Annotated in this window: 41 protein-coding genes and 10 tRNA genes; 41 read left to right on the top strand and 10 right to left on the bottom strand. The window is 35.5% G+C overall.

Annotated elements, in window-relative coordinates; all coding sequences use genetic code 11:
- Positions 1–77 precede the first annotated feature (77 nt).
- From IV57_RS09475 to IV57_RS09430, 10 genes are all read left to right on the top strand, one after another.
- Positions 78–167 (top strand) — tRNA-Ser (locus IV57_RS09475).
- Positions 168–200: 33 nt separating this feature from the next.
- Positions 201–274, top strand: a tRNA-Met gene (locus IV57_RS09470).
- A gap of 23 nt (positions 275–297) precedes the next feature.
- Positions 298–371 (top strand) — tRNA-Asp (locus IV57_RS09465).
- Positions 372–377: 6 nt separating this feature from the next.
- Positions 378–450, top strand: a tRNA-Phe gene (locus tag IV57_RS09460).
- Positions 451–455: 5 nt separating this feature from the next.
- A tRNA-Tyr gene (locus IV57_RS09455) sits at positions 456–538 on the top strand.
- Positions 539–546: 8 nt separating this feature from the next.
- Positions 547–617, top strand: a tRNA-Trp gene (locus IV57_RS09450).
- A gap of 25 nt (positions 618–642) precedes the next feature.
- Positions 643–715 (top strand) — tRNA-His (locus tag IV57_RS09445).
- 10 nt (positions 716–725) lie between these two features.
- Positions 726–797 (top strand) — tRNA-Gln (locus IV57_RS09440).
- A 22-nt stretch (positions 798–819) separates the two neighbouring features.
- Positions 820–890 (top strand) — tRNA-Cys (locus IV57_RS09435).
- Positions 891–923: 33 nt separating this feature from the next.
- Positions 924–1,007 (top strand) — tRNA-Leu (locus IV57_RS09430).
- 78 nt (positions 1,008–1,085) lie between these two features.
- On the opposite strand, the gene IV57_RS09425 is transcribed toward IV57_RS09430, so the two are convergent.
- The gene (locus IV57_RS09425; protein WP_057881277.1) at positions 1,086–1,574 is read right to left on the bottom strand and encodes a hypothetical protein; all 489 of its coding nucleotides are present in this window, start codon (positions 1,572–1,574) and stop codon (positions 1,086–1,088) included.
- 237 nt (positions 1,575–1,811) lie between these two features.
- Here IV57_RS09425 and IV57_RS09420 point away from each other — a divergent pair, with 237 nt between their 5' ends.
- Positions 1,812–2,306, top strand: a complete 495-nt coding sequence (locus tag IV57_RS09420; protein WP_057881276.1) for a TetR/AcrR family transcriptional regulator — start codon at positions 1,812–1,814, stop codon at positions 2,304–2,306.
- 306 nt (positions 2,307–2,612) lie between these two features.
- The gene (locus IV57_RS09415) at positions 2,613–3,179 is read left to right on the top strand and encodes a GNAT family N-acetyltransferase (RefSeq protein ID WP_057881275.1); all 567 of its coding nucleotides are present in this window, start codon (positions 2,613–2,615) and stop codon (positions 3,177–3,179) included.
- A gap of 30 nt (positions 3,180–3,209) precedes the next feature.
- Here the strand turns inward: IV57_RS09415 and IV57_RS09410 are convergent, their stop codons facing one another.
- Positions 3,210–3,758 carry a hypothetical protein gene (locus IV57_RS09410; protein WP_057881274.1) on the bottom strand — a complete coding sequence of 183 codons (549 nt, stop codon included), beginning with the start codon at positions 3,756–3,758 and terminating at the stop codon, positions 3,210–3,212.
- 3 nt (positions 3,759–3,761) lie between these two features.
- Positions 3,762–4,640 (bottom strand): Cof-type HAD-IIB family hydrolase, encoded by an 879-nt coding sequence (locus IV57_RS09405; RefSeq protein ID WP_057881273.1) that lies wholly within the window; start codon positions 4,638–4,640, stop codon positions 3,762–3,764.
- A gap of 83 nt (positions 4,641–4,723) precedes the next feature.
- Between IV57_RS09405 and IV57_RS09400 the strand changes: the two genes are divergently transcribed.
- The 4 genes from IV57_RS09400 to IV57_RS09385 are packed head-to-tail and all read left to right on the top strand — an operon-like array spanning position 4,724 to position 7,325.
- Positions 4,724–5,416, top strand: a complete 693-nt coding sequence (locus IV57_RS09400; protein WP_057881272.1) for a uracil-DNA glycosylase — start codon at positions 4,724–4,726, stop codon at positions 5,414–5,416.
- 2 nt (positions 5,417–5,418) lie between these two features.
- Positions 5,419–6,387: a phosphate acetyltransferase gene (pta, locus tag IV57_RS09395; RefSeq protein WP_057881271.1), complete on the top strand. Its 969-nt coding sequence runs from the start codon at positions 5,419–5,421 to the stop codon at positions 6,385–6,387.
- 15 nt (positions 6,388–6,402) lie between these two features.
- Positions 6,403–6,864 carry a tRNA (adenosine(37)-N6)-threonylcarbamoyltransferase complex ATPase subunit type 1 TsaE gene (tsaE, locus tag IV57_RS09390; protein ID WP_057881270.1) on the top strand — a complete coding sequence of 154 codons (462 nt, stop codon included), beginning with the start codon at positions 6,403–6,405 and terminating at the stop codon, positions 6,862–6,864.
- On the top strand, positions 6,861–7,325 hold the full coding sequence (locus IV57_RS09385) for a GNAT family N-acetyltransferase (RefSeq protein ID WP_057881269.1): 465 nt from the start codon (positions 6,861–6,863) through the stop codon (positions 7,323–7,325). The genes tsaE and IV57_RS09385 overlap by 4 nt, the downstream gene beginning before the upstream one ends.
- Positions 7,326–7,409: 84 nt before the next feature.
- Here the strand turns inward: IV57_RS09385 and IV57_RS09380 are convergent, their stop codons facing one another.
- Together IV57_RS09380 and IV57_RS09375 are read right to left on the bottom strand one after the other, a co-directional pair.
- A complete protein-coding gene (locus tag IV57_RS09380) occupies positions 7,410–7,946 on the bottom strand; it encodes a 3'-5' exonuclease (RefSeq protein ID WP_057881268.1) in 537 nt (178 codons plus the stop codon).
- A 3-nt stretch (positions 7,947–7,949) separates the two neighbouring features.
- On the bottom strand, positions 7,950–8,711 hold the full coding sequence (locus IV57_RS09375) for an exodeoxyribonuclease III (RefSeq protein ID WP_057881267.1): 762 nt from the start codon (positions 8,709–8,711) through the stop codon (positions 7,950–7,952).
- A 105-nt stretch (positions 8,712–8,816) separates the two neighbouring features.
- Between IV57_RS09375 and murB the strand changes: the two genes are divergently transcribed.
- From murB to IV57_RS09265, 22 genes are all read left to right on the top strand, one after another.
- Entirely contained in the window at positions 8,817–9,725 is a 909-nt protein-coding gene (gene murB, locus IV57_RS09370) for a UDP-N-acetylmuramate dehydrogenase (protein WP_057881278.1), read from the top strand.
- Positions 9,726–9,745: 20 nt separating this feature from the next.
- Positions 9,746–11,875, top strand: a complete 2,130-nt coding sequence (locus IV57_RS09365) for a cation:proton antiporter (RefSeq protein WP_057881266.1) — start codon at positions 9,746–9,748, stop codon at positions 11,873–11,875.
- 75 nt (positions 11,876–11,950) lie between these two features.
- Positions 11,951–12,808 (top strand): diadenylate cyclase CdaA, encoded by an 858-nt coding sequence (cdaA, locus tag IV57_RS09360; protein WP_057881265.1) that lies wholly within the window; start codon positions 11,951–11,953, stop codon positions 12,806–12,808.
- Positions 12,792–13,895, top strand: coding sequence for a CdaR family protein (locus IV57_RS09355; protein WP_057881264.1), 1,104 nt, complete (start codon positions 12,792–12,794; stop codon positions 13,893–13,895). Before cdaA ends, IV57_RS09355 begins: the two co-directional genes overlap by 17 nt.
- A 21-nt stretch (positions 13,896–13,916) precedes the next feature.
- Entirely contained in the window at positions 13,917–15,269 is a 1,353-nt protein-coding gene (gene glmM, locus IV57_RS09350) for a phosphoglucosamine mutase (protein WP_057881263.1), read from the top strand.
- Positions 15,270–15,574: 305 nt separating this feature from the next.
- Positions 15,575–17,386, top strand: coding sequence for a glutamine--fructose-6-phosphate transaminase (isomerizing) (glmS, locus tag IV57_RS09345; RefSeq protein WP_057881262.1), 1,812 nt, complete (start codon positions 15,575–15,577; stop codon positions 17,384–17,386).
- Between the two features lie 83 nt (positions 17,387–17,469).
- A complete protein-coding gene (locus tag IV57_RS09340) occupies positions 17,470–19,071 on the top strand; it encodes an APC family permease (RefSeq protein WP_057881261.1) in 1,602 nt (533 codons plus the stop codon).
- A complete protein-coding gene (locus tag IV57_RS09335; protein WP_057881260.1) occupies positions 19,064–19,582 on the top strand; it encodes a VanZ family protein in 519 nt (172 codons plus the stop codon). Before IV57_RS09340 ends, IV57_RS09335 begins: the two co-directional genes overlap by 8 nt.
- A gap of 231 nt (positions 19,583–19,813) precedes the next feature.
- Positions 19,814–23,494 carry a leucine-rich repeat protein gene (locus IV57_RS09330; protein ID WP_057881259.1) on the top strand — a complete coding sequence of 1,227 codons (3,681 nt, stop codon included), beginning with the start codon at positions 19,814–19,816 and terminating at the stop codon, positions 23,492–23,494.
- Positions 23,495–23,597: 103 nt separating this feature from the next.
- A complete protein-coding gene (locus tag IV57_RS09325) occupies positions 23,598–24,332 on the top strand; it encodes a YebC/PmpR family DNA-binding transcriptional regulator (RefSeq protein WP_057881258.1) in 735 nt (244 codons plus the stop codon).
- A 73-nt stretch (positions 24,333–24,405) separates the two neighbouring features.
- The gene (gene comGA / locus IV57_RS09320; RefSeq protein WP_057881257.1) at positions 24,406–25,374 is read left to right on the top strand and encodes a competence type IV pilus ATPase ComGA; all 969 of its coding nucleotides are present in this window, start codon (positions 24,406–24,408) and stop codon (positions 25,372–25,374) included.
- Positions 25,340–26,353 (top strand): type II secretion system F family protein, encoded by a 1,014-nt coding sequence (locus IV57_RS09315; RefSeq protein WP_057881256.1) that lies wholly within the window; start codon positions 25,340–25,342, stop codon positions 26,351–26,353. The genes comGA and IV57_RS09315 overlap by 35 nt, the downstream gene beginning before the upstream one ends.
- Positions 26,353–26,652, top strand: a complete 300-nt coding sequence (comGC, locus tag IV57_RS09310; RefSeq protein WP_057881255.1) for a competence type IV pilus major pilin ComGC — start codon at positions 26,353–26,355, stop codon at positions 26,650–26,652. Before IV57_RS09315 ends, comGC begins: the two co-directional genes overlap by 1 nt.
- The gene (locus tag IV57_RS09305; RefSeq protein ID WP_083488947.1) at positions 26,636–27,085 is read left to right on the top strand and encodes a prepilin-type N-terminal cleavage/methylation domain-containing protein; all 450 of its coding nucleotides are present in this window, start codon (positions 26,636–26,638) and stop codon (positions 27,083–27,085) included. Before comGC ends, IV57_RS09305 begins: the two co-directional genes overlap by 17 nt.
- A gap of 16 nt (positions 27,086–27,101) precedes the next feature.
- Positions 27,102–27,344 carry a hypothetical protein gene (locus IV57_RS09300; protein WP_057881253.1) on the top strand — a complete coding sequence of 81 codons (243 nt, stop codon included), beginning with the start codon at positions 27,102–27,104 and terminating at the stop codon, positions 27,342–27,344.
- 28 nt (positions 27,345–27,372) lie between these two features.
- Positions 27,373–27,786: a ComGF family competence protein gene (locus IV57_RS09295; protein ID WP_162261219.1), complete on the top strand. Its 414-nt coding sequence runs from the start codon at positions 27,373–27,375 to the stop codon at positions 27,784–27,786.
- Positions 27,787–28,051: 265 nt separating this feature from the next.
- Positions 28,052–29,065 carry a class I SAM-dependent methyltransferase gene (locus IV57_RS09290; RefSeq protein WP_057881251.1) on the top strand — a complete coding sequence of 338 codons (1,014 nt, stop codon included), beginning with the start codon at positions 28,052–28,054 and terminating at the stop codon, positions 29,063–29,065.
- A gap of 10 nt (positions 29,066–29,075) precedes the next feature.
- Positions 29,076–30,272: an acetate/propionate family kinase gene (locus tag IV57_RS09285; protein ID WP_057881250.1), complete on the top strand. Its 1,197-nt coding sequence runs from the start codon at positions 29,076–29,078 to the stop codon at positions 30,270–30,272.
- 243 nt (positions 30,273–30,515) lie between these two features.
- Positions 30,516–32,249, top strand: coding sequence for an oleate hydratase (locus IV57_RS09280; RefSeq protein ID WP_420806325.1), 1,734 nt, complete (start codon positions 30,516–30,518; stop codon positions 32,247–32,249).
- A 285-nt stretch (positions 32,250–32,534) separates the two neighbouring features.
- Positions 32,535–35,141, top strand: a complete 2,607-nt coding sequence (gene adhE / locus IV57_RS09275; RefSeq protein ID WP_057881248.1) for a bifunctional acetaldehyde-CoA/alcohol dehydrogenase — start codon at positions 32,535–32,537, stop codon at positions 35,139–35,141.
- Between the two features lie 517 nt (positions 35,142–35,658).
- Complete coding sequence (locus IV57_RS09270; RefSeq protein WP_057881247.1) at positions 35,659–36,921, top strand: MFS transporter; 1,263 nt, start codon at positions 35,659–35,661, stop codon at positions 36,919–36,921.
- 66 nt (positions 36,922–36,987) lie between these two features.
- Complete coding sequence (locus tag IV57_RS09265) at positions 36,988–37,422, top strand: hypothetical protein (RefSeq protein WP_057881246.1); 435 nt, start codon at positions 36,988–36,990, stop codon at positions 37,420–37,422.
- Positions 37,423–37,481: 59 nt separating this feature from the next.
- Here IV57_RS09265 and IV57_RS09260 read toward each other — a convergent pair whose 3' ends face one another.
- The 4 genes from IV57_RS09260 to IV57_RS09245 all read right to left on the bottom strand — a co-directional run bounded on the left by IV57_RS09260 (position 37,482) and on the right by IV57_RS09245 (position 39,880).
- Positions 37,482–38,345 (bottom strand): aldo/keto reductase, encoded by an 864-nt coding sequence (locus IV57_RS09260; protein WP_057881245.1) that lies wholly within the window; start codon positions 38,343–38,345, stop codon positions 37,482–37,484.
- Positions 38,346–38,428: 83 nt separating this feature from the next.
- A complete protein-coding gene (locus tag IV57_RS09255; protein WP_057881244.1) occupies positions 38,429–38,674 on the bottom strand; it encodes a DUF3781 domain-containing protein in 246 nt (81 codons plus the stop codon).
- Position 38,675: 1 nt separating this feature from the next.
- Complete coding sequence (locus tag IV57_RS09250) at positions 38,676–39,539, bottom strand: glycerophosphodiester phosphodiesterase (RefSeq protein WP_057881243.1); 864 nt, start codon at positions 39,537–39,539, stop codon at positions 38,676–38,678.
- A 95-nt stretch (positions 39,540–39,634) separates the two neighbouring features.
- On the bottom strand, positions 39,635–39,880 hold the full coding sequence (locus IV57_RS09245; RefSeq protein WP_057881242.1) for a hypothetical protein: 246 nt from the start codon (positions 39,878–39,880) through the stop codon (positions 39,635–39,637).
- Positions 39,881–40,019: 139 nt separating this feature from the next.
- Here IV57_RS09245 and IV57_RS13185 point away from each other — a divergent pair, with 139 nt between their 5' ends.
- A complete protein-coding gene (locus IV57_RS13185) occupies positions 40,020–40,178 on the top strand; it encodes a hypothetical protein (RefSeq protein WP_157051941.1) in 159 nt (52 codons plus the stop codon).
- A 70-nt stretch (positions 40,179–40,248) separates the two neighbouring features.
- Here the strand turns inward: IV57_RS13185 and IV57_RS09240 are convergent, their stop codons facing one another.
- Positions 40,249–40,569 carry a DMT family transporter gene (locus IV57_RS09240; protein WP_057881241.1) on the bottom strand — a complete coding sequence of 107 codons (321 nt, stop codon included), beginning with the start codon at positions 40,567–40,569 and terminating at the stop codon, positions 40,249–40,251.
- A gap of 143 nt (positions 40,570–40,712) precedes the next feature.
- Between IV57_RS09240 and IV57_RS09235 the strand changes: the two genes are divergently transcribed.
- Both IV57_RS09235 and gdhA read left to right on the top strand, forming a co-directional pair.
- On the top strand, positions 40,713–41,141 hold the full coding sequence (locus tag IV57_RS09235; protein ID WP_057881240.1) for a GNAT family N-acetyltransferase: 429 nt from the start codon (positions 40,713–40,715) through the stop codon (positions 41,139–41,141).
- A gap of 123 nt (positions 41,142–41,264) precedes the next feature.
- Entirely contained in the window at positions 41,265–42,611 is a 1,347-nt protein-coding gene (gdhA, locus tag IV57_RS09230) for an NADP-specific glutamate dehydrogenase (RefSeq protein WP_057881239.1), read from the top strand.
- The last annotated feature ends 782 nt before the right edge of the window (positions 42,612–43,393 follow it).

The following is a 43,393-nucleotide window of genomic DNA, read 5'->3' as shown; positions in this document are numbered from 1 at the left end:
TAACATGAGTTCAAATCTCGTACGGGTCATTGATGTGAAAACATCAATATTTACATAAGTTTTACGTTTTAAGCCATGGAGGATTACCCAAGTCCGGCTTAAGGGAACGGTCTTGAAAACCGTCAGGTCGAGAAATCGGCGCGTGGGTTCGAATCCCACATCCTCCTTTAAACGAGAAACATCAGTAACATTTATATTATCGCGGGATGGAGCAGTCTGGTAGCTCGTCGGGCTCATAACCCGAAGGTCGTAGGTTCAAATCCTGCTCCCGCAATTTGTTTCAAAAAATATTTGTTTGGTTCGTTGGTCTAGTTGGTTAGGACGCCTGCCTGTCACGCAGGAGATCGCGAGTTCGATTCTCGCACGGACCGTTTAATGGCTCGGTAGCTCAGTTGGTAGAGCAATGCATTGAAGCTGCATGTGTCGGCGGTTCGATTCCGTCCCGCGCCATTTTTGGAAGGGTAGCGAAGTTTGGCTAAACGCGGCGGACTGTAAATCCGCTCCTTCGGGTTCGGTGGTTCGAATCCACTCCCTTCCATTTATTTTAGGGATATAGTTTAAAGGTAGAACTATGGTCTCCAAAACCATCAGTGTGGGTTCAATTCCTACTATCCCTGTTTCTACCTTTTTATTATTATTATGGCGGTATTGGTGAAGTGGTTAACACATCGGTTTGTGGTACCGACACACGTGGGTTCGATTCCCACATACCGCCCTTTTTTTATTGGGTTATAGCCAAGCGGTAAGGCAATGGACTTTGACTCCATCATGCGCTGGTTCGAATCCAGCTAACCCAATTGCTATAAAATAAATGAATATGGCGGTATAGCCAAGTGGTAAGGCAGAGGTCTGCAAAACCTTCATCACCGGTTCAAATCCGGTTACCGCCTTTGGCTAATGCCTAAATAATCATATATTAAATTGCCGGTGTGGCGGAATTGGCAGACGCGCAGGATTCAAAATCCTGTTCCCACTAGGGAGTATCGGTTCGACTCCGATCACCGGCATAAGAGAAATACTTATACCAACGCAATTTAATATTAGCTCCGAATATTGTTAAATCAATATTCGGAGTTTTTTTTGTTTTAATAAATTGCAATTTTATCGGCGGTAATTGAAACAGCGGTTTTATTTAGATATTTCTTAGATAGACCCGCCATGATCTGAGTATTATTGATCTTATTTTTACCATTCAGGAATCCTTGGACCGTTATCAAACGATTGTTTTTGAGAGTCCTATTGGATTTAGTAATTAGTAGGAAATATTGATTGCTGCTCTTAACAGGAACTAATAGTAGGTGACAATTTCCAGCTGAATCAATCGCTGAATCTTTAATATAAAATTTTTTTAGAGTTACGTTCATAAATAAATTATCACTAGTGTATTGTTCCATTGAAATCAAATCTAATTTCTTAGAAATATCGGGATATTTTTGATTTGATTTTAAATTGGTTACAGTTTGAGCAGCAGTGACGTTCTGTGTAATGCTGTTTCTGAGCCATTCAACATTATTACTCAATGAACCAGTAAGAAGTGTTAAACCAGTTAATAAGGCGATATGTTTTCTATTCATCAATGTTATCCTCTCTGAAATGCTTCATTCAAGAATTAATTATAATTCCAATAATGATTGAATAAGAAGAATAACACATAGTTAATTATTAATAACTTCTAACGGATTATTTATTGAATAGTCAAAAATTATAACAAATTAAATTGATAAATCGTTTAAATAACGTATCTATGATTGAATATATTTGTTAATATAAGCGAGCATTAAAATATAATGACAAGGCAGAGGGCCAAAATTATGAATTTGACCGTTAACCACTTAATTCAGACTGTATTTAAGGAATTTTCTAAACATCGGGTTGAGCGATTTACCATGAAAGATCTTGCTCAGATCGCGGATATTAGTAGAAGCTCCATTTATCGTTATTTTGATTGTATTGATTATGTTTATAAGGAAGTTTTTGAAAGACTTATTTTAAAAGAAATAACTCAGGATTGTCAGTCATCGGATGAACTGATTGAAAGATTTGTTAATTACGTTCATGATAATGAGACCTTTTGTTTGAATCTATACTATCGAACGGCATTAATGCTTAGAACTGAACATATAATTAAGGTGTTAAATGAATTAATATTTAAATATGACCAAAAAGATCACTCTGATAAATGGTATATGATTGGTGGATTTATCTGTACGTTGGAGGATTGGTTTAACGGCAATTTAAAGCGAGACAAGCAATTAGTTATTAATGATCTATTATCTTATAACAGCGTAATCAAATCAGTTTGCTAAAGTTGGGACAATAATGTAGAAGTGTTACGTTTTCTGACACTTTCTGCAAACTGCTTATATTCAAATGAAAATAATTTAGTTATTATATAGAAGTAGTCAGATGGATGGTCTTGAGAAGCCATTTCTAAAAAAATCAAACTACATAAATTATGAAAACCCGGAGAATACGGACAATAATTTTATGTAATTAAAAAAGCAATGATGGGCTCATTGCTTTTTGTGATGGATACCTTAAAAAATATTATGATATTAGCTAAATTTGAGATTATCTATAAATCATGTATTATATATAATTGAGGTGAAGAAATGTTTAGATATGCAAAAGAAGAGGATGCAGATCAGATATTGCCAATATTGTTCCAAATCTTCGATGAAATGGAATTAGATGTTTTTAAAGAAGTTGGCGATGAAAAGATGGGCCAGGTTATTAAGGAAGGTTTTCTTCAACCTGGTTACCGTTATGGTTTGGATAACATTCTTGTAAACGAGATCGATGGTAAAGTAGTAGCAATCATGGTTGGATATCCTGAAGCATTGGAAGATAACATTGATGCACCATTGATTAAGATTATGCACAAATATGGCATTAAAGAAAAGAACTTGTTTGGTGATAAGGAAGCTTGGCCTGGTGAATGGTACTTGGATTCATTTGCGGTTGCTCCGGCATATCAAGGCAAGGGAATTGGCACAAAAACTCTCGAACATTTCATTGGCGTAATTCGTGATCGTGGCGAAAAGATTTTGAGTCTTAACGTTGATGTAACAAATGAGCCAGCTAAACATGTTTATGACAAAGCTGGTTTTAAAAAGGTTGGTCAATTATATATTGGCAGTCACTTATATGATCATATGCAATATGATTTAACAAAATAAAAGTCTCGGAGATTATTCTCCCAGACTTTTTTAGTTACATTTATTTTTAAAATTATTCAGATAGGGCATTTTTGACTTCATTCCTAAACCGTTTAAATCAGCCTTAGGGGCTAAAGTAGGTAACTTGATATATTTGTCCAAAAAGATAGCTAGGAGCGTCCCCATGGGACCGTCGTCCAAATCCTCAAAAGACAATTCCAAACCAGGATGACCTTGAGTCATAACGGTTGGTTGAACACGTATTATTTCGTGACCACCCTGTTTAACATGATAATCTGAAGCAACAAGGTTACCAACCACATTCCAATTTGCCTTACTGAGATAAACAAATTTTAAATCAATCATTGGAAGGGCATTGATAGTGGCTTTTTCCTCACCATTGATATCAATTGAATAAATTTTTAGAAAACTGTTCTTTAATTTTATTTCACCAATTAACGTATTTAAACGATTATATAATTTGATCAGGAAAGGATTCTCTTTATCTCGAGCCGCAATAAAGATGGTTTCTTTGCTTTGATTTGCAATGACAAGAATATTTCCGATTGCTAAATCAGCTTTTCGAATATAAAGATTCATTAATTAACCTTGATTCTGATTGTCGATAATAGTTTTTTCGATGATCTGAGCAACACCATCGTTGATATTACTGTCGGTAGATACTTGGGCCAATTCCTTGATTGCAGGAATAGCATTTGCCATAGCAACTCCGATTCCTGCATCTCTGATCATTGAATAATCGTTAAGGTTGTCACCGATAGCCATAATTTCTGCGGGTAGAATATTTCTACGTTTGGCATATTGTAAGAGAGCGATTCCCTTTTGAGCATTGATACTATTAATTTCTACGTTGTTAGGTGATGATGATGTTACGATTACATCCTTGATGGTCTTAGTGATATCTTTTTTTAGTGGAGCAAGGACACGATGTTGATGTTCGTTGAAGCCAATTAATTTCATGATTTTGTATGATTTATCGTTAAAAATAGCATCATAATTGTCAACGAAGGTCATAGGCATCATTTTGATTCGTTCTTGAGTATCTCTGAATGCTTGTTTGAACGAAGTTCCAGGATTTAGTTTGACCAATAAATTGGCTAAATTGTTGACCCGAGCCTCTTTATCGTTAGAAAAAATGCCTTTGTCAGTAATAACTTCGAAGTAAACGTTATATTTATGGAAGTATTTGATGACCTCATTTTGGGCTGTTTCAGAAAGTGGGTTACTGGAAATGAGTTTTTCATTATGATCAAAAACTTCAGCCCCATTTAAAGTAATAAAACCAGGATGGATATGATTCTTCAAAAATGGTTTAGCTTCTCCCAATCCACGGCCAGTGGCAATTAGAAATTCGATTCCGGCATTTTCAGCCTGTTTGATGGCGTGAATGTTATTGTCTGAAACCTCCATCTTTTCATTTAATAAAGTACCATCCATATCGGATGCGATTAATTTAATCATAAAGTTTCCTCCGAATGCGTTATGCTATATGTGAATGTTACCATAGTTTATGTGTTTATATATCAAAACAGGTAGGTGTAAATTTGAAAACTTTAATAAATAATGATTGGCAAGAAGTTTTGAATAGTGAATTTGACAAACCGTATTATGAAGAACTGCGTGAGTTCCTTGTAAACGAATACAATACCCAAACAATTTATCCGGAAATGCATAAGATTTTTCAGGCATTTGATTGGACGTCATTTTCAGATACTAAGGTCGTAATCCTAGGCCAAGATCCGTATCATGAACCTAATCAGGCTATAGGTTGTAGTTTCGCTGTTTCTCCTGGAGTAACGATTCCACCTTCATTGCGGAATATTTATAAGGAATTACAAGATGATCTAGGATGTACGCCAGTAGGTCATGGTTATTTGAAGGCATGGGCTACTCAAGGGGTACTCTTGTTGAACTCGGTTTTGACAGTTAGAAAAGGTGAGGCCTATTCACATAAGGGTAAAGGCTGGGAACAACTAACTGATTATGCCATCAAAGCTTTATCAGATCGTGGAAAAGTAGTCTTTATTTTGTGGGGGAATGCTGCTAAGAGTAAGATTCCTTTGATTGATGAAACTAAGAATACGATTATTTCGTCAACTCATCCGAGTCCATTTGCGGCTCGTTATGGATTCTTTGGATCTAAGCCGTTTTCTAAAGCAAATCAAGCGCTTTTAAACTATAATGAAGAAGAAATTAATTGGCAATTACCTGAACATGCCGATGAGACGGAGGAATAGTAATGGATTTATTTGAAAGCCTTAAGAATAAGATTAATGGAAAAGATTTAACAATTGTTTTCCCTGAAGGTGAAGAACCTAGAATCCTAGGCGCCGCAACTCGACTAGTTAAAGAGAGTATTCTCAAACCAATTTTGATTGGTAATCAAGTAGAAATTGAGAAGATTGCTACTGAAAAGTCATTTGATATTTCTGGTATCGAAATAATTGATCCTAAGAAGTATGCTGATTTTGACGATATGGTTGCAAAGTTTGTTGAACGTCGTAAGGGTAAGAATACCAAGGAACAAGCTGAAACCATGTTGTTGGATAATAACTATTTTGGAACAATGTTGGTTTATCTTGGAAAAGCTGATGCAATGGTATCTGGTGCAGTTCATTCAACCGGTGACACAGTTCGTCCGGCTCTTCAAATTGTAAAGACAGCTCCTGGTAATTCACGAATTAGTGGTTCATTTATTATGCAAAAGGGTGAACAACGTTACATGTTCGCTGACTGTGCAATCAATATCAATCCTAATGCTCAAGAATTGGCTGAAATTGCTGTTCAAACAGCGCAGGATGCAAAATTATTTGATATTGATCCTAAGGTTGCTATGCTCAGTTTCTCAACTAAGGGTAGTGCCAAAAGTGATGAAGTAACCAAAGTGGCCGAAGCTACTAAGATTGCTCATGAATTAGCACCTGATTTAGCACTGGATGGTGAATTACAATTTGATGCAGCTATTGTACCTAGTGTTGGTTCTCAAAAGGCCCCTGATTCCAAGGTAGCTGGACATGCAAATGTTTTTGTTTTCCCAGATTTACAATCAGGTAATATTGGTTACAAGATTGCTCAAAGATTGGGTGGGTTTGAAGCTATCGGTCCAGTTCTACAAGGACTTGCTAAACCAATTTCTGATCTATCACGAGGCTGCAACGAAGAAGATGTTTATAAATCAGCCATTTTAACAGCTGCTTTAGCATTATAGAATTAAGGAGAAATTATGCTCGAATATCAATTAACAACCCACTCGTATGAAGATACTGAAAAATTGGGAGAAAAAATTTCCGATTTATTAAAAGCTGGGGATGTAGTCGTTCTTAATGGTGATCTAGGTGTTGGTAAAACCACTTTAACGCGTGGTTTAGCTCGTGGTTTAGGAATCAAACGAAATGTTAAGAGCCCCACTTTTACTTTGATCCGTGAGTATAAGGATGGTCGGGTACCGCTTTATCATATGGATGCTTATCGATTGGAAAGCAGTCCAGACGAGGACTTAGGTTTTGATGAATATTTTGAGGGCGATGGAATTACCATTGTTGAATGGCCTCAATTTATTAAAGATGAAATTCCAGCGGAACATCTTTCGATTAATATTAAACGATTATCGGATACAAAACGCCAAGTGATTTTTAAATTGCACGGTGATAGTTTTAATGATCGCGGTTTTGGTGATTTAGTATGAGTGAACAATTAAAATTACGTGAAGCCGTTCCAGACGATGCTAAGTCATTATTGAACTTCTTGACTAAGGCTAGTCAACAAACTGAATTTATTGATCATGCTGATATGCAAGATGTTACAGATGATGATGAAAAGATTGCTTTGGATGCAATATATCATTCAGAATACGACGAGTTGATTGTAGCTATCTTTGATAATGAAATAATTGGCTATGCTCGTTTGGAAAACGTTGATGAAACCAAAGGTGAGTTCGGAGTAGTCGTTGATCAAGAGTTTTGGAATAATGGTATTGCATCTTATTTAATGGAAGATATGCTTGATTGGTCCAAAAATTCACCATTGACCAAAGTGTTTTTAGAAGTGTACAAAAATAATCCAGCAGCAATTCATATTTATCAAAAATATGGTTTTACAACTGAGTCTGAAAAAGAAAAGACTTTAATTATGGAAAAATTAGTTTAATGCTGTTTTAAATAAAAATCCCTGTATTAATTGGTATAAGTGACCAATTAATACAGGGATTTTGTTATATATGAATAATAAATTTTAACTAGTAATTTTAACCATTTTTTTAATTTGTTCAGTTCCAAATTGTTGTTCAGTTCTTAAAAGGATTTCCGCACAGGCAACACTATCTGCCAGAGCATTATGGTGATTTTTCAAATCGATATTCAATTCTTCAGAAACGGTATTTAATTTATGGTCAGGAAAATCAGGATAAAATTTGCGACTGGTCCTTAAAGTATCGATTGTTAAATATTTTGGCACGATAATTCCGTAGTTAGAAAGGGTATTTTTTAAAACACTATTATCAAAACTGGCATTATGAGCCGCCACTAAATGACTGTTGTCAAAGAGTGGCTCAATGTGAGGCCAGACTTTATCGAAAGTTGGTGCATCAACCACATCTTCTGGTCGAATATGGTGAATTTGAATATTTCTAAAATTGAACTCTTCTTGAGGATTGATCAAAGTGTAAAAACTGTCGACAATTTGACTGTCTCGAACCAAAACTAAAGCTAGGGAGCAAGCACTGTTACGACGACCATTGGCAGTTTCAAAATCCATGGAAACAAAATTCATTGATTATTCTCCTTTAATATCTAAATCTAATTCAATGGGACAATGATCAGAACCAAAGACGTCATTTAAGATATCAGCATTCTGAATTAATTTTTGACCATTGTTGGAAACAACAAAATAATCAATTCTCCAACCGGCATTATTCTGACGGGCATTGAAACGATAACTCCACCATGAATATTTAATTTCCTCGGGATGAAGTGATCGGAAACTATCAATAAAGCCACTATCTAATAATTCCGTAAATTTCTCACGTTCTTGATCGGAAAAGCCAGGATTTTTATGATTATTTTTAGGATTTTTTAAATCTATTTCTTCATGAGCAACGTTGAGGTCACCACAAAGAATAACAGGTTTATCAGTCGATAATTTTAACATATATGATCTTAAAGCATCGTCATAACGCATCCGATAATCAACACGCTTCAATTTAGGTTGGGAGTTAGGAGTGTAGCTATTAATCAAATAAAAGTCGGGGAACTCTAAAGTTAAAGTCCGACCTTCATCGTCAAATTCTTCAATACCAATTCCCTGTTTAACACTGATAGGCTCTTTCTTAGTGAAAACAGCAGTTCCAGAGTAACCTTTTTTCTTTGCATAGAAGAAGTATTGATGATAACCCGCTAAATCAAGGTCGATCTGTCCTTCTTGTAATTTGGTCTCTTGAATACTGAAAATATCGGCGTCCAAATTCTGAAATGTTTCTGCAAAATCCTTTTTAACTACGGCACGTAGTCCATTGACGTTCCAAGATATAAGTTTCATAAAATCACCTCATCATAATTATAGCATTTTTGTAATGTCAGTTAGTTCGTTATGTATCTAACTATGTGATAAAATTAAGGGTAAGTCTTAGTAGCACAAAGGATGATGAATATAGTGAAGTTTCCAGTTGAAAAATTACCTAATATTGAATTTAAATTAGATGAACCGCTGAGCAAGTATACCTTTACCAAAACGGGTGGTAATGCTGATGTTTTAGCGTTCCCTAAAACTCGTGAGGAATTGGTCGAGATTGTTGATACAGCGAGAGTCAATAAAATACATATTACCATCATTGGTAATGCTAGTAATTTAATTATTAAAGATGGTGGTATCCGTGGCATCGTTATTATTTTGCCTAACTTCCACAAAATTGAAGTTTCAGAAACCAAGGTCACCGCTGAAGCCGGAGCAACAATTATCAATACGACAATTGTCGCACAAAAAGCCGGATTAACTGGGATTGAGTTTGCCGCTGGAATTCCTGGTAGCGTTGGTGGAGCAGTCTTTATGAATGCTGGTGCCTATGGTGGAGAAGTTAAGGACGTTTTTGAATCCGCTGAAGTGTTGTTGCCTGATGGCCATATAACGACTTTGAGTCATGATGATATGAAATTTAGTTATCGTCATAGTACAGTTCAAGATGATGGCGGTATCGTTATAAGCGCTACGTTTGCTTTAAATCGTGGTAAAAAAGAAGTTATTCAGGAAGAAATGGATCGTCTTAATGAATTAAGACGTTCAAAACAGCCCTTGGAATATCCTTCTTGTGGAAGTGTCTTTAAACGTCCCAAAGGTCATTTTACAGGACCTTTGATTATTAGAGCTGGTCTCCAAGGTAAGATTCTTGGCGGAGCTCAAGTATCAATGAAGCATGCTGGTTTTATCGTCAATATCAAACATGCCACGGCGACTGATTATATGAATTTGATTCATTTGATCCAAAAGACTGTTAAAGAAAAATTTGATGTCGAACTTCAAACTGAAGTCCGCATTATTGGTGAAGATAAAAAATAAAAGAATGGTAGGTGTTGTCTGTGGAAATACTTGAATCAATTATTTTGATTCTTTCACTCTTAATTATTGCCAATATTGTTAGTCACTACTTTGTATCGATACCACCAAGTTTGTTGCAGATTGCTGCAGGAATCTTGGCGGCATTGTTTATGCATGTGAAAATTTACGTTGATACAGAGTGGTTTTTGTTAGCATTTATTGCTCCAATCCTGTTTAACGATGGGAATAATTTCCCTAAACGAGAATTATGGAAATTAAAGGGACCAATTTTAGGAAATGCAATTGTTTTGGTTGTTTTATCAACGGTAGTTGGTGGGGTCTTTGTTAAATGGTTGATACCACAGTTACCTTGGGCTACAGCTTTCACATTGGTAGCTGTTCTGTCGCCAACCGATCCAATTGCGGTGCAATCGATTGCCAAAAAAGCACATATTCCTGATAAATTGATGCATTTGATCAGTGGTGAAAGTTTGATCAATGATGCGTCTGGTTTGATTTGTTTCAAATATGGTGTTGCTGCAACAGTAACAGGGATGTTTTCACTAAAGGATGCTACGATTGATTTTTTCCATATTTCAATTGTTGGTGCCTTAGTGGGAGCAGTTATGATTTGGATTTTTAATGGTATTCGATTATATCTTATGAACCAGGGTGTGGATGATTCGATCTTGCACGCTATAATCCAAATCATTATTCCTTTTATTATTTATTATGTAGCTGAAGATATCTTTGATGTATCAGGAGTTGTAGCGGTGGTTATTGCCGGTATCTTGAATATTTCAACTAATAGAAATCTCAGTAGCTTTACACCGGAAATTCGCTTAGTTACTTCGCGAACCTGGGATCTAGTTGTTTATGTTTTAAACGGAATTGTTTTTGTTTTATTGGGAATTGAAATTCCCTTTGCAATGGAAGAATTGATTCATAACGATAATATTAATACCTTTTATGCAACCTTTTTAGCATTGCTTATCTGGATTATGTTGGTCGTAATTCGTTTCTTATGGAGTTATGTTTACTCAACATTTTCTAATAATAATGGTAACAAACTAGTTCTATGGTCCCGAACCAGACTGTATGATTGCTTGATGTCTGGTATTTCCGGGGTTCGTGGTGCTGTTACCATGGTTGGTGTTTTGTCCTTACCAATGACTATTAAAGGTGGTTCACCATTTCCATCTAGAACATTATTATTATTTCTGGCTAGTGCCGTAATTGTTTTTAGTTTGTTAGGAGCGACTTTCTTAATTCCTATCCTAACTAAAAATAGTGCGCCAGTAGCTTATCGTGGTAATACTTTTAGTCCTGATGAAGATGATTTGGATGACGATGATGAGGATGAGAAACCTGCAGTGGTTCAATTGACTCAGGTCGAGGCTAATCGTTTGATTCTGGATAAAACCATCAAAAAATTACGGAATGAAATGGATGACGGTGATACGGCAGTTTATTCTTCAGTGATCGCCGAATATCTTTATGATATTCGTAATTTGAGCATTCAAAATAAGGGTCCCAAGATGGCTAGTCATCAGATCAGTAAGCGACGCGTTAAAGGCAAGAAGGATGCTGAGCTCTGGGATATTTGTTTTAACTGTGAGTTAGAAGCAATTGAAGAATTGTATACGAATCATGAAATCTCCGATGAGTCATATGATATGTCGACTAAAAAGATTGCTAAGTATAAAAAAGAAATCGTTCATCGACGTTATAATCCTTCAACAGAGTTCTTCATAAGTTATTTCAGAAGAACTTATTTGCAAATTAAACGTTGGATCTATCGTTCAGTTAAATACGATGACATTAGGCAATTAAACCAGGATTCAATTAAAATTTCAAAGGCCGGAGCTAAAAAGGCCTTAGCCAAGTTACAAGAATTAAATCAATCAGAGCACGAAGAGTTTACTGATAATTTAATTTATATTTTCCAACGTCACTATGAGGATCGACTGGAATTATTACAGGGGAAATATCGCGGACGTTCGCCTGAATTCAGTAGTAATCGAATGGCTTTGGAAGTCAAGGCACTCAGTTATCAAAGAGCCTTTGTTCAGGATATGTTGGAACAGGGGAAAATTAGTAAGTCTACGGCTAATGAATTACGTCAAAATATCAATTATAGTGAAGAAGTTATTAACATAGATGCCGAATGATACACAAAATATGATGAACTTTTATAATTTTTATTGTTTGTTATAATTAGTTCGAACTGCTAAGGAGCTAGGAAAATGAATTTTATACCAAGCAATATTTTTACGTGGCAGAATCTGGCTAACTTGTTTGATATCTTGGTAGTCTGGTATTTTCTATACAAAGTTCTGTCAATGTTACGTGGAACTAAAGCGGTACAGCTTCTAAAAGGAATCGTAATAATTTTTGGTATAAAGATTATTAGTTGGGCTTTTAATTTACATACAGTTTCTTTTTTGATGGACCAATTGATCAATTGGGGAATTATTGTTATTGTGATAATTTTTCAACCAGAAATTCGTCGAGGCCTAGAACACTTAGGGCGAATGCCGTTATTTAGTTCAACCAGTAATGAAGAAGGTAAAACTAAAAATCATTTGATTGAAAGTTTGGATCAAGCTATTCAGTACATGAGTAAGCGTCGAATCGGGGCATTGATAACCTTAGAGATGAATACTGGTTTGGAAGAGTATGTCGAGACCGGGATTGATTTGGATGCTGAAGTTACAGGTGCCTTGTTGATCAATATCTTCATTCCCAATACACCATTACATGATGGGGCAGTGATTGTGCGCAATAATCGAATTTCAGTTGCTGCGGCGTATTTACCTTTATCAGAGAGTAATACGATTCCTAAAGAATTAGGAACCCGTCACCGTGCGGCGGTTGGTATCAGTGAGGTTACTGATGCGATAACCATTGTTGTTTCTGAAGAAACCGGTGGAGTGATGATTACCAGAAATGGTCATATGATGTTGGATCTTTCACGTGAGGATTACTTGAAGTATCTTCATGCTCAATTAAAGGATCAGAATGCCAATGCTAATCATTCACTTTTGGATTTTGTCAAAATAGGTCGTCACAAGAAGGAGGACCAAGATGAAAAAAATAATTAATAGTAATTATTTTTATGCATTCATTGCCCTCTGTTGTGCCTTATGGTTGTTTTTCTTTGTAAGTACACCTGGCGTGGGATCGACTCGAGATTCAAATCAATCGAATACTTCGACTGTGACCAAAAAAACTACTTTAACAGTACCTTTACAGTTACAGGCGGATGTCGATAAATATTATATAACTGGTTATCCACAGAATGTTAAGGTGACTATAGAGGGTCCAGCTGCATTAGTTACAGCGACTAAAAATACGCAGAATTTTAATTTATATTTGAATTTGAAGGATCTATCGATTGGTCAACATCAAGTACAAATTAAAGAGTCTGGATTAAATAGTGAGTTAACTTATACAATTAAGCCCAAATATGTCACTGTAAACATTCAAAGACGAGAGACTAAGCGTTTTGCAGTCGATATAGATTACAATAAAGCGTCATTGGCAACTGGTTATGAGGCTGGTAAAACTGAGGTATCACCTGATACTGTTTCAGTTACTGGTGCTGCTTCGGAAATTGAAAAAATCAGTAAAGTTACAGTTAGACCCATTTTGCCTAAGGGGATAAAATCAACGTTTGATCAAGAAGTTTTAGTGCAAGCGCTCGATAAAAATGGTAAAACTGTAAATGTTACATTAGATCCACAAACGGTACATGTAAAAATTCCAATAACTATTCAAAGCAAACAAGTAAGTATCAACCTGAAACAAAAGGGAGATTCTAATAATACGAATTTCACATTTGAATCTGATGTGAAAAGCATCAGAATTTTTGGAACACAGGCTCAAATGGATGCAATCAACGATTCGGTTGATGTACCAGTTGACGTGACTGATGTGACTGGAAATACCAAGAAGTCAATTGATTTAGGTGCTGCTTTGGGTAGTAGAGTGGCTTTTACTGATCCGGATACCATTAATGTATCAATTAATACTGGTACTAATACTGGTGGGTCTAATACAACTAATAGTAATAGCACCAATAGTACGAACACGAACAATACTAATGATACCAATGGTAATGCTGGTGCTAATAATAATACGGGTTCATCGAATACTAATTCAACAAATGATAATAATAGCGGACAATAATACGCTGGGGGTAAGATTTTTATGACAAAATATTTTGGAACTGATGGAGTAAGAGGTATTGCGAATAAGGAATTAAGTCCAGAACTAGCATTTAAGCTAGGTCGTTTTGGTGGCTATGTTCTAACGCAACATTCAGAAAACAGTGAGAAGCGTCCTCGAGTTTTAGTTGCTAGAGATACACGTATTTCTGGACAAATGTTGCAATCAAGTTTGATTTCAGGATTACTTTCTGTAGGTATCGAGGTTTTAAATCTCGATGTAATTACTACTCCAGCCGTAGCTTACTTGATACGTGCCGTTTCAGCTGATGCTGGAATTATGATTTCTGCATCACATAATCCTGCTGAAGATAACGGGATCAAGTTCTTTGGTTCAGATGGTTACAAATTGCCAGATGATGTTGAAGAAGAAATTGAAGAATTATTAGATGCTAAGGAAGATACTTTGCCAAGACCATCAGCTGAAGGTTTAGGTAGCGTTTCTGACTATCCTGAAGGTGCTCAAAAGTATCTTCAATTCTTGAAACAAACACTTTCAGATGATTTGAGCGGGACGAAGATCGTCTTGGATACTGCTAATGGTTCAACAAGTCGTTTGGCAAGTACCTTGTTTGCTGATTTGAATGTTGACTTTGAAATCATGGCTTCTCATCCAGATGGGATTAATATCAATAAAAATGTTGGTTCAACTCACCCAGAAGAATTGGCTAAACGTGTTAAAGAATCAGATGCAGTTGCTGGATTGGCCTTTGATGGTGACGGAGATCGTTGTATTGCGGTTGATGCCGAAGGTAATATTGTTGATGGTGATAAGATCATGTTCATTCTTGGTAAATATTTACACGATGGTGGTCGTTTAAAGAAAGATACAATCGTAACTACAGTTATGAGTAATCTTGGTTTATACAAAGCTATTGAGGCTAATGGGATGAAGTCTGTTCAAACTGCTGTTGGTGATAGACACGTTGTTGAAGAAATTCGTAAGAATAACTACAACATTGGTGGCGAACAATCAGGACACGTTGTTTTGTATGAGTACATGAATACTGGTGACGGTATGCTAACAGGTATCCATTTGTTACATGTTATGAAAGAAACTGGCAAGAGTTTGGCTGAATTAGGTGCTCCTGTCAAAGTTTATCCACAAAAATTAGTTAATGTACCCGTTGCTGATAAAGAATCATGGGAACAACACCAACCAATCCTTGACGCTATTAAGGCAGTTGAAGATGAAATGGACGGCGATGGCCGTGTGTTAGTACGTCCTAGTGGTACCCAAGCTTTGTTACGTGTTATGTGTGAAGCTGCTACCGAGGAAAAAGTTAATGAATATTGTGATCAAATCGTTGACGTTGTAAAGAACGAATTAAACTAGAGAGAACGTAACAAGGGTTTCCTTGTGCAATTCGCTTAAGTGCAAAAATTGGATAAAAAAAAGAGAGATTGAGGGAATTTTAACTCAATCTCTCTTTTTTTATCAAAAATTTCTTATAACATGTATACCATATCGTTTATATCGGTACATACCACCTATACCATTTATAAAAATATTAAACATTTCTTGACAAAAAACCACTTAATTAGTATTCTAGTCATTGTCGCAAGGCGATATATTTTATTGAAATGAACTATACCATTATTAATATAAAAAATAGACCAATTTAGAAAGAGTGAATTGTTATGTGTGGAATTGTTGGAGTAATTGGAAATAATAAAACTACTGATATTTTATTGAACGGATTGGAAAAACTCGAATACCGTGGTTATGATTCAGCCGGTATTTATGTTAATAATCAAAATGGTAAGGACTTCTTGGTTAAAGAAGTTGGTAAAATTAGTAAGTTGGAAAATGCAGTGACAGATGATGTGCAAGGTGTTGTGGGAATTGGTCATACTAGATGGGCCACTCATGGTAAACCAACTATTGAAAATGCTCACCCTCATTTCTCTGAAGATAATCGTTTTTACTTGGTACACAACGGTGTTTTGACAAACTTCGAAGAATTAAAAACAAAATATCTCTCTGATGTTGATTTTAAGAGCCAAACTGATACCGAAGTTGCAGTTCAACTAGTTGATCATTTTGCAAAGGAAGGTATGGACGGTGAAACAGCCTTTAGAAAAGCTCTTAGTTTAATTCAAGGTTCATACGCTTTTGCCATGGTTGATAAAGAACAACCAGATCGTATCTTTGTGGCTAAAAATAAAAGTCCATTGTTGATTGGATTAGGTGATGATTTTAACGTTATCTGTTCTGATGCGATGGCTATGTTAGATCAAACACATGAATTTGTTGAAATTCATGATGGTGAAGTGGTAATTTTACAAAAGGGTTCAGTCAAAATTAGTAAAATTGATGGTACACCTGTTGAAAGAGATTCATACACAGTTAATCTTGATGCTAGCGATATCTCAAAGGGTACTTATGACCACTACATGTTAAAAGAAATTGATGAACAACCCAATGTTATGAGAAAGATTTCTCAAAATTATATTAAAAATGATGGTAGTTTGAATGTTGAAACAGCCCTATTAGATGAAATGAAAAAGGCGGATCGTCTATATATTGTTGCTGCCGGGACTAGTTATCATGCTGGTTTGGTTGGTAAGAATATTTTTGAAAGAATTGCTGATATTCCTGTTGATGTTGAACTTGGTAGTGAATTTGGTTATCACATGCCTAAATTATCCAAGCATCCATTCTTTATCTTCTTATCACAAAGTGGTGAAACAGCCGATAGTCGTCAAGTCTTGGTCAAGGTAAATGAAATGAATTTACCAAGTTTAACGATGACCAATGTTCCAAATTCAACTCTTTCTCGAGAAGCCACATTTACAATGGAATTGTTGGCTGGTCCAGAAATTGCTGTTGCTTCAACTAAGGCTTATACTGCTCAAATCGCAGTCGAATCTGTTTTAGCCAAAGCTTTAGGTGAGGTTAAGGATTTAAAAGTCGCTCATGAATTTAATTTGAAAGAACAATTGGCTTTAGCAGCTAATGGAATTCAAACAATCGTTGACGAAAAAGACAAGATCAAGGCTTTAACTGCTGATTATTTAACTGATCAATCGGATGCCTTCTACATTGGACGTGGAATTGATTATGCACTATCACTTGAAGCAGCCTTAAAGTTAAAGGAAATTTCTTATATTCATGCTGAAGGATTTGCTGCTGGAGAGTTGAAACATGGAACGATTGCTTTGATCGAGAAGGATACACCGGTTATTGCTTACATCAATGATGGAGCCGGAGCTAGTCATACTCGTGGAAATATTCAAGAAGTTGAAGCTCGTGGAGCTCATGTGTTAGTGATAGCTAGTCAAAAATATGCTGAACCAGGGGATCAAATTATTATTCCTGAAATCGATGAATTGATCTCACCAATCATCAGTGTGGTACCAGCACAACTCATTGCCTACTATGCAAGTTTGGCTCGTGGAAACGATGTGGACAAACCTCGTAATCTTGCCAAAAGTGTTACAGTAGAGTAACCTAAATTACAGTAATATTTAAAAAAATAGGCCGCTATTATGGGGGCTATTTTTTATTACAAAAATATTAGATTGGTGGTTTTATGAGGGATAAAAAATTAAATTTGTTCTCAACTGTTATGTTTGGACTAAGTGCTATTATTGGGTCCGGATGGATGTTTGGTTCTAGTCAAGCGGCCAAGATAGCGGGTCCGGCAGCAATTGTTGCTTGGATTCTGGGAGCAATTTTAGTAGCAATGATAGCAATGGTTTATGTTGAAATTGGAACAATGTTTCCAGAGGATGGGGCGATGAGTCGTTTTACGATGTATACACACGGATCGCTTCTGGGACATGTTTTTTCTTGGGCAAATTGGTTGTCACTATTGGCAATATTACCAATTGAAGCCGTTGCTTCAACGCAATATATGAGTACGTGGCCGTGGAAGTGGTCTCAATGGACTCATGGTTTTATGCAAAATGGTCAGTTGTCAGGGAGTGGAATTTTGATGGCAACAATCATGATATTAGTTTTTACTTTGATAAATTATTGGTCAGTTACGATCATGGCTAAATTTAATAATTTTATTTCGGTTTTTAAAATAGCTGTACCGATTATTACCATGATTATTTTAGTTACGGCTCATTTTGATTTCAATAATATGGGAACTAATGTACAACAATTCATGCCTAACGGATCTTCTTCGATCTTTGTTGCCATTGGTAGTGCCGGTATTATTTACTCTTACGTGGCCTTTCAGACGGTAATAAACTTGGGCAATGATATTGAAAAACCAGCAATAAATATTCGTCGAGGGATCATTTATTCATTGTTGATCAGTGCCTTGATTTATATTGCCTTACAAATTGTCTTTATTGGTGCTTTACCTAAGTCAATTGTTAGTGGCGGTTGGTCACAAATTAGTTTTAATTCACCATTCGCCGATTTGGCGATTTTGTTGAATATTTATTGGTTATCAACTTTGATTTATTTCACGGCATTTATTTCACCAATTGGTAGTGGAATTGCCTTTTCAGCATCAGCTAGTAAATCATTGTCGTCTATGCCTAAGAATAAGCATTTACCTAAATTCTTGAGTAATACTAATAATTCTTATAACACTCCGCGAATCGCCTTGATGGTTGATTTTGTTGTTAGTTTTATATTGATTTTAATGTTTAAAAATTGGGCTTTATTGTCACGAGTTGTGGCTGCGTCAACTTTGATTTCATTGTTATCAGGTCCAGTAGTAGCTGGGAGTTTACGAAAAATGGGTCCAAATTTTAAACGGCCTACTAAGATACGTGGAATGAAATTTTTGGCACCAGTGGTTTTTGATTTGATCAGTTTAGCGATTTATTGGTCAATGTTTCCAACCACAGTTGAAGTTATCATTATCATTATTGTTGGTTTACCAATCTATTTTGTTTATGATTATCGACGTGGTTTCAAAGAATTTAAGCAGAAGTTATATGCTAGTTTGTGGTTGATCGTGCATCTTTTTGGACTAGCGATGATTTCATGGATCGGTAGTACTGATTTTGGAGGGATGAATCTGATCAAGTATCCAATGGATTTCTTGGTTATTATTATTTTTTCAACGATGATGTATTATTGGGCTATTAACTCAGCTTATTATTCAGGATATTTTGACGATGCTAAAAAATTAAATGCGACTGTAAAAATGGATGAAGAAAATGATTAGTTTAAAGAAAAACGAAAAATGGTTTTGGAGTGGCGTAGTTTTTATTGAAATGATTTTGTTTTACAGTTCGTCTATGACATATAAACAACAAACTTCGGTGCCATTCTTAGAAAGATATTTGAGAAATAAACCATTGGCTGGCAGTTTAAAGCATTTTGGTTTTAATTATGGTGGGAAATATCAATCAATTGAAAATGATGGGTATTTCCATTTTGTCGAGTTTTTTGTACGAAAGGGAGCCCATTTTGGGACTTATTTGGCGCTAGGAGTTTTGTTATGTTTGGCCTTGTATACTTATTTTCAAAAGAATAATTTTTTGAAAATACTAGTGCCATGGCTGATGGCAACTGGATTAGCAGCTTTTGATGAGTTTCATCAGGGTTTGACTGGGGGAAGAACTCCTTCTGTCGTGGATGTGATACTTGATAGTGCGGGCGCATTTACCGGAACATTGTTAGTAGTGGTGATCGTATATTTTATTTTAAGACATAAAAATATGAAAAAAACATGAATTTTGTCTTGAAAATCAATTCAATATTTCATAATTTTCATTATAAAAGTCGACCAAAATGGTCGGCTTTTTTGCTGTATATTTACTATTATATTTTTATTTTTCTAAATCTGTTTATAAATTCATCTAAAGCAAAAATATAGAAACTTATAAGAAAAGTTGTATCATATGCATTGAGATGTTTAGACAGATTTATTACTGATTTCATCCCAGCAAGGACGGTTTATTAATATGGCAGATAAGAAAATTATGCTTAATAAAAAGGAATTATTAATTGCCGCTAGTGCGGCAATGACACTCGGTTTAGGAACTTCACTAGGCCACCAAGCCATTGTCCATGCAGATACAACTGATAATCCAAGTTCATCTGTAGCATCTTCAACCAATACGACAAATACAAATAGTACAACGAATTCAAATAATAATACTAAAACAAATAGTTCAAATGAATCAACAGATTCAACTGCAACAAGTTCAACTAAAACTGCCACAACAACAGTTTCAACTGTAGCGACAGCACCCACTGCCACAACTGATCCAATAAAAGATACATCATTAACAAGTAACCCTGTTTCTGAAAATACGACAAATGTTTCAGAGGCTCCAACTGCGTCGACAGAATCAAAAGATATTACGATTCCAAGCACTGGTGTTTCTGACGTTGCCTCTGATACCACAAGTCCTACGGTATCAGCAACACAAAGTGCTGCTACTTCAACACTAGTCCCGGCTACTAAAACAGCGACCGTGACGACACCAGATTCATCCACGACTACTGCCAATACGGCTGTAAAAGATCCAATAACGAAAACAGCAACAATGCCAGTTGCAACTCCTAAGGTTGCCGTAGTCGGAACTGATGCAACTGATGTTCCTAATGGTTTGGCAACAGCTCCTTCAAAGCTGACTTCCATTGATACGACAAACTATACAGTCAGTTCTGTTGGCAAACACACAGATGCTAATGATTTTACCTGGAGTGTTGATGACAATAATAATGTGGCTTCTTTAACAGGAACAACAAATAAGCTGGCTACTGATACTGGGGGGCTAGTTGATATTCCTTCGACCATTACGGTTACAAGTAAAGGATCGACTACAACAAGTAAAGATTATACTGTTACTAGTATTGGCAACAGTGCTTTTGTAGGTAACAAAATCATTACTAGTGTAAAAGTTAATAGTGGCGTGACTAATATTAATGATGGGGCATTTGCATATTCCAGTTTGCAAAATATTGATTTATCAAATGATAATACTTTAACAGCAATTGGTAATTTGGCTTTTGCTAGTGATCAAATCAAAACAGTTGATATTCCTGATTCAGTTACAACAATTGGCAATCAAGCTTTTATCTATAATAGTGCCTTGGAATCAGTTACATTGCCTGCTGATTTACAAAGTATTGGTAGTCAAGCTTTTGCAGCGGATGTCAATTTAACTAACGTTGATTTTTCTAAGGCTACTGGATTAAAAACAATTGACGATGATGCTTTTAGTAGTGATTCAAAGATTACAGCAATCGATTTAAGCAATAATAATCAATTGACCAGTTTGGGTAAGCAAGCTTTTATTTACAATAGTTCGGCCACGGATATTAAATTACCTGACAGTTTAACGACGATTGGCGACCAAGCCTTCCTAGCCAACACAGGTTTAAAATCCATCAACTTTGGTTCAGGTTTAACATCAATTGGCAAACAAGCCTTTACTTATGATGGTAAATTAACATCAATTGATCTTTCCAAGGCAACAAAATTAACATTAATCGACGATGGTGCTTTTGAATACACTGGATTACAAGGAGCTTTGACGATACCAAATGGTGTAACGACAATTGGTAATCAAAGTTTTGCTGGGAATTCAATCAGCAGTTTGAAATTGGATGACAATGTTCAAACAATTGGTGAATCAGCCTTTGCTTATAACAAGCTGGAGGGTACGCTAACTGTTCCAACAAGCGTGACGAATATTGGTAGTGAAGCTTTTATGGGTAATCAGTTGACTGGTATAGCAACCGAGGCATCTAATATTAGCGCCGGAAAAGATGCTTTTAGTTATAATCGGATCACTAACATCAGTGTACCGAATATCAATGTTTTGGCCGCTGTTTATAGTCCTAATATGGCAACTAATCAATTTGCCAATATTTTTACAGATACAGAGCATACCAATATCTCGGATTACTTTAATATTAATATCGGTGGAATAACTGAAAAGTCGTTATCCATCTCTAACTTGAGTAATGGAGTTACTTATAGCAATAATCAATTTAATATTCCGGCAGGAGTGACGAATTTTAATTTTAACTGGAGTCTGAATTCTGGTGCGAATGCTGATCAAGGATACAGTGGTGTTTATGATGTCATCTTAGATGATCCAGATATCAAGGTATTTAATACTAATATTCCGACTGGTAGTACTTGGAATCCAACGGATAACTTTGTGAGTGCTGTTAATTCGACTGGTACCAGTGTTCCTTTGAATAACATCGTTATCTCGATTGTTGCCCCTAATGGACAAACAACAAATAGTGTTAATACTCAAGCTGCTGGGAATTATCGGGTTACTTATAGTTATGGTAACGAAAAGAGCACTGTGACGGTTGCAGTTTATAAACGCGATGGCACAATTGATATTGCTGGTAATGAAGTCGTAAATTATACCGGTAAGGATCAGTCCATTAACAATAGTAATTACACAGTCAACTTGTCAGACGGAATTTCTTATGCTTTGCAAGCAGGTGATTTGGCTTTGGCTAAAACTGCTAATAATGCTGGAACTTATGATGTGGTTTTAACTGATCAGGGGATGAAAAATATTCTGGGTTTAAATCAGAGCAATTTGTACAGTTGGACAACCGGAAATAATACCGCTAGTTTTGTTGTTAACCAGGCCAAAGTCATTATTAAGGTTAATGATTTAACAAAAGTAGCAGGGACAAATGATCCTCAATTGACAGCAACGGTTTCAATGCCAACCGATATCGATAATGGAGCTACACCAATTTATACTTTGAGTAGAATCCCAGGTGAAACGGTTGGCAGCTATCCAATTACCGTCAAGGTGAGTGCGACTGACAATCCAAATTATAATATTCAAGTAGAAGATGGCAGTTTACAAATAACACCAAATGAGAAATCCCTTAGTGGCAGTAACTATACAATGCATATTGGTGATGTCACACCAACAGTTAATGACTTTGCGGCTAAAGCAACGGATGATAATGGTAAATCTGAAACAGTTAATGTTGATTTAGACCAAGCCAACTTGAACGTCGCTGGGACTTATGATGTTAAATTAAGTACGATGGATGGTCAGACTAAAACAGTAGATTTGACTGTTTTGAATAAAGCTACAGCAGTAGTACCAGTAGATCCTAAAGACCCAGTAGATCCTAAAGACCCAGTAGATCCTAAAGACCCAGTAGATCCTAAAGACCCAGTAGATCCTAAAGATCCAGTAGATCCTAAAGATCCAACAGACCCAACAACACCTACTGATCCAAATGGATTAACAACTATTGAAAATTCAACGGACCCAATGATAGATCCTAATATTAAAGATCCAACGGAGTCTAATATTCCAATAAAATCAGCTGATCCTAAGAGTCTTAAAGATGTAATTGCTTCAAATAGATCAACTACAGAAGATGCTAAAAATGGAGCGGTTGTTATGTCTGGGACTGTTTATTATGTACCCAATGATGACAAATCTGCAGGTGTCTTGGTTGCTCCCAAAAAGACGGCGAATATAAACGGTTATACTCCTAGTTATCAAGCATCAGGAGTTGCTATGTTCCCTCAAACTGGGAATGATAAAGGTACCTTTATGAAAGTTTTGGGTGTAATAATCGGTATTATGACGCTCGGTGTAATCGATATCAGAAAAAATCGTCATCAAAGACAATAAATAATGCCTTTCTAAGTTTATTTCCTTGTAAATATTGTAATAGCAGTCTTATTTTGATAAAATTGTAGGCGGTTTACAATATTCGTGAAAGAAGGAAACAGAAATGTCAGGACATTCAAAATGGCATAATATCCAAGGTAGAAAAGGTGCCCAAGATGCCAAGCGTGGTAAAATCTTCCAAAAGCTGTCTCGTGAGTTATTCATGGCAGCTAAATCAGGCGGCTCCGACCCTAACGATAATGCTGCCCTTCGTTTAATAGTAGATAAAGCTCGTGCAGCCAACATGCCTAAGGACAATATCAAACGTGCCCTTAAAAAGGCTGATGGTGGTAGTGAAGAACATTATGATGAAGTTACATACGAAGGTTATGCTCCAGGTGGAGTTGCCGTATTAGTTGAAACTTTAACAGATAACAAGAACAGAACTGCTTCTGCCGTACGTGTTGCATTTACTCGTAACGGAGGTAGCATGGGTTCTAGTGGTTCAGTTGCTTACATGTTTGATCGAAAAGGTTATTTAGTTCTAGACCGTACAAAGAATTCACAAGACGAAGATACTGTTTTGATGGATATTATGGATCTAGGTGCTGATGATCTACAAACATCAGATGATGCTTATGAAATTTATACAGATGTAAAAGATTTTGCAGCCGTTCGTGATGGTTTGATCGAAAAGGGTTACGAAATTGCTGATGCTGAATTAACAATGATTCCTCAAAATACAACACCAGTTCCTGAAGATAAACAAGAACAATTCGAACATATGATTGATCAACTTGAAGATGATGAAGATGTTTCAGAAGTCTTTACTGCTGCTGCAGATAATGACGAAGAATAAGTTTTAAAAAGATCGTAAACGATTAAGTTTGCGGTCTTTTTTTGCGTAATTTTTTTCGAAAGGGGGTTGTAATATGACTGCAGAAACGATGGTCAACAATCTTTTAACGGAAGCGTGTATCAATAAAATATCTGATATTTATTTTCTTCCCAGAGATAATTTTTATCATCTGGAGGCACGTAATTCATTTCAAAGTTATACTGTGGCCGATTTAACGGCTGATGAAACTTATGCGATTATGAACTATTTAAAATTTAACAGTGGTTTAGATGTTTCAGAGCGGCGTCGTTCTCAAAAAGGTGCCTTTAATTTTATTTATCAAAACCGAGATATTTTTATCAGGATATCATCTGTGGGAGATTTTAAAAATCGGGAATCGATGGTGGTACGTCTGATTTATCCGCAAGAATTTAATTCGTCTGTCAATAAAGAAATTGTTGAGCGGCTTTTACCAATTGCTCAACGCAAAGGGATGATGCTATTTTCAGGTCCGATGGGTTCAGGGAAAACCTCTTTAATGTATGCTTTAGGACGGCAATTGAGTGTGAACAAAAAAGTTATGTGTATTGAAGATCCTATTGAGATAGTGGAAGATAATTTTTTGCAATTACAAGTTAATGCCGAAGCGGGAATGACCTATGAAGAATTAATCAAAACCAGTTTAAGGCATCGCCCGGAGGTTTTGATTATTGGAGAGATTCGGGATAGTCAAACCGCTAAACAGGCGATTCAAGCGGCTATTTGTGGCTACACGGTGATGACGACGATTCATGGGAAATCCAAATATTCCGTAATTCAGAGATTAAGACAGTTTGGCATTATGGACGAAGAAATCCTCAATGCTGTCAACTTCATTTCCTATCAAAGGTTAGTTCCAACTAATCTGGAACTGGAGTTATTTATCGACACGATCGATAGTTTTGCAATCAAAGAATTCATTCAGAATAAGATAACTGATGGGAATTGGTTACAATTATTAGAAAAATCATATCGACAGGGGCAAATCAATGAAGCAGTCTATCAAGAGTTTGTTTACGGCTAAAAAGGTCAGTTCCGCACGACAATCAGAATACTTATTGATTATTAGCAAGTTATTAAAAAATGGATTTTCACTAAGTCAGTCGATAAATTGTTTGCGTTTACTGAAAGATAATGATGAATTGTTTGAAAAAATACATCGTGATCTGCAAAGCGGGAAAATGATTTCACAAGCATTGATCCATCTACAATTGCCAACAGTTGTTTTTAATCAATTAGTTATTGCCCAGAATCATGGCAAAATCGAGGTGGCTCTAGAGCAAACTGGGTTGTTATTGCAGAGTCAGGCAAAACAGAAGAATAAATTAAAAGAAATATTGATGTATCCCAGTTTTATTTTAGGATTCCTGATGACCATGTTAATAGGAATGAAAATTTATATTATTCCGCAATTAGAGGTTGCCAGTGGTGGAAATAATATTGATTTGTTGTTGAAAGCTCTTTTATTATTATTTGTAATTTCAATAACTTTATTAATGATTTTTATTTTTCGTATCCGTCAGAAATCGGAATATCAACAGGCAACAGTCCTTGTGAAATTACCGGCAATAGGAAAAATATATTTGAATTTTTATCAATTTTTGATGTTGCAAGGACTAGGGATGCAACTATCCAGTGGAATGAATTTATTTGATATTTGTGAATCCAATAAACATTTTCAAAAAGGATCGATTCAAAATTATTTAGCTAATAAATTTATCGTTGGTTTAACTAGCGGCAAAAATTTACTGACGATGATTGAAGAAGAAATATTTTTACCCAAGCAATTAAAAGTTATTTTACAGGCAGGGGAAAGTGGTTCACAGCTGGCACAGGATCTTTTATTAATGTCGGAATTGAAATTTGAAGAGACCCAACGGGAATTGAAAAAACTTTTGAATTTAGTTCAACCGATTTTATTTGGAGTTATTGCAATTGTAATTGTGGTGACTTACTTGATAGTTTTATTACCAATTTATGGAATGATGAGAGGAATGTCCTGATGAAAAAAATCCACAGAGCTTTTACTTTAATTGAAATGGTAATTGTTTTATTTATTATTTCGTTGTTGCTATTAATTATGATTCCTAATCTAGCCGCCCAAAAAGAGAAGGCTGATAAACGGTCCGATGAAGCTTTTAATATCACTATTCAAACTCAAAAAGAACTATATGCCGAAGATCATGATGGGAAGTCTCCAACATTAGCAGAATTAAAAGATGGTAGTTATATTTCAAACAAACAATTGACGAAAGCACAAAAAATTGAAGAACTAAAAAATAAAGATGATGCAAAGAAGTAGGTCTGGTTTCACGTTGTTAGAAACAGTTATTAGTTTGGCGATTTTTTGTACGTTGGCAGCCGTTTCTATATATAATCTCAAAGATTATCAGGCTAAAGTTGAAGAACGGCAGGCAATCTCATGGTTTAAGAATACTTTTACCGAAACTTTAAACTATGGTTATCTGAATAAAAGAGCAGCAAAGTTTCAGTGGTTTACAGATAGTAATACTATTAAGTTTATTTCCAATGGATCTTTGGCAGGTCAACAAAAATATTATAAAAAGAAAAAATTACCAGCAACATTGAGAATCAACAGTAATGCGGCCATAGATTATGGAATTGCCGATTCAGGTGTAGCACCACCAATGTCTATTCAATTTCATTCAACATTGACTAACAAAGACTATTCTTACAAAGTTCAGTTTGGTTGGGGTGAAATAATTGAACAGTAAACATGGAGGATTTGTTTTGATTGAATCTTTAACCGCTTTGATGATCTCGACTTTAATAATCCTTACTTTGTCAATTTGTGTGAGTGAACAATTTAAATTACTGAACGAGTGGGAACAACGAGTTAATGCTCATAAAATAATATTGTTGCATTTGAAATCTACTGAGCTACCCAATCCAATCATTGTAAAAGGGCAGAAATATTACTTTTATCAAAAAGAAAATAAATATCAAGTTAGGGTTAACCAAAATGTTTATTAGCTGGAAAAGTAAAAGAGCGGGTTTTATTTTGTATGAAGCGGTCGTGGCGTTAATAGTAACTATTATGACCTTAGGTATTTTGCAACAATCCCTACAGATACTTAAAAGAGTTCAAAATACGTCGTTTAGAGAACAGGTACGTTGGCACATCACGCAAGAAAAACTTCAGAGTTTGTTGGATGAAAATAAGGTAATTGATGTTAATGATCAACAGATACTTTATCTAAATCTTCAAACTAATAAGAAGTGGATGATAGAGAAATATGGTCCAATAGTTGGAGATAAAATGTTGCGTATCACAACCGCAGCAGATGGAGGACACGAACCGATTTTGACAAATTTACAAAAGATTAATATTGAAAAATTTCGAAACTTAGTTATCATTACAACAGTGAATAAAGCTGGTCAAAAATCAGAAATGTGTTTAACTTATGCATCCTAAATTGATAAAAAATAATTATAAACGTAGCGGGACAGTCTTGCTTAATAGTATATTATTATAAGCAGTAGCAATTATGATTATTGGATACAGTAATTCTTATATCAGCGAACAGATCAATGATTATCGGCAATTAGATAAGATATACAAGCAACAAATTAACAATTATATTAATAAAAGTAATAAAATGGAGTATTGGCAATTTAGGAATCCTTGAATAAAGTTGGTTCCCACGTTAAAATTTTACTATTAAGCAAAGAGGTTAACCATGTCAGAAAAAGATATGCAATCATATTTTGATAAATTAAACGAGGCTAATTCTTTATTGAAGAAGTCTTTGAGAGTAAGTAACATTGAGGCGCTTGCTGAAACATTGACTAATATTTCCGATGGTAAGGTTTATGTGGAGAACGATGTTCCAGATAAAGACACTGTTGCAAAGTTAGAAGTTATTTATAAAGGATTGAAAGATTTTAATTTGACTCCTTTACAATTAAAGCAGGCTATTACAGTTTCAATTATCAAGTCAGAAAAAGATGATAAGACCGAAGTTAACAAATTGATGACTCCGGATGCTATCGGTTTGATAGCAAGCTTAATTGCTTATGAGATACTAAATGTTCAAGATAAAAAGAGTGTGAACGTAGTTGATCCAACTGTTGGGTCAGGAAACTTGTTGGTCGAATTTATTGAACAATTGAATATGACTGACAAATTTAAGATTAATGCGGCAGCACTTGATAATGATGATGCGCTAGTTTCGTTGACCAAATCGTTTAGTGAAGTGATGAATCTGAATATCGATGCTTATCATCAAGACAGCGTTGCTGAGTGGGACATTACTGATATTGATATGGCCATTGCAGATTTACCGGTGGGTTATTATCCAGTTGATGAGAATGCTGCTAAGTTTAAAACTAAGGCAGACAAGGGTCACTCTTATGCACATCATTTGTTGATTGAACAAACAATGAATAATTTGAATGATGGTGGAATCGGTATATTTATTGTACCTTCACAGATTTTCCAAACAGATCAGGCAAAGAAATTATCCGAATGGATGGTTTCAAGTGTATACTTGCAAGCGGTATTGGATTTACCTACGACCTTGTTTGCATCGAAAGAAGCACAAAAAGCAATTGTCGTATTACAAAAGCACGGTGGTAAGGCTGAACAAGTTGGAAATGTTTTGATGGGCACAATACCAGATACTAATAATCCCAAAGCATTTGAAGGGTTTAAAGACCAGTTACAAGACTGGGCAAAAAATTTTAAAGGTTAGGTGAGATTAAATGTCTAAAATCATGGCCGTTAATTCTGGTAGCTCTACACTAAAGTGGAAACTCTATACAGTACCTGATGAAAAAGTTATTGCCAAGGGAATGGTAGACCGTTTAGGTTTGTCAGACTCTGTTTTTGAAGTTGAATTTGATGGTAAAAAGATTAGTGAGATGGGAGATATTCCTGATCATACGACAGCTGTTAACAAGATGCTCGATAAACTGATCGATTTAAAAATCATTGAAAGCTACGATGAAATTACTGGTGTTGGTCACCGAGTTGTTGCAGGTGGTAGTATCTTTAAGGATTCAGCTGTGGTGACACCTCGTGTCGTTCAACAGATCAGAAACCTTTCAGAATTTGCTCCGTTGCATAATCCTGGTCAGGCTGCTGGTATTGAAGCCTTTGAGAAGATACTTCCCGATGTACCTCAAGTAGCTGTTTTTGATACTTCATTCCATCAAACAATGGATCCGGTCAATTACTTGTATAGTATTCCTTATGAATATTATGAAAAATATGGTGTTCGTAAATTTGGTGCTCACGGAACTAGTCACAGATATGTTTCACAGGCGGCCGCAGATTTTCTACATAAACCATTGAATGACCTTAAAATCATTTCATGTCACTTGGGTAGTGGCGCTTCAATTGATGCAATCGAAGATGGTAAGTCTGTCGATACATCAATGGGCTTTACTCCTTTAGCCGGTATTACGATGAGTACTCGTTCTGGTGATATTGATCCTTCACTAGTGGCTTATTTAATGCAGAAGTTAAAGGTAACTGATCCAACCGAGATGGTTAAAATTTTGAATACTAAGTCAGGTTTACTAGGTATTTCTGGTGTTTCTCCAGATATGCGTGATTTACTTGCTACTAGGGATGAAAATGATCGTTCCGATTTGGCCATTAAGATTTATGAAAACCGAATCATCAAATATATTGGTTCATACATTGCTTTACTTGCTGGGGCTGACGTGTTAATTTTTACTGCTGGTACAGGAGCTAAGAATGCAGAAATTAGAGCTGATATTGCCAATAGTTTTAATTATATGGGTATAAAAATTGATAAGGACGCTAATGAACAAGGTCAGGGAACTCGCGTAATCAGTACTCAGGATTCAACCGTTCAAGTAATGGTTGTTCCAACTGATGAAGAATTAATGATTGTTCGTGATGTGATTCGTTTAACTAAATACAGTGATTAATATAAGGGAGTCAAAACAAATTATTTTGTTTTAACTCTTTTTTTGTATTCGCTCATAGTTGTTTTACGTAAAAGATTGATTAACTAAAAAATAGTGGGGAGTAATTTTGATTTAACGAAAATCATGTTGTCTTAAAGCTTGGCATTCGTTGAAGACGACGTTATATCACTAAAGCTGCTAACCAAAAATTAGATTGGATTTGTTGAGAATACTGTATTGAAAGCCTTTACTTTTCTTGCCGAACTGCTATATTTAGAGTGTATAGAAGAAATAGTAAGATTCGAATGGAGGTCAATTATTATGACAAGAAAAGCCTACATGATTGGTACCGGTATTGGGAACTTAGCTGCTGGTATCTATTTAATTCGTGATGGTGGATTCAACGGTGAGCAAATCACTATGATGGGTCTAGAAACTCACGGGGCAAATGATGGTGCTTTGACCAAAGATTATGAAAATGAATATAGTAATCAAGCACTATCAAATAATAAAGGGTATCTAGCCAAGGGTGGCCGTATGTTGAACGAAGAAACATATGAAAACCTTTGGGACTTATTGCGTTCAGTACCATCTTTGGATCACCCAGGTCAAACAGTGACTGATGATATTTTGAATTTTGATCACGCACATCCAACACACGATGTTGGTCGTTTGATTGATCAAGATGGACCACGTAACAAACCTAATAAAGATAATTACAAACACATGCAGTTTACTAATAAAGAACGTTACTTGCTAAGCAAATTAATGTTGATGCCTGAAAAGGATGAAGAAACACTCAATAACATTAGTATTGCTGAATGGTTCAGTAGTACACCTCATTTCTTTACAAGTAACTTCTGGTACATGTGGCAAACAACTTTTGCTTTCAAACGTTCAAGTTCAGTTATGGAATTACGTCGTTACATGAACCGAATGATTCTTGAATTTAGTCGTATCAATACTCTTGAAGGTGTTACAAGAACACCATATAACCAATACGAAAGTATCATATTACCAATGCGTAAGTATTTGGAAGACCGTGGCGTAACCTTTATCAATAATCGTAAAGTTACTGATTTGGAATTTAAAGACACACCACTTCAAGATGATATTATCGTGACTGGTCTCAAGTATGAAGAAGTTGATAATGACAACAAAGAGGGACATATCGATATCGAAGAAAATGATCTTGTCTTTGATACTAATGGTTCAATTACTGATAGTTCATCAATCGGTGATTACGACACTCCAGTTAAAGAAAATATGGAATATGCTCCAAGTGCTATGCTTTGGAAGAAGGCTGCTGAGAAGTTCTATTCATTAGGAAATCCTGATAAGTTCTTCAATGATCGTAACCAAAGTGAATGGATGAGTTTTACCGTTACAACTAGTGATCACTACTTAGTTAACGAAATTGCTCGTATCACTCAACAAGAACCAGGTAATGCGTTGAACACATGGATCGATAGTACTTCATTGATGTCACTTGTTGTTCACCACCAACCACATTTCAAGGAACAAAAACCTAACGAATCAGTCTTCTGGGGTTACTTCATGTATCCAAGAAGAAATGGCGATTATGTTCAAAAACCAATCATCGAAATGACTGGTAAAGAAATGTTGGAAGAATTCCTTGGTCACTTAGCTGCCGTTGATCCAAGTAAAGATGGCATTGCTAACCACAAGGAAGAAATCATGAACAGTATTGTCAATGTCATTCCTGTTCACATGCCATATGCTAGTGCTTTGTTCAATCAAAGAGCTGTTGGTGATCGTCCTGATGTTGTACCAGAACACAGTAAGAACTTGGCCTTTATCAGTCAATTTGCTGAACAACCATTTGACATGGTCTTTACGGAACAATATTCATTCCGTGCTGCACAACGTGCAGTTTACACATTCTTGAATATTCCATTGTCAGAAATGACACCAATGCACCATTATGAAAAAGATCCTAAAGTAATGGCACGTGCTACTAGAACAATGTTTAGATAAAAAAATAATTCACAAACTAGGGCTGAAATTCAATTCAGCTCTTTTTTTGTGAATTCAAAAAGTCTGTATTAGCATAGTTTGTGAAGAAAATTTCACAATTAAATTAATATATTTTTGATGTGAAATTATTTTAAGCATCATGGTGATGGTTCTACGTGTTGATATATCAACGTGAATACGTTTACATTGACTATTTAGATTAAAACTCTTGAAGATAATTTGCACAGTGATAATATAAAACGTGAATTAGTTAACAAATATAGTTTCAATCTTGGAGGTAATCAGATGGTTAAAGTTTCCAAAGATACAAAGGTTGATGAAAAAGAAGATGTAAAACCAGTTATTGATGCTATGGTCGCTAAAGCTCATAAGGCTTTAGATATCATGGATGGTTTTACTCAAGAACAAGTGGATCACATTGTTCACCAAATGGCTATTGCTGGTTTAAATGCTAGTTTTGAATTAGCAAAATTGGCTTATCAGGAAACTGGTCGTGGACTAGTTGAAGATAAAGTTATTAAGAATATGTATGCTACCGAAGAAATTTGGCACTCAATCAAACGTGATAAAACAGTCGGAATTATTGAAGATGACAAAGAACATCGTTTGATTAAAGTTGCTGAGCCACTTGGTGTTTTAGCCGGTGTTACACCTGTTACCAATCCAACTTCAACAGCAATGTTCAAGTCATTGATTGCCTTGAAGACACGTAACCCAATTATCTTTGGTTTCCATCCCCAAGCTCAAAAATGTTCAGTCGCTGCTGCAAAAGTTATGTTAAAGGCTGCGGTTGATGCTGGTGCTCCTGAAGGAGTTATCCAATGGGTCGAAAAACCAAGTATTGAAGCAACAACTTACTTGATCAACAACGAAGGCGTTGCTAGTGTCTTGGCTACTGGTGGTCCTGCCATGGTCAAAGCTGCTTATTCAACTGGCAAACCTGCTTTGGGTGTTGGTCCTGGTAATGGTCCCGCTTATATCGAAAAAACAGCTAATATCAAACGTGCTGTTAACGATATCGTTTTATCAAAGACTTTTGATAATGGTATGATCTGTGCCGCTGAAAATAGTGCCATTGTTGATGCTGATATTTATGATGATGTTAAAGCTCTATTAGAAAAGAATAAAGTTTACTTTATCAAAAAAGCTGATCACAAGAAGTTGGCCGATGCTATGTTTAGACCACAAGGTGGGGTCAAAGGTCCTATCGCTGGTCAATCAGCTCTTAATATTGCTAAACTTGCTGGTATCAAAGTTCCTGACGATACTAAGGTCCTTGGTGTTGAAATTACTGGTGTTGGTCCTGACGAACCATTGTCAGCCGAAAAACTTTCACCAGTCTTGTCAGTTTATAAAGTTGCTGGACACAAAGAAGGCTTCGAAAAAGCTGACGAATTGCTTCACTTTGGTGGCCTAGGTCACACCGTTGGTATCCACACAATGGATGAAGATTTAGCTACTGAATTTGGTATCAAGATGAAAGCTAGTCGTGTATTAGTTAATACTCCTGCTGCTATTGGTGGTATTGGTAATCTTTACAACGAAATGATTCCATCACTTACTCTTGGAACTGGTTCATGGGGGAAGAATTCTATTTCTCATAACGTATCTTCATTTGATTTGCTTAATATTAAGACAATCGCTAAACGGAGAAATAATATGCAATGGATTAAACAGCCAAGAGTTTACTATGAAAAGACTTCAGTTCGTTACCTCGAAGATCTTGAAGATATGAAACGTGCCTTGATTGTCTGTGATCCAGTTATGGTTCAATTAGGTTACGTTGATACAATTACTGATGAATTAAAACGTAGTAAGGTTCATGTTGAATATTCAATGTTCTCAGACGTTGATAATATTGTAACTACCGAAGTTGTTAAACGTGGTGTTACTCAAATGAACTTGTTCAAACCTGATACAATTATTGCTTTAGGTGGCGGTACAACCATGGATGCTGCCAAAGATATGTGGTTGTTCTACGAGCATCCAGATGTTGATTTATTTGGTGCTAAACAAGGATTTGTTGACATTAGAAAACGTGCCTACAAGTTCCCTAAGCCAGAAAAAGCTCAATTTGTTGCCATTCCAACAACCTTTGGTACCGGCGCTGAAGTTACACCATTCAGTTCAATCATCGATACCAAGACTGGTGAAAAGTACCCAATCGCTGATTATGCTTTAACACCTGATATTGCTATCATTGATTCACAATTTGTTGAAACAATGCCAAAAGACATCATGGCTGAATCAGGAATGGATGTTTTGAACAATGCGGTTGAATCATTTGTTGCCAATATGGCTTCAGATTACACCAGACCATATGCACTTCAAGCAATCAAACTAGTCTTTGACAACTTAGATAAAGCTGTCAACGGTGACAAAGATGCCCAAGCAGAAATGCACAACGCTTCAACACTTGCTGGAATGTCATTTGGTAATGCCTTTGCTGGTGTTGGCCATTCAATCACTGATGTTTTGACAAATGCTTATGGAATCAGACATGGTCTTGCATCAATCATTGCTTTACCACAAGTAATCAACTACAACTTCGAACAACCTACTAAGATCACTATGTGGCCTAAGTACGAAAGTTTCAGAGCTGATTCAGATTACGCCGCTATTGCCAGTTATGTTGGTTTAACAGGTAAGGATGAAAGAGCTTTGAAAGATGCCTTAGTTAAGAAGATTGTTGATCTTGCTCACAGCGTTGGTATCAAGTTGAGCTTGAAGGATAACTTCATTGATAAGAAAGACTTTGATGAAAGACTTGATTCATTATCAGAAGCAGCCTTTGGTGATCAATTCTCATTCACTAACCCTAAAGAACCATTAATCTCAGAATTAAAACAAGTATTGGAAAATGCTTACGTCGGAAAAGGAATCGAAAAATAAAGAGCAGGACATAACATGGTTAGCTCTCAAATTAAAACAAACAAGCCTCGGTAATCGTATTATGATTACTGAGGCTTGTTTGTTTTGAGCGGAAAGAGCCTTTATGTTCAGCGTTTACGCTGCAAATTTGAGTAAAAAAATAGTTATGTTCCAAATCTGTTTTTTTATTTCACAGAAAATTTGACTGATTTTAAAAAATGTTGTGTTAAAAATGTACTCCATAATGTATATCAGCTTAGAAGGCCGGTAGTTAAGAAAAACTCAACTATTACTTATTACACAGGATATTTAATAATTGAATTGATATTTTTTTAAATCTATACTCACAGTAATCTAAGGGAGAATAGAAATATACCTCTAACTTAGAAATTACATATGGACTGTAATGATAATAAAAAAATTATGAGATAGTCTAGATATATTTATCAATTTTTATTCAATTATTGCCATAAAAAGAAAATCATGATTACGATATACTTATTTTGTGCTCAATATATTCCAATAAGGAGTGATTATTTTGAAAATCACGAAAGAACAATGGAGTTGGATCTTTTATGATTGGGCCAATTCTGGATATGCAATCATTGTAACAACAGCTGTTCTGCCAGTTTATTTCAAATCCATCGCTCAAGGAAATGGGATTTCTAATGCTGGATCAACAGCCATTTGGGGCTATGCTAATAGTTTTGGAACACTGTTAGTTTCATTGTTAGCACCATTTTTGGGAGCGATGGCAGATTATCCACATTTTAAAAAACGCTTATTGAATCTTTTTTGTTGGTTAGCGATGATCATGACTGTTGGATTGGCGTTGGTTCCAGCCCAGCAGTGGCAGTTGTTGTTAGTGATTTATACGTTATCAAATATTGGCTTTTCAGCAAGTAATCTTTTCTATGATAGTTTTTTGATCGATGTAGCCAGTGATGAGGAAATGAATAAGATTTCTACGCATGGCTATGGTTATGGATATTTAGGCGGAGTGATCTCCTTTGCGTTATTTTTGATACTACAATTAACAGGTGGTTTCGGAATGTTGGATGGGGCTGGAATTGCTCGAAGTAGTTTTGTTCTTTCCGCTATTTGGTGGTTGATATTTTGGATACCAATCAATAAAAATGTTCATCAAAAATATTCACTTAAACCAGAGTCAACACCAATTGTGGATGGTATCAGGCGGGTATTTGCAACGATTCATCATATCAAACAATATAAAAAAGTGGCCTGGTTTTTAGTAGCATATTTTTTCTATATTGATGGAGTCGATACCATATTTACAATGGCCACTGCAATTGGAATGGATATAGGCATTAAAACGAATGAGCTGATGATTATCATGTTAGTTGTTCAATTGATTGCTTTTCCATTCTCAATTTTCTTTGGTTGGCTAGCTGATAAAACTTCAACTCGTAAAGGAATTATTTTAGGAATTATGGTTTATTTTATTATTTGTTTGTACGCGTTAAACTTAAAAACTAGTCGTGATTTTTGGATCCTAGCCATTTTAGATGGAACCAGTCAAGGTGGATTGCAAGCATTGAGCAGATCTTATTTTGGCAAAATCATTCCTAAAGATTCTGGTAGTGAATTTTATGGGTTTTATAATATACTAGGAAAATTCTCAGCTGTTATGGGACCCTTTATTGTAGCAGTTGTAACTCAAATGACTGGCAGATCAACTATTGGGGCAGCATCATTGAGCGGATTATTTTTGATTGGTCTATTGATTTTTATCTTCTTGCCTAAACTGTCTGGTCAAAATCAAGACAACTTAGCAGCGTGAAATCTATTTTTGATTTAAAATAATAATAGTAACAAAGTATAGCTTCACGAAAGCGAGGTAGTGCCGATGTTATCAACTATTGACAGAGCATCAGAGATATTGAGTGATGACACTGTAACGATATTTGAGATTCACAATGCTACTGGTATTAGCGAAAAAGCAATTAAGGAAGCTAGAGCTGCTAAGGATATTCCCAAAGTTGTTAATGATATGAAGTATTCGGAAGTATTGGCCTTAGAGGATTTATTTAATACGATTCAAATTGATTTTATTAATAGTCAAAATGATAATGATTTTTACAAATTTGTCGTTAGAATAGGTGAATGGTTTGAAGAATCAATTGATATTCAAACTGATTATTATGAATCTGATGAAGGAATGGACGATGACCTAATGGTTGCCACCGCCATCCAAACTTTAAATGATATCTCGACAAAGGATAAGTCATTAATGTTGGATCTGTATTTCAGTTATTCTAGGGATGAACAAAATATGAAATAAAGAAATAAGACTGATATTAGCGTAAAAGCTATATCAGTCTTATTTTAATTTAATGAAAGTTATTCTTGTCTAGCATGATGATACATATTAGTAGCTGAATCTGACATATCATTTAGAGTTGCCATATCTTCATCGGAAATGACGAAATCTAGTTTAGCATTGTCTAAAATGTGTTCTTTGTGAGTTGCCTTAGGAAGTGGTAAAGCACCATTTTGAACAATGAATTGGATAGCTAATTGGGCCACACTGGCTTTATATTTGTCAGCAATTCTTTGAACAGTTGGATTGCTTAACATTCTACCAGTTGCGAGTGGTGAATAAGCTTCAACTAAAATATCGTTATCTTTGGCAAAATGTGAAATTTTAGGTTCAGTATAACCAACATAGTATTGAATTTGATCAACAGCAGGTGTGACTTTAGCAGTTGACATTAAACTTGTTAGATCATGAACGTTAAAGTTTGAAACACCGATTGATTTAACTTTACCAGTTGCTAAGATTTCTTCCATAGCTTTCCAAATTTCTTGGTTAGCCTTGTCCCATTTTTCAACAGTTCCAGAAGTTGAAGACATTTCATTCCATGGGAATGGAGCGTGGATCAAGTATAAATCAAGATAGTCGATGTCTAAATTATTGAAGGTTTCTTCAAAATCATGTTTGGCACCTTCGTAAGTTTTTGTTTCACCAGGTAATTTAGAAGTTACATAAATTTGGTCACGAGCAATTCCAGAATCACGTACGGCTTGGCCGACTTCTTTTTCATTGCCATAAGCTAGGGCTGTATCGATATGACGATAACCAGCTTCCAAAGCATCAAGCACAGATTGACGAGTTTTTGAGGCAGGCATTTGCCATGTACCAAAAGCTACTTTGGGAATTTTAATACCATTGTTTAAAGTATAAGTTTCATTTAGTTTAGTCATTAAGTTACCTCTCTCATTTGATAAGCTCATTGTATAACTTAGAGTATACTGTAAGGCAAATATTTACTCCGGATATAATATGATTATTTTCGATTAGCCGTAATTAATCGGAAGTTGTAGGAATTGATGACTAATTCAATATCTTTATTTTGGAGATAATAATTTTTGCCTTCCTTAATGATCGTAGTTTCAGGATCAATAATGATTTTGTTGACCAGATTCTTGATATCAGCAATTGACATATTTACCACTAATTTTTTAGTGACGCGTCCAAAAACTAACGGTGTATAACAAACTTTTTCTAAAAATTCTTCGCGAGTTGGTATCATATTATTTCCACTTATTAATTAATTGAGAAGTCTCTTTAGTGTTATTGGTGAAGACACTATCCAGCTTCAATGTATTCAGGGCATCGTAATTATCATTATAGGTATTCAAAACCCAACCATTAGTTTTGAAACCATTTTTATGAGTTAATTTAACTAATTTTGGTGTCCATTGATCCAACTTAATAGAAATAAACTTAATATAACGGGGAGCGTTTTCGATTTGTTCACTGTATTGACGTTCGGTTACGGAATCCAGTAACCATAGAGTAGGGACGCTCTTGAGTGATTTGTGGAGAGTTTCGATACCAGGTAAACTTTCGTCTTGAAAAATAACATTGTTGGTCATTTTATGCTTTTTTAACTCTTTAACTAAAATTTTTTCAGTGTCAGTATTGTCGCCGGCATTCTTTTTTGTTTCGATAATATAGTGAACTTTTTTACCATAACGATTAAAGACATCTTTTAATTGATGAATTTTTTCACCGTTGTGTAATTTTACCTTACTGATCTTGGCAGCGGTTGAAGTAGAGATTGTTACGTTGTGACCAGTTGATTTCTTCAAGTTATCATCATGTGCGACAAATAATTTGTTATCCTTGCTGAGCCAAACGTCTTGTTCAATGTATTGACTGCCATCTTTGATAGCTTGATTGTAACCACTAAAGGAATGGTCAGGATTATTATAAGGACTGCCACGATGTGAAAAGATGATCGGTGATTCTGGTGCGGCGTGATTAACGCTTTGACTGATTGATGTTAGATTCTTAGCTTTGGGTGCGGCCGCAGCGGAAACAGTTGTCAGCGATAGTGGCAAACTAATTAAGATAGTTAATAAGAGAAATAGGACTGTTAACTTTTTTTTCATAGATAAATATCCCCTTAATTGAATAGATTCATTCATAGTTTACTCGCGAAAAAGGTGCCACCGCAAATTAATGTCGTGACACCTTAAATTAATAATTAAAATTTAAATTGATGATTCTTTGGTAACACTTGTTTCAAAGCCATTTGTTTGGTCTTTTCACGTTCTATTTTTAACTTTTTTTGTAATTGACGATTTCTCCAAAAACCATAAGCCGAAACAGCGAACGGGATTGTGGTAATAAGAAGTGAGGTAGGAATCAACCAGGGATTTTCACGTAAAAGCGCCATCTTTTCCTCATTATATTCCTTCATATCTTGATGTATATCTTCAGGTGTCAACATAATATCGCATCCTTTCAATAGTGACTAAATCATATCCTAAAATGAAACCGATGTCATTAATTGTGAGAAATAAATAAATTAACTTTCAATCGATTTGTTAAGATAGTTATATAAGTAATTTAATTGAAGAAGAATACTAATGAAAAGATATCAAACTTTTAAATTATTCCAATTGCGGGAAATTGCCCAACATAATTTGCCAGGAATCATCACTAAAGTTATGACGATGTTATTTTTCAGCTGGGGGATTGCGGCAGTGGAAATGATGAAACATAAGAATAATCGAAGTCATTATTGACGTTTGACTAGTTTAATTGCCAAAATGATCGTTTGTCTGATCGTTGGTGGATATTATATCTTCGTGATGCTTAACTGCCAGAAGTTATTTTGATACCGATAATACCGATTAAAAGTAAGGCTACAAAGACCCAAGTCAGTGGAGATAATTTATCTCCAAAGAGAATCACCCCAACGATGATCGAACCGACAGCTCCGATACCAGTCCAAACGGGGTAGGCTAAACTCATTGGCAATTTTTTGACAGCCAGAGCTAAGAAAAACATGCTCAAAAATAAACCGATAACAGTGTAAATGGCAAAGTTGATTTTGGTAAAACCGTGGCTGAGCTTCATGGTTGTAGCCCAAACCACTTCAAATAGTCCTGCAATAACTAAATAGATCCAATCCATAGAAATTTCCTCCAAAAAAATAAGTACCCTTAGCAATTCCTTCATTGGCCTAATGGAATTGGTAAGAGTACTTTTGTATTTGACACCCGGCGGTGTTTATTAATATCAGGTTATTCTAGCAAATAAAAAGGTGGTTGGCAAACATGATTCGAAAAATGAATTTAAATGAACTTGAAAAAGTCGGTCAGATTTGGCTTAATGGCAATTTGGAAGCTCATGATTTTATTGATAGAAGTTATTGGAAAAAACATCTGACTGAGGTTAAGCAACAATTTTTACAAGCTGAAATTTATGTTTACGTTGATAATCAAATCAAAGGTTTCACTGGTTTGAAAGATGATTACATTGCAGGAATATTCGTCGATAAAAATTTTCGTAATCAAGGTATTGGGAAACAATTATTAGATTATTTGAAGAAAAGTCACAATCAATTAACACTAGATGTTTATGAAAAGAACTTTCGAGCTCGAAAATTTTATGAAGACAATGGATTTAACGTCAGCTTAATGGATGTTGATTTAGAGAATAATGAGAAAGAATATCATTTACTTTGGCAAAAAAGTGATTGTTAAAATACTATTGATTTGTTTCTAATATAAAGTTGTCTTAATTTAGGATATAATAATGACAATCTAGTTATTTAATCGGTTAATTTAAATATATGGATGAATCTTTTTAAAAAGGTAGGTATTTTTATGGCAGATGTTGAAGCTTATATCAAAGATCTAAAAGAAACTATTATTAAACGAGATCCGAATCAATCAGAATTTCAAGAAGCTGTTTTTACCGTCTTAGAGAGTTTAAAACCTGTTTTAGAAAAGCATCCAGAATATATTAAAACAAATATTTTGGGTTCACTAGTTGAACCTGAACGTGTCTTTCAATTTCGAATTCCTTGGCAAGATGATGCTGGAAACTACCGAATCAACCGTGGATTCCGTGTCCAATTCAATTCTGCTATTGGACCATATAAGGGTGGCTTGAGATTACATCCCAGTGTTAACTTGAGTATTGTTAAATTCTTAGGTTTTGAACAAATCTTGAAGAATAGTTTAACTGGACTACCAATTGGCGGTGGTAAAGGTGGAGCTGATTTTGATCCTAAGGGAAAATCAGATTTAGAGATTATGCGTTTTTGCCAAAGCTTCATGACTGAACTTCAAAAATATATTGGACCAAATCTAGATGTCCCAGCTGGTGATATTGGTGTTGGTGGACGTGAAATTGGCTATTTATACGGTCAATACAAACGTTTGAACGGTTCACAAAGTGGTATTTTAACGGGTAAAGGTTTGGAATATGGTGGATCTTTAGCCAGAACTGAAGCTACTGGTTTTGGTTTGATTTATTTCTTAGATGCCTTAATTAAAGACCAAAAAGATTCCTTGAAGAGTAAAACCATTAAGATCTCCGGCGCTGGAAATGTAGCAATTTATGCTTTACAAAAAGCTCAAGAAAATGGTGCTAAAGTTGTAACCGTATCTGATTCCAATGGTTATATTTATGACCCAAATGGAATTGATTTGGCAACTGTAAAACAGATCAAAGAAGTTGAACGTGGACGTATCAAAGAATATGCTGATAAAATCAGTACTGCTAAGTATTTTGAAGGTTCGGTTTGGGACTTAGATATCGATTATGATATTGCTTTACCATGTGCCACTCAAAATGAAATCAACGAAGACCAAGCTCAATTGATGGTCAAAAATGGTGTTAAGTATATTGCTGAGGGTGCTAATATGCCAAGCAGTACCAAAGCAATTAAAGTTTATAAAGATAACCAAATTATTTATGGACCTGCCAAAGCCGCTAATGCTGGTGGAGTTGCTGTTTCGGCTCTAGAAATGAGTCAAAACAGTGAACGTCTTTCATGGAACTTTGAAGATGTTGATCACCAATTGAAGGGCATTATGGAAAATATCTACAAACAAATATCTGATGCTGATAAAGAATATGACTTAGGTAAAGATTATCAAGCCGGTGCTAATATTGCCGGATTTGAAAAAGTTGCTAAAGCAATGTTAGCTCAAGGTTTAGTTTAGATATTGGTTTATATTAACAATAAAAAAATCCGTATCAAATGATGCAGGTTCTGTTCTCTGAAGTTCGGTTAGAGCGTAAGTTAACAGAGTTATTATTATGATGCCGCTCTCCGCAAGAAAGAAAAAATTGGCTGGAACATAGCGGGCACAACTTGAAGCCTCTTGTATCAAGAGTCTTCAAGCTTGGCCTTTTACTAATCCGGCAAATACCGCCGAATAAGTAAAACTTCGCTATTGAGCCATTTTTTCTTCCTTGCTCCGAGCTAGTTGGTGTTTTCTATACTATGTATATAATTGAAGACCTTTTTTATATTACTGACTTTAACTGGATATTTAGTATTAAGATGTATCTTTCTAAGAATAAGCAAAAGCCCGTATTGACTGAAATATGGCTCTTACTCAAGTTCGGTTATTAAGTGGGCTACATCTCCAAATAAATAAATCACACTATATTATTTATGACTTCTCAATTAAGAGATTCACAATAATATGGTGTGATTTTTATCTTAAATTAATAACGATCAACCAGTTATCTAGTCTGGAACAACAAAGCCGATTGGCTCAGCAGTAAAATCATTCTTAGCAATTTATTGCTTAGAATGAGGTCGAGCTTGAAGACGATGTGAATTTCATCGGCTTCAAGTTGACCTACTGCGTTCCAGCCAAATCGGCTTTGTTGTGGAAGACGGAATTTTTAACTAAATATCAGAAAGAACTGAAATATCAGTTAATACAGGCTTTTTGAGTTTAAAATATGTTTTTTCATTGACGAAAATAAACAA

This window comes from Companilactobacillus kimchiensis, assembly GCF_001438805.1.
In the GTDB taxonomy this organism is placed as follows: domain Bacteria; phylum Bacillota; class Bacilli; order Lactobacillales; family Lactobacillaceae; genus Companilactobacillus; species Companilactobacillus kimchiensis.
This window is presented reverse-complemented; position numbering and strand designations above follow the sequence as displayed.

Excerpts from the sequence above, each read along its gene's own strand:
- IV57_RS09235 (WP_057881240.1), top strand. The coding sequence starts at position 40,713 with ATGATTCGAAAAATGAATTTAAATGAACTTGAAAAAGTCGGTCAGATT.
- IV57_RS09265 (WP_057881246.1), top strand. The coding sequence starts at position 36,988 with ATGTTATCAACTATTGACAGAGCATCAGAGATATTGAGTGATGACACT.
- IV57_RS09245 (WP_057881242.1), bottom strand. The coding sequence starts at position 39,880 with ATGTTGACACCTGAAGATATACATCAAGATATGAAGGAATATAATGAG.
- pta (WP_057881271.1), top strand. The coding sequence starts at position 5,419 with ATGGATTTATTTGAAAGCCTTAAGAATAAGATTAATGGAAAAGATTTA.
- IV57_RS09405 (WP_057881273.1), bottom strand. The coding sequence starts at position 4,640 with ATGATTAAATTAATCGCATCCGATATGGATGGTACTTTATTAAATGAA.
- IV57_RS09250 (WP_057881243.1), bottom strand. The coding sequence starts at position 39,539 with ATGAAAAAAAAGTTAACAGTCCTATTTCTCTTATTAACTATCTTAATT.
- gdhA (WP_057881239.1), top strand. The coding sequence starts at position 41,265 with ATGGCAGATGTTGAAGCTTATATCAAAGATCTAAAAGAAACTATTATT.
- IV57_RS09315 (WP_057881256.1), top strand. The coding sequence starts at position 25,340 with ATGAAGCAGTCTATCAAGAGTTTGTTTACGGCTAAAAAGGTCAGTTCC.
- cdaA (WP_057881265.1), top strand. The coding sequence starts at position 11,951 with ATGAATTTTATACCAAGCAATATTTTTACGTGGCAGAATCTGGCTAAC.
- IV57_RS13185 (WP_157051941.1), top strand. The coding sequence starts at position 40,020 with ATGAAAAGATATCAAACTTTTAAATTATTCCAATTGCGGGAAATTGCC.
- IV57_RS09325 (WP_057881258.1), top strand. The coding sequence starts at position 23,598 with ATGTCAGGACATTCAAAATGGCATAATATCCAAGGTAGAAAAGGTGCC.
- IV57_RS09355 (WP_057881264.1), top strand. The coding sequence starts at position 12,792 with ATGAAAAAAATAATTAATAGTAATTATTTTTATGCATTCATTGCCCTC.
- IV57_RS09385 (WP_057881269.1), top strand. The coding sequence starts at position 6,861 with ATGAGTGAACAATTAAAATTACGTGAAGCCGTTCCAGACGATGCTAAG.
- tsaE (WP_057881270.1), top strand. The coding sequence starts at position 6,403 with ATGCTCGAATATCAATTAACAACCCACTCGTATGAAGATACTGAAAAA.
- IV57_RS09305 (WP_083488947.1), top strand. The coding sequence starts at position 26,636 with ATGATGCAAAGAAGTAGGTCTGGTTTCACGTTGTTAGAAACAGTTATT.
- IV57_RS09380 (WP_057881268.1), bottom strand. The coding sequence starts at position 7,946 with ATGAATTTTGTTTCCATGGATTTTGAAACTGCCAATGGTCGTCGTAAC.
- IV57_RS09425 (WP_057881277.1), bottom strand. The coding sequence starts at position 1,574 with ATGAATAGAAAACATATCGCCTTATTAACTGGTTTAACACTTCTTACT.
- IV57_RS09330 (WP_057881259.1), top strand. The coding sequence starts at position 19,814 with ATGGCAGATAAGAAAATTATGCTTAATAAAAAGGAATTATTAATTGCC.
- IV57_RS09415 (WP_057881275.1), top strand. The coding sequence starts at position 2,613 with ATGTTTAGATATGCAAAAGAAGAGGATGCAGATCAGATATTGCCAATA.
- glmM (WP_057881263.1), top strand. The coding sequence starts at position 13,917 with ATGACAAAATATTTTGGAACTGATGGAGTAAGAGGTATTGCGAATAAG.
- IV57_RS09240 (WP_057881241.1), bottom strand. The coding sequence starts at position 40,569 with ATGGATTGGATCTATTTAGTTATTGCAGGACTATTTGAAGTGGTTTGG.
- IV57_RS09285 (WP_057881250.1), top strand. The coding sequence starts at position 29,076 with ATGTCTAAAATCATGGCCGTTAATTCTGGTAGCTCTACACTAAAGTGG.
- IV57_RS09260 (WP_057881245.1), bottom strand. The coding sequence starts at position 38,345 with ATGACTAAACTAAATGAAACTTATACTTTAAACAATGGTATTAAAATT.
- IV57_RS09420 (WP_057881276.1), top strand. The coding sequence starts at position 1,812 with ATGAATTTGACCGTTAACCACTTAATTCAGACTGTATTTAAGGAATTT.
- glmS (WP_057881262.1), top strand. The coding sequence starts at position 15,575 with ATGTGTGGAATTGTTGGAGTAATTGGAAATAATAAAACTACTGATATT.
- murB (WP_057881278.1), top strand. The coding sequence starts at position 8,817 with ATGAATATAGTGAAGTTTCCAGTTGAAAAATTACCTAATATTGAATTT.
- IV57_RS09255 (WP_057881244.1), bottom strand. The coding sequence starts at position 38,674 with ATGATACCAACTCGCGAAGAATTTTTAGAAAAAGTTTGTTATACACCG.
- IV57_RS09290 (WP_057881251.1), top strand. The coding sequence starts at position 28,052 with ATGTCAGAAAAAGATATGCAATCATATTTTGATAAATTAAACGAGGCT.
- IV57_RS09335 (WP_057881260.1), top strand. The coding sequence starts at position 19,064 with ATGATTAGTTTAAAGAAAAACGAAAAATGGTTTTGGAGTGGCGTAGTT.
- IV57_RS09340 (WP_057881261.1), top strand. The coding sequence starts at position 17,470 with ATGAGGGATAAAAAATTAAATTTGTTCTCAACTGTTATGTTTGGACTA.
- adhE (WP_057881248.1), top strand. The coding sequence starts at position 32,535 with ATGGTTAAAGTTTCCAAAGATACAAAGGTTGATGAAAAAGAAGATGTA.
- IV57_RS09375 (WP_057881267.1), bottom strand. The coding sequence starts at position 8,711 with ATGAAACTTATATCTTGGAACGTCAATGGACTACGTGCCGTAGTTAAA.
- comGA (WP_057881257.1), top strand. The coding sequence starts at position 24,406 with ATGACTGCAGAAACGATGGTCAACAATCTTTTAACGGAAGCGTGTATC.
- IV57_RS09410 (WP_057881274.1), bottom strand. The coding sequence starts at position 3,758 with ATGAATCTTTATATTCGAAAAGCTGATTTAGCAATCGGAAATATTCTT.
- comGC (WP_057881255.1), top strand. The coding sequence starts at position 26,353 with ATGAAAAAAATCCACAGAGCTTTTACTTTAATTGAAATGGTAATTGTT.